Origin of the sequence: Amycolatopsis keratiniphila (assembly GCF_000400635.2) — a bacterium.
Lineage (GTDB): Bacteria > Actinomycetota > Actinomycetes > Mycobacteriales > Pseudonocardiaceae > Amycolatopsis > Amycolatopsis keratiniphila.
This window is the reverse complement of record NC_021252.1, coordinates 8885922-8943592: the sequence shown is the minus strand read 5'-3', so window position 1 is coordinate 8943592 and position 57671 is coordinate 8885922. Positions and strand designations below refer to the sequence as shown.

General features: G+C 69.3%; 46 protein-coding genes (2 of these 46 cut by a window edge). 20 read left to right on the top strand and 26 right to left on the bottom strand.

Translation table 11 applies throughout. The features are described from left to right. The 3 genes from AORI_RS81610 to AORI_RS81600 form a co-directional block, all read left to right on the top strand. Positions 1-42, top strand: partial view of a ParA family protein gene (locus AORI_RS81610; RefSeq protein ID WP_016338354.1) — the final stretch only. It extends 888 nt beyond the left edge of the window; only the last 42 of its 930 coding nucleotides appear in the window; the start codon falls outside the window, past its left edge; it ends in the stop codon at positions 40-42. After that, positions 39-1055, top strand: a complete 1017-nt coding sequence (locus AORI_RS81605; protein ID WP_016338353.1) for a ParB/RepB/Spo0J family partition protein — start codon at positions 39-41, stop codon at positions 1053-1055. The genes AORI_RS81610 and AORI_RS81605 overlap by 4 nt, the downstream gene beginning before the upstream one ends. Before the next feature lie 64 nt (positions 1056-1119). Then, positions 1120-1812: an HAD family hydrolase gene (locus tag AORI_RS81600; protein ID WP_338024036.1), complete on the top strand. Its 693-nt coding sequence runs from the start codon at positions 1120-1122 to the stop codon at positions 1810-1812. Positions 1813-1949: 137 nt separating this feature from the next. Here the strand turns inward: AORI_RS81600 and AORI_RS81595 are convergent, their stop codons facing one another. Together AORI_RS81595 and AORI_RS81590 are read right to left on the bottom strand one after the other, a co-directional pair. Beyond that, positions 1950-2900 carry a D-alanine--D-alanine ligase family protein gene (locus tag AORI_RS81595; RefSeq protein WP_016338351.1) on the bottom strand — a complete coding sequence of 317 codons (951 nt, stop codon included), beginning with the start codon at positions 2898-2900 and terminating at the stop codon, positions 1950-1952. Between the two features lie 34 nt (positions 2901-2934). Beyond that, positions 2935-4254: an aminotransferase-like domain-containing protein gene (locus AORI_RS81590; RefSeq protein ID WP_043849273.1), complete on the bottom strand. Its 1320-nt coding sequence runs from the start codon at positions 4252-4254 to the stop codon at positions 2935-2937. Between the two features lie 194 nt (positions 4255-4448). Here AORI_RS81590 and AORI_RS81585 point away from each other — a divergent pair, with 194 nt between their 5' ends. Beyond that, positions 4449-5093, top strand: coding sequence for a GNAT family N-acetyltransferase (locus AORI_RS81585; RefSeq protein WP_007032251.1), 645 nt, complete (start codon positions 4449-4451; stop codon positions 5091-5093). A 287-nt stretch (positions 5094-5380) separates the two neighbouring features. On the opposite strand, the gene AORI_RS81580 is transcribed toward AORI_RS81585, so the two are convergent. From AORI_RS81580 to AORI_RS81535, 10 genes are all read right to left on the bottom strand, one after another. Continuing rightward, the gene (locus AORI_RS81580; RefSeq protein WP_007032252.1) at positions 5381-6529 is read right to left on the bottom strand and encodes an N-acetylmuramoyl-L-alanine amidase; all 1149 of its coding nucleotides are present in this window, start codon (positions 6527-6529) and stop codon (positions 5381-5383) included. A 251-nt stretch (positions 6530-6780) separates the two neighbouring features. After that, positions 6781-7104, bottom strand: coding sequence for a thioredoxin (trxA, locus tag AORI_RS81575; protein ID WP_007032253.1), 324 nt, complete (start codon positions 7102-7104; stop codon positions 6781-6783). Positions 7105-7142: 38 nt separating this feature from the next. Beyond that, the gene (trxB, locus tag AORI_RS81570) at positions 7143-8138 is read right to left on the bottom strand and encodes a thioredoxin-disulfide reductase (RefSeq protein ID WP_016338348.1); all 996 of its coding nucleotides are present in this window, start codon (positions 8136-8138) and stop codon (positions 7143-7145) included. 215 nt (positions 8139-8353) lie between these two features. Continuing rightward, positions 8354-9142 (bottom strand): hypothetical protein, encoded by a 789-nt coding sequence (locus tag AORI_RS81565; protein WP_016338347.1) that lies wholly within the window; start codon positions 9140-9142, stop codon positions 8354-8356. Then, on the bottom strand, positions 9139-9798 hold the full coding sequence (sigM, locus tag AORI_RS81560; RefSeq protein WP_037333997.1) for an RNA polymerase sigma factor SigM: 660 nt from the start codon (positions 9796-9798) through the stop codon (positions 9139-9141). The genes AORI_RS81565 and sigM overlap by 4 nt, the downstream gene beginning before the upstream one ends. 31 nt (positions 9799-9829) lie before the next feature. Then, on the bottom strand, positions 9830-11386 hold the full coding sequence (locus AORI_RS81555; RefSeq protein ID WP_016338345.1) for a protein kinase family protein: 1557 nt from the start codon (positions 11384-11386) through the stop codon (positions 9830-9832). A gap of 120 nt (positions 11387-11506) precedes the next feature. After that, on the bottom strand, positions 11507-13447 hold the full coding sequence (murJ, locus tag AORI_RS81550) for a murein biosynthesis integral membrane protein MurJ (protein WP_016338344.1): 1941 nt from the start codon (positions 13445-13447) through the stop codon (positions 11507-11509). A gap of 83 nt (positions 13448-13530) precedes the next feature. Further along, entirely contained in the window at positions 13531-13764 is a 234-nt protein-coding gene (locus AORI_RS81545; protein WP_043848479.1) for a hypothetical protein, read from the bottom strand. Between the two features lie 99 nt (positions 13765-13863). Next, positions 13864-16005 carry a DUF6049 family protein gene (locus AORI_RS81540; RefSeq protein ID WP_016338343.1) on the bottom strand — a complete coding sequence of 714 codons (2142 nt, stop codon included), beginning with the start codon at positions 16003-16005 and terminating at the stop codon, positions 13864-13866. Next, entirely contained in the window at positions 16002-16526 is a 525-nt protein-coding gene (locus tag AORI_RS81535; RefSeq protein ID WP_016338342.1) for an NUDIX hydrolase, read from the bottom strand. Before AORI_RS81535 ends, AORI_RS81540 begins: the two co-directional genes overlap by 4 nt. A 147-nt stretch (positions 16527-16673) precedes the next feature. Between AORI_RS81535 and AORI_RS81530 the strand changes: the two genes are divergently transcribed. From AORI_RS81530 to AORI_RS81515, 4 genes are all read left to right on the top strand, one after another. Further along, entirely contained in the window at positions 16674-18092 is a 1419-nt protein-coding gene (locus tag AORI_RS81530; protein ID WP_016338341.1) for a CCA tRNA nucleotidyltransferase, read from the top strand. A 79-nt stretch (positions 18093-18171) separates the two neighbouring features. Further along, on the top strand, positions 18172-19479 hold the full coding sequence (locus AORI_RS81525) for a sensor histidine kinase (RefSeq protein WP_016338340.1): 1308 nt from the start codon (positions 18172-18174) through the stop codon (positions 19477-19479). Positions 19480-19495: 16 nt separating this feature from the next. Then, on the top strand, positions 19496-20347 hold the full coding sequence (locus AORI_RS81520) for a class I SAM-dependent methyltransferase (protein WP_016338339.1): 852 nt from the start codon (positions 19496-19498) through the stop codon (positions 20345-20347). A 19-nt stretch (positions 20348-20366) separates the two neighbouring features. Continuing rightward, positions 20367-21353, top strand: a complete 987-nt coding sequence (locus AORI_RS81515) for an LLM class flavin-dependent oxidoreductase (protein ID WP_016338338.1) — start codon at positions 20367-20369, stop codon at positions 21351-21353. Here AORI_RS81515 and AORI_RS81510 read toward each other — a convergent pair whose 3' ends face one another. The 10 genes from AORI_RS81510 to AORI_RS81460 all read right to left on the bottom strand — a co-directional run bounded on the left by AORI_RS81510 (position 21354) and on the right by AORI_RS81460 (position 40378). Then, a complete protein-coding gene (locus tag AORI_RS81510; protein ID WP_016338337.1) occupies positions 21354-23282 on the bottom strand; it encodes a TNT domain-containing protein in 1929 nt (642 codons plus the stop codon). It lies immediately after the preceding gene. Between the two features lie 40 nt (positions 23283-23322). Next, positions 23323-24411 (bottom strand): ADP-ribosylglycohydrolase family protein, encoded by a 1089-nt coding sequence (locus tag AORI_RS81505; protein ID WP_016338336.1) that lies wholly within the window; start codon positions 24409-24411, stop codon positions 23323-23325. 4 nt (positions 24412-24415) lie between these two features. Then, positions 24416-26431: a YrhB domain-containing protein gene (locus tag AORI_RS81500; protein WP_016338335.1), complete on the bottom strand. Its 2016-nt coding sequence runs from the start codon at positions 26429-26431 to the stop codon at positions 24416-24418. Between the two features lie 175 nt (positions 26432-26606). Then, a complete protein-coding gene (locus tag AORI_RS81495) occupies positions 26607-28853 on the bottom strand; it encodes an ADP-ribosylglycohydrolase family protein (RefSeq protein WP_016338334.1) in 2247 nt (748 codons plus the stop codon). Then, positions 28854-30323: a TNT domain-containing protein gene (locus AORI_RS81490; protein ID WP_016338333.1), complete on the bottom strand. Its 1470-nt coding sequence runs from the start codon at positions 30321-30323 to the stop codon at positions 28854-28856. Between the two features lie 37 nt (positions 30324-30360). Further along, positions 30361-30828 carry a hypothetical protein gene (locus AORI_RS81485; protein ID WP_016338332.1) on the bottom strand — a complete coding sequence of 156 codons (468 nt, stop codon included), beginning with the start codon at positions 30826-30828 and terminating at the stop codon, positions 30361-30363. Beyond that, positions 30825-38078, bottom strand: coding sequence for a WXG100-like domain-containing protein (locus tag AORI_RS82585; RefSeq protein WP_016338331.1), 7254 nt, complete (start codon positions 38076-38078; stop codon positions 30825-30827). The genes AORI_RS81485 and AORI_RS82585 overlap by 4 nt, the downstream gene beginning before the upstream one ends. A gap of 10 nt (positions 38079-38088) precedes the next feature. Next, positions 38089-38418 (bottom strand): WXG100 family type VII secretion target, encoded by a 330-nt coding sequence (locus AORI_RS81470; RefSeq protein ID WP_016338330.1) that lies wholly within the window; start codon positions 38416-38418, stop codon positions 38089-38091. Next, complete coding sequence (locus tag AORI_RS81465; protein ID WP_016338329.1) at positions 38418-38981, bottom strand: YbaB/EbfC family nucleoid-associated protein; 564 nt, start codon at positions 38979-38981, stop codon at positions 38418-38420. Before AORI_RS81465 ends, AORI_RS81470 begins: the two co-directional genes overlap by 1 nt. 134 nt (positions 38982-39115) lie before the next feature. Next, positions 39116-40378, bottom strand: a complete 1263-nt coding sequence (locus AORI_RS81460; RefSeq protein ID WP_016338328.1) for an MFS transporter — start codon at positions 40376-40378, stop codon at positions 39116-39118. 209 nt (positions 40379-40587) lie between these two features. On the opposite strand from AORI_RS81460, the gene AORI_RS81455 reads away from it, so the two are divergent. After that, the gene (locus tag AORI_RS81455; protein ID WP_016338327.1) at positions 40588-41169 is read left to right on the top strand and encodes a YqgE/AlgH family protein; all 582 of its coding nucleotides are present in this window, start codon (positions 40588-40590) and stop codon (positions 41167-41169) included. Here AORI_RS81455 and AORI_RS81450 read toward each other — a convergent pair. Further along, positions 41166-41588, bottom strand: a complete 423-nt coding sequence (locus AORI_RS81450) for an SdpI family protein (RefSeq protein WP_016338326.1) — start codon at positions 41586-41588, stop codon at positions 41166-41168. The two genes, AORI_RS81455 and AORI_RS81450, sit on opposite strands and share 4 nt — an antisense overlap. Positions 41589-41653: 65 nt before the next feature. Here AORI_RS81450 and AORI_RS81445 point away from each other — a divergent pair, with 65 nt between their 5' ends. The 3 genes from AORI_RS81445 (at position 41654) to AORI_RS81435 (ending at position 46649) form a co-directional block, all read left to right on the top strand. Further along, the gene (locus tag AORI_RS81445) at positions 41654-42805 is read left to right on the top strand and encodes an esterase-like activity of phytase family protein (RefSeq protein WP_043848475.1); all 1152 of its coding nucleotides are present in this window, start codon (positions 41654-41656) and stop codon (positions 42803-42805) included. Between the two features lie 170 nt (positions 42806-42975). Further along, positions 42976-45822, top strand: a complete 2847-nt coding sequence (gene leuS / locus AORI_RS81440; protein WP_016338324.1) for a leucine--tRNA ligase — start codon at positions 42976-42978, stop codon at positions 45820-45822. 89 nt (positions 45823-45911) lie between these two features. Continuing rightward, a complete protein-coding gene (locus AORI_RS81435; RefSeq protein ID WP_016338323.1) occupies positions 45912-46649 on the top strand; it encodes an SDR family oxidoreductase in 738 nt (245 codons plus the stop codon). Here the strand turns inward: AORI_RS81435 and AORI_RS81430 are convergent, their stop codons facing one another. After that, positions 46650-47369 (bottom strand): TetR/AcrR family transcriptional regulator, encoded by a 720-nt coding sequence (locus AORI_RS81430; protein WP_016338322.1) that lies wholly within the window; start codon positions 47367-47369, stop codon positions 46650-46652. Positions 47370-47386: 17 nt separating this feature from the next. Continuing rightward, positions 47387-47782, bottom strand: a complete 396-nt coding sequence (locus tag AORI_RS81425) for a hypothetical protein (protein ID WP_016338321.1) — start codon at positions 47780-47782, stop codon at positions 47387-47389. Between the two features lie 191 nt (positions 47783-47973). On the opposite strand from AORI_RS81425, the gene AORI_RS81420 reads away from it, so the two are divergent. The 7 genes from AORI_RS81420 to AORI_RS81390 all read left to right on the top strand — a co-directional run bounded on the left by AORI_RS81420 (position 47974) and on the right by AORI_RS81390 (position 56884). Beyond that, positions 47974-48522 (top strand): YbaB/EbfC family nucleoid-associated protein, encoded by a 549-nt coding sequence (locus AORI_RS81420; protein ID WP_016338320.1) that lies wholly within the window; start codon positions 47974-47976, stop codon positions 48520-48522. Between the two features lie 26 nt (positions 48523-48548). Continuing rightward, positions 48549-48851, top strand: a complete 303-nt coding sequence (locus AORI_RS81415; protein WP_016338319.1) for a hypothetical protein — start codon at positions 48549-48551, stop codon at positions 48849-48851. Between the two features lie 2 nt (positions 48852-48853). Next, entirely contained in the window at positions 48854-49954 is a 1101-nt protein-coding gene (locus AORI_RS81410; protein WP_016338318.1) for a hypothetical protein, read from the top strand. Positions 49955-49982: 28 nt separating this feature from the next. Continuing rightward, positions 49983-52352, top strand: a complete 2370-nt coding sequence (locus AORI_RS81405; RefSeq protein WP_016338317.1) for a hypothetical protein — start codon at positions 49983-49985, stop codon at positions 52350-52352. 446 nt (positions 52353-52798) lie between these two features. After that, positions 52799-53659 (top strand): ribokinase, encoded by an 861-nt coding sequence (locus AORI_RS81400; RefSeq protein WP_043849270.1) that lies wholly within the window; start codon positions 52799-52801, stop codon positions 53657-53659. Between the two features lie 68 nt (positions 53660-53727). Further along, entirely contained in the window at positions 53728-55362 is a 1635-nt protein-coding gene (ptsP, locus tag AORI_RS81395) for a phosphoenolpyruvate--protein phosphotransferase (RefSeq protein WP_016338315.1), read from the top strand. Between the two features lie 103 nt (positions 55363-55465). Further along, the gene (locus AORI_RS81390; protein WP_016338314.1) at positions 55466-56884 is read left to right on the top strand and encodes an MFS transporter; all 1419 of its coding nucleotides are present in this window, start codon (positions 55466-55468) and stop codon (positions 56882-56884) included. On the opposite strand, the gene AORI_RS81385 is transcribed toward AORI_RS81390, so the two are convergent. After that, complete coding sequence (locus AORI_RS81385; RefSeq protein ID WP_016338313.1) at positions 56881-57540, bottom strand: DUF1707 SHOCT-like domain-containing protein; 660 nt, start codon at positions 57538-57540, stop codon at positions 56881-56883. The genes AORI_RS81390 and AORI_RS81385 overlap by 4 nt on opposite strands. An 84-nt stretch (positions 57541-57624) precedes the next feature. On the opposite strand from AORI_RS81385, the gene AORI_RS81380 reads away from it, so the two are divergent. Then, positions 57625-57671: the start of a hypothetical protein gene (locus tag AORI_RS81380; RefSeq protein WP_016338312.1), read on the top strand. The gene runs 985 nt beyond the window's last position; only the first 47 of its 1032 coding nucleotides appear in the window; the start codon lies at positions 57625-57627; its stop codon lies off the right edge, out of view.

The following is a 57671-nucleotide window of genomic DNA, read 5'->3' as shown; positions in this document are numbered from 1 at the left end:
CAGCGCGGAGTGGAGATGAAGGAAAGGAGCGGTACGGCATGAGCGAGCGCAGAGGGGGGCTCGGGCGCGGGCTCGCCGCCCTGATCCCCACCGGTCCGCCGCCGGGTTCCGCGGCTCCGGCCGAGAACGGCTCCCCCGTCCCCGCCGCTCCCCCGAGCAAGCCCGCGGGGCCGGAGGACAAGGGCTGGTTCGCGGCCAACGGCGCGGCCGGTTCGCACGGCGGAACGGTCTCCGGCGCGGTCTACCGCGAGGTGCCGGTCAGCCAGATCAAGCCGAACCCGAAGCAGCCGCGGCAGGTCTTCGACGAGGACGCGCTCAACGAGCTGGAGCACTCGATCCGCGAGTTCGGGCTCATGCAGCCCATCGTGGTCCGCGAGCTCGGCAACGACGAGTACGAGCTCGTCATGGGCGAGCGGCGGCTGCGTGCCTCGCAGCTGGCGGAGCTGGAGGCGATCCCGGCGATCGTCCGCCAGACCGCCGACGAGGCGATGCTGCGCGACGCGCTGCTGGAGAACATCCACCGCGTTCAGCTCAACCCGCTCGAAGAGGCGGCCGCGTATCAGCAACTGCTCGACGAATTCGCGGTCACGCACGAGGAGCTGGCGAGCCGGATCGGGCGCAGCCGCCCGGTCATCACGAACACGATCCGCTTGCTCAAACTCCCCCTCGCGGTCCAGCGGCGGGTCGCGGCCGGGGTGCTTTCGGCGGGCCACGCGCGGGCGCTGCTGTCTCTCGAGGACGCCGACAGTCAGGAAGAGCTCGCCGCGCGGATCGTCGCGGAGGGCATGTCGGTCCGCGCGACCGAGGAAGCCGTCACGCTCAAAAAGAGCGAAAAGCCGGCCAAGCCGAAGCCCGCTCCCCGTAAGCCGATCCAGGCGCCCGGTCTCCAAGAACTGGCGAATCGCCTTTCGGACCGGTTCGACACGCGCGTGAAGGTCGACTTGGGTCGTCGCAAGGGGCGGATCACGCTCGAATTCGGCTCGGTTGACGATCTTGAACGCATCGTGGCGCTCATGGATCAAAATCAGGCAAATCAGACACCGGAAACCGATTAGGGATCACCCCGGGTCGTTTTGTCACGGTGACGATAGCTGAGTGCTGATGATTCGGTGACGCTGAGTGCTTGAACTGGGGGCAAGTGTGAAGGGGCTCTTCGGCGGTCGAAATCCGCGCGCGGTCGTCTTCGACTGCGACGGATTGCTCATGGACACCGAGCCGTGTTGGTCCGTCGCCGAGACCGAACTGTTCGCTCGGCGCGGGCTCCCCTTCGGCGCGGACGAGAAGGCGTTGGTGATCGGCAAGTCGCTCCCGGCCGCCGCCGACGCGATGGCGGAGGCGTTCGGTGAACCGGACGCCGGCGCCGAGATCGCGGACGAGTTGCTGAGGTTGGTGACCGAGGTCGTCACCGCGAAGGCGGAGGCGATGCCCGGCGCGCGTGAGTTGGTCGAACTGACCGCCGCCGCCGTACCGGTCGCCGTCGCGAGCAACTCGCCCCGAGCTCTGCTGGACGCCGCACTCGCTCGCGGCGGCCTCGCGGGAATGTTTCCCGTGAAACTGGCCGCCGACGAGGTGACCGCGCCGAAGCCGGATCCGGAGATGTACTCGACCGCTTGTGCCCTCCTGAACGTGGAGCCTTCTGACGCGCTGGCGTTCGAGGACTCCATGACCGGCCTCCGATCGGCGCGAGCGGCCGGCGTGCCGGTCATCGGGGTGCCCACGTTGAAGCACCAGGACTTCCCCGCCGATGTCGTGATCGGCTCCCTGCGCGACGAAGAGCTGTTGTCGTGGGTGCGCGGATGGTCCGGGCGATGACCGGCCTCCCCTTCCTCCGCTTCCAGAGTCCGACCCGCGATGAACGAGGGAACTTCACCGGGGAGATCGTCGTCGTGGCCCGGCGATAGAAAAAGGGACTCGCCCACGCTGGGCAAGTCCCCTTCCGCGAATCCGATTCAGCTCTTGCGGGAAATCGCCCGCCCGACGAGGTCGGCGAAGACCGAGCCGAGGGTGGAGCCGGCCGCCTCGATCGCCACCGGCACGATCGACGTCTCGGTGAGACCCGGCGAGGGGTTCACCGCGAGGAAGTGGACCGTGCCGTCTTCGGTGATCACCGCGTCGGTGCGTGAGATGTCGCGCAGACCGAGTTGCCGGTGCACGGCGACGGCCAGCTCGCCGACCGCCTTGGCGGCGTCGTCGGGGATCCGCGCGGGGGTGAAGAAATCGGTCAGCCCGGCGGTGTAGCGGGCGGTGTAGTCGTACACGCCGCTCTCAGGCACGATTTCGACCGCCGGCAGGGCTTCAGGTCCCTCTTCGCCTTCGATGACCGTGACGGCCACCTCGACGCCGGAAACGAACTTCTCGGCGAGGACGGTGTCGCCGTAAGCGAAGCAGCCGACCATCGCGCCGGGCATTTCCGCGACGTCCTTGACCACCTGGGCGCCCAGCGCCGACCCGCCCTGGTCGGGCTTCAGGATCATGGGCAGGCCCAGCGTGTCGACCATCGAGTCCAGCACGGCTTGCGCGCCGAGCTCGCGGAAGGTGCTGTGCGGCAGGACCACCCAGTCCGGCGTGGTGAAGCCCGCGTCGGCGACGAGCGCCTTGGCCGTCGGCTTGTCCCACGCGCGACGGCAGCCCCGCGAACTGGTGCCCACGTAAGGCACGTCGAGCATCTCCAGGATCGTCTGCACCGCGCCGTTCTCCCCTTCACCACCGTGAAGGGCGACGATGGCCGCGTCGGGCCGCTGGGTGCGAAGACGTTCGAGCAGACCCGCGTCGGTGTCCCATTCCTCGACGACGAGGCCTTCCGCCCGCAACGCGACCGAGAGCCGGCGCCCGGAGCGGAGAGAGACGTCGCGTTCGTGGGAAAGGCCGCCTGCGAGTACGGCAACGGTGCGGTCGACCACCGAGACTCCTTTGTGCTTGGGGACGTCCGGTCGATCAGACCGTGTCCGGAGAGGGGTTCTGCGGCCCCGAAATCGAGCGTGGGCTCGCGTTACCGAAGGTACGCGCCAAGTCCATTTCGGACTCGAGCACCGCGGCGAGCCGCCGGACGCCTTCGCGGATCCGTTCGGGCGTCGGGTAGCAGTAGGAAAGACGAAGCTGTCTGCTGCCGAAACCGTCGGCGTAGAAACCGGTTCCGGAGGCGTACGCGACCCGGGCCGTGACGGCCCTCGGCAGCATCGCCTTCGTGTCCACGCCTTCGGGGACGGTCATCCAGACGTAGAAACCGCCATCGGGTTTGGTCCAGCTGCAACCGGCGGGCATGTGCTGTTCGAGTGCGGACAGGATCGCGTCCCGGCGCTCCCGGTAGTTTTCGCGGAAGGTCTTGATCTGACCCATCCAGTCGTGAGTCGAGAGGTATCGCGACACGATCAACTGGTTAAGCGTAGGCGGACAAAGTGTCGCGGACTCGGCCGCGAGCACGAGCTTCTCCCGCACGGCGTGGGGTGCGAGCACCCAGCCGACCCGCAGGCCCGAGGCGAACGTCTTCGAGAAAGAGCCCAGGTACACGACGTTGTCGGGGTCGATCGAGCGGAGCGCCGGGTACGTCTGACCGCTGAAGCCGAGCAGACCGTACGGGTTGTCCTCGACGATGAGGATGTCGTTCTCGCGGCAGATCTCGACGATCTCCGCGCGCCGCTCGACGGCCAGCGTGACGCCGCCGGGGTTGTGGAAGTTCGGGATCGTGTAGAGGAACTTGACCCGGCGGCCCGCTTTCCGCGTCTCCGCGAGCGCGGCGCGCAGCCCCTCGGGGACCAGGCCGTGGTCGTCCATCGCGACGTGGACGACGTCCGCCTGGTACGCGGCGAAGGAGCCGAGCGCGCCGACGTACGACGGGCCCTCGGCGATGATGACGTCGCCCGGATCGCAGAACAGCCGGGTGACCATGTCGAGCCCCATCTGGGAGCCGACCGTCACGACGACGTCGTCCGGGTGGGCCTTGATGCCTTCAAGGGCCATGATTTCGCAGATCTGCTCGCGCAGGGCGGGAACACCGTGCGCGGAGCCGTACTGGAGCGCGACCAGGCCGTCCTCGGCGATGAGCTCGCCGACCTGTGCGGACAGGGTGTCCAGCGGGAGCGCTGCGAGGTTCGGCATCCCGCCGGCGAGCGATACCACTTCGGGGCGGCTGGCCACCGCGAACAACGCCCTGATCTCGGAAGCAGTCATCCCGGCCGTACGCGCGGCGTAACGGTCGAGGTGAGGGTCGAGGTTGTGTCGGCCGGGCTCCGGCCGGACAGGGCGATTCTCGGTCATCAGGCGCTTCACCCGGCTTCGAAGTGGACATAGTCGCTACCGACTGGTAGTTCCATCGAGTGTAACCACCCTCCCTCTAGGGGCCCTGGCCTTCCGGTGTTCATCACATCGGCCTATCCTCGGGTTGGACCCCTTCGGTAAGCCCTGCTCGGGACAAGGCTGCGTCGGGTGTCGTCATTCAGGGAGGTTTGTCTGTGTCGCGTCGCGTCGTGGGCGTAACCCTGGACAACCTCGAGCACCTGCCCAAGAGCTGCCGCCGCTGCGTGTACTGGGAGCTGGCGCCGCATATGAAGGCGCAGGCCGAGGAATACGGCGCGACCGAGGTCGAAAAGGAAGCCTGGGTCTCCAGTGTGCTGCTGGAGTGGGGTTCCTGCGGCCGGATCGTCTACAGCGACACCTTGCCCGTCGGTTTCGTGCTCTACGCGCCGCCGAACGCCGTGCCGCGCTCGCTGGCCTTCCCGACTTCGCCTCCCGGCCCGGACGCGGTCCTGCTGACCGCCTTCCAGGTGCTTCCCGAATTCCAGGGTGGCGGACTCGGCCGGATGCTGGTGCAGGCCGTCGCGAAGGATCTGACCAAACGCGGTGTCCGCGCGATCGAAGCGTTCGGGGACGCCAAGCCCGACGAGACCGATCCGGACGGCGGGCACAGCTGTGTGCTGCCCGCCGCGTTCCTGCAGAGCGTCGGGTTCAAGACCGTGCGGCCGCATCCGCGGTGGCCGCGGCTGCGACTGGAACTGCGGTCGGCGATTTCGTGGAAGGAAGACGTGGAGGCGGCCCTTGAGCGGCTGCTCGGCCAGGTCTCCATCACGACGGCCGAGCCGAGCCTGGGCCGCGCCTGACCTTCTCCGCCGGCGCCATTTAGCAGAGTTTTCGAGCGCGCGCAGCAGCCATCCCCCGGCCTGGGGACAGCTGTGGGTAACCCGCCGAGTTATCCACAGATCGCTGATAGGAGCGGTGGAAAATCTGTGGATGGGTAGGCTGGACCTGGGGACGCCCCCCGGGAAGGGCGGGGGCTGCGCGCCGGGTGGATCTAGGGGTGGCGTGCTCGGCCGAGGGAGCACACAACCGGTTGTGCCGAGGGCTTCGGCAGAGGGATGTGCGCCCGCGTGCGGGTGTGGAGGACTGGCTACTCCGCTTTGGCGAGTTCGTGGGCCAGGACGTCCGCGAAGGTGAACGTGCCGGTCGGCTGGTCCCCTTCGCCGAGCAGATACAGCCGCTTCACGGCGACCAGGATGCCTTCGGCGACGACGTCGCGGAAAGCCGGGTCCGCCAGTTTGCGGCTGTCCTCCGGGTTGGTCAGATAGCCGATCTCGATCCGCACCGCCGGGCAGCGGGTGCGGGTGAAGATCTCCCAGGTCTTGTAGTGCGTGCGGCAGTCGAGCATGCCGGTGCGGGCGGCCAGCTCACGCTGGATGAAGCCCGCCAGCAGCTCGCCGACCGTCGACGTGGTGCCGTTGCCGGTACCGAAGTGGAAGCTCGCGACCCCCTGCGCCTTGGGCGAGGGGTTCTTGTCGTTGTGCAGCGAAAGGAACAGGTCGGCGCCCGCCTCGTTCGCGAACTTCGCCCGGTCGCCTTCGCTCGGGCTCTGGTTCGGGCCGCGCGAGATCAGCGCCTCCATGCCGGTCGCCTGCATCCGGCCTTCGAGCCGCCGCGCCAGGTCCCAGGCGATGTCCGCCTCACGCAGGCCGCCGGCGACGACGCCGAGGTCCTCGCCGCCGTGGCCCGGGTCGATCACGATGCGCTTGCCGCGCAGCCGGGGGCCCGCCTGCCGCACCTGCTCCTGCTCACGCAGGAAAACGGGGCGGCCGCCGCGGGCACGCGGCGAGGAGAGCCGGTGCAGCTCACGGATGGTGGCCGGGCCGCACATACCGTCGGCGACCAGGCGCATGTCGCGCTGGAAGGTCTTGAGCGCGCGTTCGGTCTGCGGGCCGAAATGCCCGTCCGGGCGGCCGGCGTCGAAACCGAGCTCGGTCAGCCGCTCCTGGAGCGCGAAGACGTCGTCACCCTGCATGGGGGCGGAGAACATGTAGGTCAGCGGACGGCTTCCCAGATGGAAGCCCGCGCCGCGAAGCGCCTGATAGGTCGCCGGGCCCACCAGGCCGTCTGTGATGAGCCCACGGCGCTGCTGGAACGCTCGAACGGCATGTTCCATTGCCGTGTCGAAGACCTCGTACTCCCCGGATTCGGTCACCGGCGGGAGCAGCTCCATCGCCGCCAGCGTGGACCTGATCTCGGCGACGTCCGGTCCGGCGTCACCGCGGCGGAGTACCCGCATGCACTCCTCGCTCTTCCCTTTGGGGCACCGATCGAGCTCGATGCACGACTATGAAAACCCTGCGGGGCGAACCCCGGTGCTCTATTGTGCCCTGTGAACTCTCGGTGAGCGCGGAGGCCCGGTCGGTGCGTCAAGTCGCCGTTCGTGGAACTCGTCCAGGCGTTCCCGTAACAGGGAGTTTTACCCATTCCGGCGAACGACGAAACCCGGAGCCTGGGCAGGCCCCGGGTTTCGGCAGGTGAAACGCGAGATCAGAGGACGTCGGCGAGGTCCGAGAGCAACGCGGCCTTCGGCTTGGCGCCGACGATCTGCTTCACCGGCTTGCCGCCCTGGAACAGGATCAGCGTCGGGATCGACATCACCTGGTAGTCACGCGCAGTGTTCGGGTTCGCATCGATGTCGAGCTTCGCGATGGTCAGCTTCTCGCCGTTCTCCGCCGCGATCTCCTCGAGCACCGGGGCGACCATCTTGCACGGGCCGCACCAGGTCGCCCAGAAGTCGACCAGGACGGGCTTCTCGCTCGTCAGCACGTCGTCGACGAACGTCTTGTCGGTCACCGTCACGGTGTTGGCCATGGTGTCTCCTTCGGGGTGGTGAACGGGCTGGGAAAAAGTCAGTCGGTGGTGGCGCCGTAGCCGCCGCCGACCAGCTCGGGCGTCTCCTGGGCGGCCTCGACCCCGGCGTGCTCCGCCAGCCATCGTTCTGCATCGATGGCGGCCGCGCAGCCCGAGCCCGCGGCGGTGATCGCCTGCCGGTACGTGCGGTCGACCAGGTCGCCGGCCGCGAAGACGCCGGGGAGGTTCGTGTACGAGGTCCGGCCCTGGGTGAGCACGTAGCCGTCCTCGTCGAGGTCCACCTGACCGCGCACCAGTTCGCTGCGCGGGTCGTGCCCGATCGCCACGAAGAACCCGGTCACGTCCAGCTTGGACTCCTCGCCGGTCACCGTGTCCTTGAGCGTCAGGCCCTCGACCTTGCCGTCGCCCTCGACCGCGGTGATCTGCTTGTTGAGCGCCCACTTGATCTTCTCGTTCTCGCGGGCGCGCTCCAGCATGATCTTGGAGGCGCGGAACTCCTCGCGGCGGTGGACGATCGTGACGGACTTGGCGAACTTCGTCAGGAAGGTCGCCTCCTCCATCGCGGAGTCGCCGCCGCCCGCGACCACGATGTCGTGGTCGCGGAAGAAGAAGCCGTCGCAGGTGGCGCAGGCCGAAACACCGCGGCCGAGCAGCTCCTGCTCGCCGGGCACGTTCAGATAGCGGGCGGCGGCGCCCATCGAGAGCACGACCGCGCGGGCCGCGTAGCGCTTGCCGTTCGCGACGACGTACTTGACGTCACCGGTCAGCTCGACGGACTCGACGTCCTCCTGGCGCAGGTCGGCGCCGAAACGCTTCGCCTGCTCACGCATCTCTTCCATGAGGTCGGGACCCTGGATGCCTTCGCGGAAGCCGGGGAAGTTCTCGACCTCCGTCGTCGTCATCAGCGCACCGCCGAACTGAGTGCCCTCGAACACCAGCGGTTCGAGCTGCGCTCGTGCCGCGTAGACAGCGGCGGTGTATCCCGCAGGACCCGATCCCACAATGATCAGGTTCCTGATCTCCTCGGCAGCCACCCGTGACCTCCGCTCGTAGTGACCTGTTCACCAGGCTCAACACGATCGTAAGGGCCGGTGTTCCCGTGGTGACCGGCGCTACTTTCTCCCGCCTTGCGCCACGGCGGAGATCTGACCTCTAGCGCCGCTAGGAAAACTAGCGTGGTAGCAAAGGTCCCCCGCTCCCCCGGAAATGGGGCTGGTGGGGAGCGGGGGACCAATGAGGTTTCGGCTGGTTACTTCGCTCCGATGATTTTGTCGAAGAGGACCGACGGGTTGCCCGGGCCGCAGTCGGCACCGAAGGCGACGATACGGAACTGGGCGAGTTTGCCTGTGGTATAGATCACCATCACGCCGTCCTTGCCCGCCACGTTCACCGGCCGGATGCCCTCCGGCCGCACGTCGGCGTCCATGCCGGCAGCGGCAACGCAGGCGTCTAGGCGCTCTTCGGTCTTCAGCGAGCCGAAGTCGCGGACGCCGATCGCCTTGCCGACGAGGGCTTCGGCCCCTCCGCCGTCTCCGCCGACCGAAGGGCCGGAAGGAGCCGAAGGCGCGGGCTGGGCGATTCCGCCCGAATCCGGCTCCCGGGTGGTCGGGACGACGATCGCCACGGCGGCGATGGCCGCCGCGGCCACCGTCGCTATCCCGGCGCCCCAGCCGATCCGTTTGTTCCGCCGCCGCCGTGCGGCCGCGAGGTCCACCACCGGGGCGACCTGCTCCTGCCGCCTTTCAGGTGCGCCTTGAAACGCAGGCGTCGCCCGCATTTCGGCGGCCAGTGCGGCGTCGATCCGTGCCGCGTACTCGGCAGGCATCGGAGCGACCGGCTCGTTCGCGAGTTCCGCGAGGTCGGCCGTGGTCGCTTCCAGTGCTTCGATGATCGCCAGTGCTTCGGGGTCGGCGTTCACCAACGGCCAGAGTTCGGCCGCCTCACGCTCGTCCAGCACACCTGCGTGCAGGTCGGCGAGCACATCGACAGACCACGGCGGACCGACGGTCCCACCGATCCCCCTGCTCTCGTCTGTCATCGTCCCTCCCCGTCACCCGGCGTGCCCTGAGGACGCCTGGCACCCCGTTGCGGGGTAGCGCGCTCTCGTTTGCTTTCGTGAGTTGGGACGTTCGCAATAGCATCGGGGTTCCGTAGATGTCCGAGAACCTTCGCGAGCTTTCCGCGACCTCGGGCACACCGGCTCTTGACCGTGCCCTCGGCGATGCCGAGCATCTTCGCCGTCTCGGCGACGGAGTATCCCTCGACGTCGACCAACACGATCGGGGCACGTTGCTCTTCGGGGAGCTGGTCGAGGGCTTCCTTGACGACCAGGCTCGTCTCGCGCTCGGACATCGAGTCGCGCGGCGAGGCGGGCTCGTTGAACTGCCCGGTCTCGGGCAGCGGGACGGTCGGTCTGGCCTTGCCCCGCCGGATGCGGTCGAGGCACGCGTTCACGACGATACGGTGCAACCACGTCGTGACCTGCGATTCCGCTCTGAAGTTGCCCGCTGCTCGGAACGCGGAGATGAAGGCGTCCTGCAGGGCGTCCGCGGCTTCTTCCGGATCCCGCAAGGTGCGCAGGGCCACCGCCCACATGCGGTCTCGATGTCGCTGGACCAGTTCACTGAACGCGTGCGGATCCCCAGCGGCATGCGCCGCTATGAGATCCGCGTCCGTGGGAGCTGCAGCTGTCACCCGGGAGAGCCTACTGACCCGGTGTCTGACGTCACCCCGCAGGCAGGAAGGTCAGCTCTTTGAGTTCGGTGACGAACTTTCCTCCGTCATCTTCACCCAGCTGAGTGATCCAGATGATGAAGTACTGACCCTGCTGGGGCTGCTGCAAAGCGATGGTCGACTCGCCCGCCGCGAGGTCCCCGCTCCCGACGACCTTCGTCTCGTCGAGTTTCGGGTTCTTCTTGTCGGCGGAGCGGATCTCGACCTTCGAACCGGCGCTCGCCGCGTCGATCTTGACCTGGCTGAGGTTGATCGGGTCCTTGAAGGTCACGACCAGCCCGACGCCGTCTTTGAGCACGGGGAACTGCTTGTCGTACTGGTCGGTCTTCCACGAAGTGACCGAGTCGCCGTCGGTGGCGTTCCTGGCCTTGCCGGGGCTGTCGCCCTTGCTGCCCGGGTTGTAGACGGCCACGGCCGACGGCTTCACCGCGGCGCCCACGGCGGGTGCCGGCGGCTTCTGCGCGGGCGGCGGCTGTTCGCCCGGGGGCGGCGCGACCTGTGAGGACGACGCGGCGACGTTGATCTTCGGGCCGCTCGACTTCGATTCGCCCTGGAACAGGTTGATCAGCATCATCCCGCCCCAGGCGAGGATGACCACGGTCGCGACGACCAGCACGGTCACGCCGAACGCCAGCTTCTTGCGCCGCGCGACGTCCTTGACCGGCTTCTTCGTCGTCCAGACCGTGCCGTCCGATTCGGCGACGGCCTCTTCCTCGCCGACGGCCTTGATCAGCTGGGTGCGTTCTTCGGCTTCGGCGACCTGGTCCAGCACGCGCAGGATCGCCGCGCTGGTGCGGATGCCGCCGTGGCCGCCGTCCTCGATGGTGCGGACGGCGAGCGAGGACAGCTCGACGGGCACCGTCGGGACCAGCGAACGCGGCGGGATGACGCGGCCGGTGGGCGCGTGCGGCGCCGCCGGGATCGCGGCCGGACCGCCGGGAAGTGCCCAACGGCCGGTCAGCAGCAGGTACAGGACGGCGCCGAGGGCTTTGACGTCGTCACGAAGGGTCGCTTCGGGCAACGGGCCCGGGAAGGCGAGCTTCAGCGCGCCGTCCGGGGTGAGCCGCAGACGCTGCGGGTGGTCGAGGCCGAGGACGAGACCGTTCTGGTGGGCGTGGTCGACGGCTTCCGCCAGCGCTTGCACCATCCGGGCCGCCGCGGCCGGCGCCACCGGGCGCTGCGCCACGAGGTCGACCAGGTCGCTGCCCTTGGTCCATTCCGCCACGACGACACCGAGCAGACCTTCGCTCGAGGTGACGCCGCTGCCGAGACTGAGCACGTCGAGGACGCGCGCGACCCCGCCGTGGCCGAACTTCGAGGCGTGCGCCGCACGCTCCAGCGTCCGGCGCGCGAGCCGGGCGGCTTCCGCGTCCGCGGGGTCGCCGACCAGCAGCGTCAGCGCGACATCCCGCTTCAGCTGCCCGTCGCGGGCGCGCCAAAGATGCGCGGCCGCCCGCTCGTCCACCCCGAACTGTGCGAGCAGGCGATACCGGCCGTCACCGACGACCCGGCCAGGGGCCAGCGACCCGCCTTGGGCCCGGATGCCCACCTGGCTCGCCTCCCCTGCCTGTTCGCTCCGTCTCGTATCCACCGCACTCTCCCGCGTAGCTCCCGCCCCGAGGGTACCCAGAATACGACCCGTGAACGCGCGCCATCCGTACGTGAATCGTTATCCGCGCTTGATCAACCGGGTGATCCTCGCCGTGGCGGGCTTCAATTCCTCGACCTTCAAGGCGATGAGCACGCCGAACGACACCGCGATCCCGACCACCGTCTGCAGGAGAAGTTTCACCCAGGCATGGAAAGTAGGCCCGAACGAGTCAGGCACGATCTGTCCGGCGAGCCACGCCGCGCCGACCCCGAGCACACTCGCGACGACCGTGAAGAGGATCACCCCGAGCACTCGCTTGCTCCGGAGGTTTCCGAGGGTCACCCACAGCCAAACCTGGCCGAGGATCGCGCCGACGACGAAGGTGAGGCCGTTGACCATCATCACGCCGAGCACGATGTTGTCCGGCGAGAGCAGCGCCGGGCACAGGTACAGCAGCGGCACCTTGACCACGGTCATCACGATCATGATCAGCACCGGCGTCCGTGCGTCCTTCATCGCGTAGAACACCCGCATCTGGAGCATGACCAGCGCGTACGGCAGCAGCGCGAACGCGGAGATGGCCAGCGCCTCGCCCATGCGCGAGGCGTCCTCGACGGTGCCCTTGCCCAGGGTGAACAGGGCGATACCGACCGAACCGCCCACCACGGTCATCACCGCGGAGATCGGCACGAGCATCACCGTCGAGATCCGCGACGCGTAGGAGAGGTCGCCGATCAGCTTCTTGTGGTCGCCGTCGGCGGCCGCGCGGCTCATCCGCGGCATGATCGCGGTCAGCAGCGACACCCCGATGACGCCGTACGGCAGCTGGAAGAGCAGCCACGCGTTGCTGTACGCGGTCACACCGCCCTGCGAACCGCTGGTCAGCACGCGGGTGGTGATCGTGTAGCCGACCTGGCTGACCGCGACGTAGCCGACGGTCCACAGCGCGAGCCCGCCGAACTCCTTCATGCGCTTGTCGATGCCCCAGCGCCATTTGAACTTGAACCCGGACCGCAGCAGCGGCGGGATCAGCAGCACCGACTGCGCCACGATGCCCGAGGTCACGCCGATGCCCAGGGTCAGCAGCTTCGGGTCGGTGATCGACACCGGATCGGTGGAGATGTTCCCGGGCATGATCCACACGACGAGGATCGTGAAGATCACGACGAGGTTGTTGATCACCGGCGCCCACGCCGTCGGGCCGAAGATGTTCTTCGCGTTCAGCACCGCCGAGAGCAGCGCGAACACGCCGTAGAAGAAGATCTGCGGCAGCAGCAGGTACGCGAACGCGGTGACCAGCTCGGGGTTCGCCTGGCCCTTGTCGTCGACGTAGAGCTTGGTGATCAGCGGTGCCGCGAACACGGCGATCGTCGTCCCGACGACGAGCAGCGTGCCCGCCACGGTGACCAGCCGCTGGGTATAGGCCTCGCCGCCGTCCTTGTCGTCCTGCGACCGCACGAGCAGCGGGACCACCAGGCTGGACAGCACACCGCCCATCAGCAGTTCGAAGATGATGTTCGGCATGGTGTTGGCGACGTTGAACGAGTCGTTCTCCACCTGGGCGCCGATGGCCGCCACCAGCAGCAGCTTCCACGCGAAGCCGGTGATGCGGCTGATGAGCGAAGCGATCGCCATCCGGCCGCTCGACTTCGCGATCGACGGCGCCTTCGCCGGGGCGGCGACATCTTGTTCGCCGGTGTCCCCTGGACGCGGTTTGACCAGCGGCGCGTCCTTGATCGCCGGCATGACCTGCGTCGCGAGCTGGTCGTACGGGCGGAGGACGTCGGGGTCGGCGACCGGCCAGCGCGAGCCCATCGGGACGCCGGGGGTGCGCGGGATGAACCGCGTCGCGTCGGCTTCGTCGCGCCGGTCGACCTGCCACGGGCGGACCGGTGGCGGCTGGCGGCGCCCGCGATGCGGCGGGGGCGGTGTCTGGTTGAGGGCCTGAGGAGCCGTCGGACGGCGCGGTGCCTGGTTCTGCGACGGCTGCGGCAGCGGGGGTCCCTGCGGAGGCGGCACCGGCTGACGACGGGTAGGAGGAGGCGGCGTCCCCTGCCCAGGGGGCATTTTCCGCGGTGGCGGCGGAGGGTTCTGGGGCGGCCTCAGCCGTCGCGTTTCGTCGTCGGGACGACCGGCCACCCGCTGGCGGCGGCCGTCCGGCGGGGGCTGCTGGGGAGGCGGCGGCACGGCCCGCCGCGGCCGCTCACCGCGTTCGGGCGGAGGCTGCTGCGGGGGCGGCTGGCGACGCTCCGGACGGCGTGGCTGCCCTTCGGTGCGACGGGGCGGCGGCGGAGTACCTTCGCGCCGGGGACGGCCTGCACGCTCGGGCGGTACACCCGGCTCTCTTTCCAACGTGCGCCCAATCCTCGGTGCTCGACTACGTGATGCCCGGCGGCATCGTTCGACCCAGGGTAATCGGGAACGGCCGGAAACACTTAAACCTGTGCGTCCTCGGTCACACGTGGGGCGGTTTCGTTCGTCCGATCGGCCCGCGAGTCCTTGATCCTCCGGTAGATCCGCCGGGACGACAGGAGCAGCAGCGCACCCGCCGCGGTGATGGTGATGATGATGGTGATCGCGCCGTACTCCGTGGAGGTCAGCTCGAACCGCGCGTCGGAACCGAGCGGGGTGCCGTCGGGCGTGGTCAGCGCCACGTCGACGCTGAACCGGCCGGCTCGCAGCGCCTCGACCGGCAGCAGCTGGTTGATGGCGCCGTTCGCCGGGACGGTGCGCTCCGGGACCGCTTCGGTGGGGCGCAGGCCCACGTTGTTCTTGAGCACGGTGCGGACGTTGATGCCGACCGGAAGGCCGTTGGTGATGTACGCGGGCAGGGGTGACGCGCCGGAGGCCAGCGCGATCGTCTGCTTCGGCCGCTCCACGGTGACCTGACTGCGGATCGCTTCGAGGTCGCCGCGCGCGTTGCCGGTGACGATGGAGGCGTCCGCGCCACGCCACGAGGTCGACGCGGCCCGGATGAGGGCGAACCGGACCGGGGCGATCACGTCGGCCGGATTCACTCGTTTGGTGGCATCCATCGTCATCGCCGACGACAGGCCCAGCGTCTCGTTGTCGATCTGCGACATCTTCGCGGTGACCTCACCGCTGGTCGCGACCGTCAGATCCTGCGGGTCGTAGTTGACCGACGCCGTCCCGGACGGGCTGTCGCCGAGCAGTTCGGGCAACGGCGCCGCCTTGATCAGGCCGGCGGTGTAGAAGTCGCCCATCCGCTCCAGGAACGTGGTGAGTTCCATGCCGGTCGCGGCCCAGTGCCGCGGCGGCGCGATCAGCAGCCGCGAGCGCGCCGGTCCCTCGGGCTGCCCGCCGAGGCCCGCCCGGAAGGCGATGGCGCCGAGCCCGTTCTGCGTGGAGCCCGAGCCGTTCAGCGCGGACGAGATCAGCGCGTCGATCGGCTGAGCGCGCAGATCCGTGCCCTCGATCGACACCCCGCCCGAAAGCGGCGAGCCGGACTGGAGCTTGCCCGAATCGGTCAGCACGGTCTTGACGCCGGCTTTGCCGATCGCTTCGACGGTCTGCGAGTCGAGGGAGCCGCCGGGCCAGAGCACGCCGTCCTGCGGCTGGATGCCGAGCAGGTTCTTGATCGTCCCGGCACCGCCCAGCGCGCTCGCCATGAGCGCGGTGTCGGTGGCGTCGCCCGCGCGGACCTTCGTCAGCGCGGTGAGATCGGCGTCGGCGAACGGGAGGGTGACCACGCACCGGCCCGCGACCAGCGCCTTCAGCCTGCCGAGCCAGTTCTTCGCGGTCTCGACGCCCTTGCCGGGGGCGCCTCCCGCGACCTGGTAGCCGCGGCTCATCCCGTCGACGGTCGCGACCAGGTCGGGGTCGATCGCCAGGCACAACGACGACGAGACCTTCGTGTCGGCCTCGGCCGCTCGCGCCGCCTCGACCAGCGAGTCGAGCCGTCCGCCGGCGGCCAGTTCACCGGCGAGCCGCTCGTCCGCCAGGGTCAGCGGGCCGCCGAGCGGGGACGAGACGACGTGCACGGTGCTGTTCGCGATCGGCCACAGCAGGCTCGTGGACGGCGCCGACGTGGGCCGCGCCGCGGGAGCCTTGCCGGGGAGGCCGAGCACCGGCATCAGCAGGGTGACCGCCGCCAGCCGTTCGGGGCCGCCGAAATCCGGGGTGCCGTTGACGTTGACCAGCAGCGGGTACACGCCGGGCTTCGGGAACTGCAGCTTCGACGACTGGCCGAGCGGGACGGAGAGGTTCAGCGCGGCGCTCTGCCCCGGCTCCAGTTCTTCCGGTTCGAGGTCGACGAACTCGGTCGCCGCGAGATCCTTGAACTTGTCACCGGCGAGGACGTCGCCGATCTGCTGTTCGTTCTGCAGCCTGGTGCCCAGTTGCAGCCGGACGCCCAGTTTGCTGATCCGCCGGTCGCCGATGTTCGTGACGCGGCCGCTCACCGTGAGCGAAGCCGAGGTCGTGGTGATCACGCGGGGGTTCGGCTGGTCGAGGTCCACGCGCAGCCGGGGCTGTTCCTGTGCCTGCGCGACCGCGACGGGCGAGGCGGCCAGGGCCAGGAACAGGATCGACAGGACAGTGGCGGCAAGCCGCTTCACTCAGGTGCTCCCTCGGCGGTGTGCTGTTGCTGCGCGAAGAGTTCTTTGGCCTTCCGGACCAGCTTGCGCTCGTCGGAGTAGGCGAGTTTGGTCTCCAGGTCGGCGAGCGGCACCCAGGCGACCTCGGTCACCTCGACATCCTCGTCCGAAAGTTCGCCGCCGGTGGATTCCAGGATGAAATGGTGCACCGTCTTGTGCACGCGCCGTCGCTCGGCCACGAACCAGTAGTCGATGGTGCCGAGGGGCTGCAGGACGCGCGCCGAGATGCCGGTCTCCTCCTTCACCTCGCGCACCGCCGTCTGCGCATGCGTCTCACCGTCCTCGATGTGGCCCTTGGGCAGCGACCACAGCAGTCTGCCGTGCCGGTCGAGCCGCCCGATCAGCGCGGCGTTCGCCCGTTCGGCGTCGACGACGAGTCCGCCGGCCGAGGTTTCGTCGACCGTGGTCAGCCGCCGCCCCCGCCTGCGCCTCCGCCGGCGGCCCGGCTTCGAAGCGCCGGAGCGGCCGGCTGATCCAGACATGCTGCGATGCTAGAGCAAACGGCGGTACGGGTACGCTGGCTCACCGTGCCCGTGTTGGGCCGGGCCGTAGTAGTACATCCAAATCGTGGTGGGATTGTCGTGAACAAGGTGGTCGCCGGGCAGGCGATTGCGGGGAAGAGCACTGCGATGCAGAACGCTGTGACGGAGCTGATGCGCATCTCCCCGCTGGCGGACGAGCTCGCGAAGCTCTTCGCGAAGGCGGGGCACAGCCTGTACCTGGTCGGCGGCAGCGTCCGCGACATGATGCTCCGGAGGCTGTCGAGCGACCTCGACTTCACCACCGACGCCCGGCCGGACCAGGTGCTCAAGATCGTCAGCGCCTGGGGCGACGCGGTGTGGGACGTCGGCATCGCGTTCGGCACCGTCGGCGTGACCAAACAGGGCATGACCCTGGAGATCACCACGTTCCGCGCCGACAGCTACGACCGCGTCGGCCGCAACCCCGAGGTCACCTTCGGCGACAGCATCGAGGGCGACCTGCTCCGCCGCGACTTCACGGTCAACGCGATGGCGATCGACCTGGCGAACAAGACCTTCGTCGACCCGCACGACGGGCTCCAGGCGCTGCAGGACAAGGTGCTCGACACACCCGCGACCCCGCAGGAGTCCTTCGCCGACGACCCGCTGCGCATGCTGCGGGCCGCGCGGTTCTCCGCGCAGCTCGGGTTCACCGCGGCGCCGCGCGTGGTCGACGCGATGTCGTCGATGGCCGAGGAGATCGACCGGATCACCGCCGAGCGCGTCCAGGCCGAGCTGTCGAAGCTGCTGCTCGCGGACGACCCCCGGCCCGGGATCGAGCTGCTGGTGGACACCCGGCTCGCCGATCGCGTGCTCCCCGAGGTGCCGGGGATGCGGCTGGCGATCGACGAGCACCACCAGCACAAGGACGTCTACCAGCACTCGCTGACCGTGCTCGCGCAGGCGATCGACCTGGAGAAGTCGCACGAACCGACCTCCGAACCGGATCTGATCCTGCGGCTCGCGGCGCTCCTGCACGACATCGGCAAGCCCGCGACGCGCGAGTTCCAGCCCGGCGGCGGCGTGAGCTTCCACCATCACGAGGTCGTCGGCGCGAAGATGGCGCGCAAGCGTTTGCGGGCGCTGAAGTTCTCGAAGGAGATCGTCCAGGACGTCAGCCAGCTCGTGTTCCTGCACCTGCGGTTCCACGGCTACGGCAAGGGCGAATGGACGGATTCGGCGGTGCGGCGCTACGTCACCGATGCCGGTGACCTGCTGCCCCGGCTGCACAAGCTCGTGCGCGCCGATTGCACCACGCGAAACCGCAAGAAGGCGGCCGCGCTGCAGGCGACCTACGACGACCTCGAGCGGCGGATCGCGGCGATCCAGGCCCAGGAGGACCTCGACCGGGTCCGGCCGGACCTCAACGGCGAGGAGATCATGCGGATCCTCGACCTCAAGCCGGGGCCGGACGTCGGCAAGGCATGGAAGCACCTGAAGGAACTGCGGCTCGACCGCGGCCCGCTGGAGCACGACGAGGCGGTGGCCGAATTGAAGAAGTGGGCCGCCGAGAACGGCATAGGCTGAGATAAACCCCGTTGGTCTCTGGATCCACACGGCGTAACCGGAGATACTCCTGCCGGTGCTCCGGGCAGGGGGAAAATCCATGGCGAAGCGGCCGCCCAGTTTCCTGGTGACTTTGCTGCGCCGTGGCGCGCCCGCGCTGGCGACGGCGACGAGCGAGCTGTCGGACGAGGTCGGCGACCCGACACCGATGCGCGCGCTGCGGCGGATCCAGCACATGTCCGGCCCCATCGACACGGCTCATCGCGACAACTTGCTGCTCAGGGCCGCCCGCTACGTCGCCCTCGTCCCGCTGGTCTACCGGCTTTTCGCGGTCCCCGGCGCGTTCGGCGTCTACGTCTCCACGCACGGCATGATCGGGATCGGCCCGGTTGGGCTGGTGGCGCTCGGCTCGGTCGGCCTCTCGCTGTACGGGATCCGGTGGATGCTGCGCTCGGCGCCGTTCCGTCCGCAACACGCCGCCCGGCTGCTCGCGATCGACCTCGTGTTCACCCTGCTCGCGCCGCTGGCCGTCGGCGCGCTGGTGCCGGCTTCGGTCTTCACCGAGGCGATGGCGGTGCCCGGCAAGCACCTGCTCGGCGAGGTCGCGCTGCTGGCGCTGGCGCTGGGCATGCCCGCCGCCGCGGCGCTCGCCGTCGTCAGCTTCCCGGTGCGGATGCTGGCGTCGGTGTTCGGCACCGGTCACGCCGCGCCCGGCGACGCCATGGCCGGTTTCCCGGCGATCCTCGGTGTGCTTTTCACCGCGAGCGGCGCCCTCGTCCTGATCGGGCTCGGCACCCGGCTCGCCCTCGCGTACGGCATCCGCAACGGCCGGATCGCCGAACGCGCCCGCCAGCACCGGATGCTGCACGACTCCGTGCTGCAGACCCTCGAAGCGATCGCGCTGGCCAACAAGGGCGATCCGGCCGCGCGGCTCGCCGAGGTGCAACGGCTGGCGCGGGCGCAGTCGATGGAGTTGCGGCGGACGATCGAGAACGAGGCTTCGGAACGCTCGGAGGCCGGGTCGCGGCCGCTGGGCGAGAAGCTCGCGTCGCTGGCCGCGGAGATGGCGCGGGACGGGCTGCGCGCCCAGCTCGTGATCGCCGAGCTCGACGACGACACGCTTTCCGAGGTGCGGCAGATCGCCATCCGCGACGCCGTCCGCGAGTCGCTGCGCAACACGCTCAAGCACGCCGGGACGGACAAGGTCGTGGTGCGGGTCGAGGAGCAGGAAGGCGGCGTCGCGGTGATCACACGCGATCACGGCGCCGGGTTCAGCCTCGACACCCGGCCCGCCGGTTTCGGGATCAGCGAGTCCATCACCGCCCGCCTGAACGAGGTCGGCGGGACCGCGCGGGTGGAGTCGGCTCCGGGCAATGGCACCAGAGTCACCCTTTGGGTGCCTTTCTGACGGTAAACAGGAGAACATGAAGAAAACGGACGTCCTGGCCGCAGCGCTCACCGCGTACCGCGACGGTGACCGGGCCAAGGCAGCGGACCTCGCCGAGCGGGCCGGATCCACGCTCGGCATCGAACTGCACCGATACCTGACCGAGGGCGGCGGTGGTGCCGTCTACGACCGGCCCGCCGCGTTCACGGCGTTCATCCGCGGGGGCGGGAACGTCAAGCTCTACCGGCAGCTCAGCGCCATGCTCGCCCGGCGCTACGGCACCGTCGGTTCGCTGCTCGACCTCGGCTGCGGAGACGGCCTCGCCGTCGTCCCGGCCCTCGAACAGGCGGACCGGCAGCCGGGCCGGATCGATCTCGTCGAACCGTCGAGCGCGCTGCTCGCGGAAACCCGCAAGCACCTCGACGGCACCCGCGGCCTGCACACCTGGGAGGCCACCGCGCAGGAGTTCCTCGACCGCGACGACGACCAGCAGTGGCAGCTGACGCAGTCCACCTTCGCGCTCCAGTCGATCCCGACCGGGGAACGCACCGAGGTCCTGCGGGCGCTCCGGCCCCGCACCTCCTGTCTGGTGCTGGCCGAGTTCGACGTGCCCGAGTACGACGAAGACTCCGCCGAGTACCTGCTTTCCCTGGTCACGCGCTACGAACGCGGGATCGCGGAGTACGGCAAGGACGCGTCGCTGGTGGCGCAGGGGTTCCTGCTGCCGGTCCTGCTCGGCCTCGTCGAACCCGGGACGGGCCGGACGAACTGGGAACAGCCTGCCACCGATTGGGCTTCGCAGCTGAAGGAAGCGGGCTTCACCGGCATCCGGATCGAGCCGCTCGCGGACTACTGGTGGTCGCCCGCGGTGCTGATCACCGCGTCCTGAGTTTGGCTACGTTGGGGGCATGGGGATCCCGCTTTCCGCGCTCGAACTCGCCATCGTCGAGGACGGCCGCGCGGCCACCGAAGTACTCGCGTCGACAGCCACCGTCACCACGAAACTGGAGGAACTGGGGTATCACCGCGTCTGGATCGCGGAGCACCACGGCTCGCCGGCCATCGCCACGGCTTCGCCGCCGGTGCTGGCCGCGCATCTGGCGGCGGTGACGTCGTCGATCCGGGTCGGCTCCGGCGGGGTGATGGCGCCGAACCACGCCCCGCTGGCGGTCGCCGAGCAGTTCGCGACGCTTTCGGCGCTGCACCCCGGCCGGATCGACCTCGGCGTCGGGCGTGGTCCCGGCACCTTCGACGAGAAGATCGTCCGCGCGCTGCGGCGGGGCGCGGATCCGGCGACGGACGACGAATACCGCGCCGACGTCGCCGAGTTGCTGAGTCATCTGGCCGGGGAGACCGGGATCCGGGTGCTGCCCGGCGAGGTGCCGACGCCGGAGCCGTGGCTGTTGTGCTCGAGTGCGGCCGGTGCCCGTCTCGCCGCGGAGCTCGGCCTGCCGATCGCGGTCGCGCACCACATCCGGCCGCAGAACACGGCCGAGGTGCTGCAGGCGTATCGCGAGAACTTCAAGCCGTCCCGATGGCGCGAAGAGCCGTACGTGATCCTCTGCGTCGAGACCATCTGCGCGGACACGGACGCCGAAGCGGCCTACGTCGCCGGGCCGTGCGCTGTGCTCAAGTCGTACCTGCTCAACGGCGAGGGCGGCGACCTCGCCTTCCCGACCAGGGAGCAGGCCGCCGCGCACGAATTCACGCCGGAGTCGAAGGAGCTGATCGCGCAGTTCACCGCCGCGCAGGCGCACGGCGGACCGGAGAAGGTGGTGCGGTCGCTGAAGGACCTCGCCGCGGCCACCGGTGCCGACGAGCTGATGCTGACGGCACCGGTGTACGACGCGGCCGCGCGGGCCCGGTCCTACGAGCTGGTCGCGAAGGCCTTCTGACTACTGGACGCGGGAGAGCGCGCCGGTTTCGAGATGCTGGGCGATCGGCCGCGGCAGCACGTAGGCCACGGCCCCGCCCGGCGTCCCGTTCCACGGCGCGGTGATGCCGGTGACCACGCGCAGCGGCCGCAGGACGCGGTAGAGACGGCGCTCCCGTTCGCGGTCGGCGGCGAGCGACGTCTCGATGAACCGCGCCGATTCGGCGTGCACGAGGTTGCCGGTCTCGTTCCCGAACCGCTGCACCGTGGTGCCCGCCGGGAGGACGACGATCCGCTTGCGCCGGAAGAAGTTCAGCGGCGGCTCGCCCCGCAGCGGAAGGATCGGCCAGTCGGCCGGGTTGTCGGCCTCCTCGCTCGCGCCCGCCGCGGCCCGTGCCGGGTACAGCAGCAGGGTGCCGAGGAAGAACCGCGCCGCCTCTTCGAGTTTGGCGAACGCCACCGGCTCGTCGGTCGGCGGACGGGACACCTCCCAGCCGCTTTCGGTGCGGCGCAAGGTCCAGAGCCCCGGCTCCGGTACCGCGTTCGCGCCGATCCGGTAGGACGTCGGCGCCACGCCGTGCTCGGCCAGCCGCTGGTACAGGACGTCCAGCACCTCGACGGCCCGGATGTCGCGGGACGGTTCGCCGTCGCGTTCGACCCGGGTGCGGGCGCTTTCGTCCGGCAGGTCCGCGGCGGTCTGCGGCGGCCGGGGCTTGCCGACGATCTCCGCCTCGGCGGTCGCCCGCACCAGCTCGCCGATCAGCGGCGGCCGGAAACCGGCGGCCCGGATGTGCTCGACCAGCTCGGGCTCCGGCGGCACCCCGTACTTCCGCAGGTAGTGCGGGACGGCCGCGGGCCAGATCCAGACGCCGTCGGTGTGGAAGGCGTTCGGCACGTCCGGCGGGCCGTTCGGGGTGAAGATGTCGGGCTGCGGGCCCGGCCGGGTCAGCGCCACCGGCGAGCGGAAGAGGTAGTCGAGGACGCCGCGCATCATGTCCGGCGGCACCGGCGGCCGGTTGACCACCGGTCGTTCGCCCTCGTTGTGCGCGTCGACGACCTGCGCGTGCCGGAACACGATGTCGAGCGGCAGGCCCGCCTTGGCCGAAAGCCAGGCCGGGACGTGCTTCTGGTCGCGCGGGAAGATCGCGAGCTCGGTCGCGTACGCGCGCGGAGACGGCTTCCCGCCTTCGTTCGGCGCGAGCCGCCACGTCGGTTCCTGGTCGGCATCGAAGTCGAAGTCGAAGTGCGACTCCGAGTCGAGCGTGAACGTGCCCTGGAACCAGGTGCCGGTCTCGGGCTGGTGCATCGCCGCGCGCAGCCGTGCGAACAGCGAGCCGAGCTCCGGCGGCGCCGCGATCGACACCGACACCGGGCCGTTGCCCTCGTCGCCGACCGAGCGGACCTCGAGTTCGGAGTAGTCACCGACCTGCCGGAACTGGGCGCCGACCCGCTGCCAGCCCGGCGGCAGCACCCGCAGCAGCGTCCGGCCGATGGCGCGCAGCAGCGCGCCCTGATCGCCCGTACCCGGCTGAAGCCGGGCTTCCGGTGTCTCGACGAAGTCGTGCCTGGTCTGCCACAAGGCCGTCAGCCGCGCCGGCGCGGCCGTGGTCGAGAAGTCCGTCAGGCCCAGTTCGGCCGCGCGGGCCGCGTCCTCGCCGGCCCAGCGCAACGTCAGGTCGCCGCCGCCGGTGCTCGGCGCGATCTGGAAGTGCTCGTCGTCGAACCGGCCGTACGACTGGAGGCTGAAGGTCGCTCCCGCCTCGCCGTTCAGCACGACCCTGGCCGGACGGCCGTTCCAGTCGCGGTCGAAGCCCTCGGGCGCCGCTTCCCCCGGCGGCGCGATGAGCAGCAGCGTGCCGTCTTCGGTCGACCGCTGGGCCGCGAAGACGGTGTCCCCCCAGACGGCGTACAGGCCATCCGGCCGCTCCGCCGCTTGAACCCGGTAACGCACTATGTGTCCCCTCCCCAAATACCCCAAACCGGAGGTAAATCTAGTGGGCCGGATAGCGGGCGTACCACCGGTCGTCACCCGGTGCACTCCCGCCGAACTCCGCGAGCGCGTCGTCCGCCAGCCCGCCGATGACCTCGGCCAGTTCCAGCTTCGCGAGCCAGTCCGTGTTGAGCGCTTCCTCGCCGTACATCGCGCCGACGAGGTTTCCGCAGATCGACCCGGTCGAGTCGCTGTCGCCGCTGTGGTTCACCGACGCGAGCAGCGCGGCGTTCGCGTCCGTGGTGGTCAGCGCGACGTAGACCGACATCGAAAGCGCGGTTTCGCCGATGTTCCCCTGGCCGAGGGTTTCGAGCTTCTCCGGCGTCGGGGCGCCTTCCCGCGACAGGGCGAGTGCCTGGTCGAGTGCGACGCTCTGCTCCTCGTGACCCTGGTACTTCTCCAGCTCGGCACGGGCGGTCGCGACGGCGTCGAGCAGTGGTTTCCCGAGCAGCAGCTCGCGCACGATCACGGCGAAGGCACCCGACGAGAGATACCCGCTCGGGTGACCGTGGGTCAGCGCCGCGCTCTCGGCGCCGAGCCGGAACACCTCGGCGAGGTCGTCCGACCACAGCGCGACCGGGGCCGCGCGCATGATCCCGCCGCAGCCCTTCGAGTTGTTCACCGGTTTGTCCATGCCGGCGCGCACACCCGTCCTGCCGTACGCCTCCAGCTCGCTGAAGCAGGTGAGCCCGGGCGCGCGGCGGCTGAACAGCTCGCGGTTCGTGATCAGCCAGCCGTCGGGTTCCGCGCTCGTGTCCTGCGGGCCGCGGGCCCGCTCCCACGAGACGCCCTGGGTGTGCAGCCAGCGCTGGTAGGCCAGCTGGAGCGACTGCTCGACGGGCACGGTCCCGTGGTGGGCCCTGATCAGGCCTTCGAGGGTGAAGAGCGTCATCTGGGTGTCGTCGGTGATCCGCCCGACGCCGCCGTACGCGGGGATGAGGTCGGTGATCCCGGCGGGGCCGGCGATCTCGCGGATGCGGTCGATCGAGTCGAACTCGGTCTTCGCGCCGAGCGCGTCGCCGATCGCCCCGGCGAACAGGCTGCCGCGCAGCCGCGACCTGGTCGCCGGATGTTGAAGCCACTCGCGCATTGCTCTACTGATCTCCTCGTGGATACCGCTTCGCTTCCCAGCGCCGCCGCTCTTCGGGCTCGCGGGGCAGGCCGAAGCGGTTGAAGTAGTAATAGGCGTCGCCCGCCAGATTGTCGATGACGCCGAGGCCGGGGTACGCGGCGAGCCAGGCCTCCGGCAGGCCGGGCACGGTGAGCCTCGCGCCCACCATCGCCCCGGTCAGCGCGGCCGTCACCGAGCCGCCGCGAGCGGCCAGCGCCAGCGCCGCTTCGGGGTCGTACCCGCGCTTGGCGGCGGCGAACAGGGCCCGTCCGAGCACCGAAAGCGGCGTCCGGCCGTCGCCGATGCTGTCGAACTGCTCGATGTCGTCTCCGCCGATGTCGTTGCGGAGGTCGAGCACGGTCTTGACCAGCTCGCCGACCTCGCCGCTGTACTCGTCGAAGCCTTCGAGGAAGTTCGCGACCGCCGGTTCGCCGTTCTGGGCCGCGAGCTGGGCGCGGAACACGTTCACCAGCAGTTCGGCGCCGTGGACGACCTCGTGACCGGCCGCGGAACCGACCAGTTCGCGGACCACCTTCATCGCGTAGAAGGTGCTGTCGGCGGGCCCCTGCACGCCACCGGTCACCGTCGCGGCGAGCGCGGTCGCCAGCATGGCCGAGAACTCGGCGGGTGCCGGTCCGGCGGCCGCGGTGGCCTTGGCGACCCAGCCGTCCGGCCGTCCGCCCGCGGGCAGCGAAGCCGGGATCTCGGGCTTGTTCGGCGTCGGGTCCAGGCCGCGGATCACCGATTCGGTGTGGAACAGCAGCTGCCGGGTCAGGCCGCCGAGCGGCAGGCCGTCGGCAGGATCGGCGCCCGAGCCGAGTGCGTCTCCGAGCGCGAAGCCGACGTACGCGCCGAGAAGCCTCGGGTAGGCGAAGCTGCCGACAGGGAGCGTCGGGTCGTAGAACTTCCCGAACGTCCAGGCGCTCGGACGCGGCTCACCGTCGTCGTAAAAGTGCGTGACCAGCCCGTTCGCGAACAGGTCTTCGGGCAGTTCGGGCAGCGGGCGGCCGTCGTACTTCGCCCGCGAGCGCTCGAACGACAGCGTCGAGGCCTGCGTGAAGAGGGTGAGCTCTTCGCTGCTCAGCGGGTAGCCGTTGTCCCGCGCCTGGTCGACGAGGCTCCGCAGGTTCGCGACGGCCGGAGTGTCGTACTCCCCGCTGAAGTAGGCGGGACGCCCGACGGACTCGGGGCGCTCGGTACCGGCCGGGAGTTCGAGGTCGGCGACCTGCCGCAGCGTCTCCGGGTAGACGTTGAACGTCTCCGGACGCCCGGGGTTGACCAGCAGACCGACGCCGGGGTTGTCCTTGCCCCGGCGCAGGAGCACGCGGGGCTGGATCCGCTGCCACACCGTGTACTCGGACGGGACCTGGGCCTCGGAGGTGTACACGACGAAGCGCACGCCCGCGTCACCGAAGTCGCGGACCTGAAGGTGGCCGTCCTTCGCCGGGGCCAGCACTTCGAGGTCGAGCATCCAGTGGACGAACTCCTCCGGCGTGATCCACTCGACGCGGAGATAGCCGAGAAGCGTCTCGACCGGGCTTTCCGGTGCCGGGCGGCCGGCGAACCGCGGCCCCGGCCGGTGGTCGGGGTTCGCGCGGACCGCGCCGGTCGGCTCACCGAGGAGCGTGTGCTGCTCCCAGCGCAGGATCGCCGCCTTCGGCACGGGCAAGCCGGGGACCGCGGCCGGATCGAACTCGGGATCGACGACCTCCGCCCACCGGGTGAACGCGTCCGGGTCGTCACCTGCCGCCGAAACGGCCATCAGCTCCAGGTCGAGGCGGATCTCTCCGCCGTCGTCCGGGACGAAGGCGACCGGGCTGGGGAACAGGCCCGCGCCGGGATCGGTGCCGTCGAGCCAGCCGACGGTGTTGTACGTGACGTTCCAGCCGTCGGTCGCGCGCACGACGTAGTCGCGGCGGACCCGCAACGCGCCGGTGCCCTCCCCGCCTCGGTCCGTCAGCCACTCCTCGACGCGGCTGACGGCTTCCTCTTCGTTCATCGTCCCCATCCTGGCCTGTCGGTGAACCCGCGACCGCGATCGACGTCGGCAGGACGCTGCCTGGTCGTCCACGTCACCGTCACGGAAAGGGCGTCCTGCCACCGCGATAGCGGGGCCTTCGGCCGGGCGGGTTCACGCCCTCGGTCATTTTCGGCTTCCATCTCAGCTCCGCAATTCACCAGCGGGGATACCGCTGGGACCAGCCGTCGACCTCGTGCAGCGCCGAATGGCGGTCGAAGTGCCAGAACGCGTCCGTGGCGATGTTCTCCAGCAGGTAACGCAGTTCCAGTTGCTCGACCCACTTCTGCGGCAGCCCGGGGATACCGGTGCGGGCGCCGAGCAGCGCACCGGCGATGGCGCCGGTGATCGCGCTGCGGCCCGAGTGGTTGACCGCCCGCAGCAGCGCCTGCTCCGGGTAGTTCTCGAAGCCGGACAGCGCAGCGAACGCGCGGCCCAGCACCGAAAGCGTGCTCTTGCCGTCGCCGATCAGCTCCGGGACCCGCAGGTCGGGCAGGCCGTGCTTGCCGAAGAACGGCACCGATTCCGCGACCATCGCCTTGAGATCCGCCCAGACCGGGCCGCGCTGGTGCGGGTTCTGATCGCTGAAGATCTCGCGGGAGGTGTTCCAGATCGGGTAGCTGAACGCCTCCGAGGTCAGCGCGGGTTCGAACAACCAGGTCAGGTAGGTCGCCGCTTCGACGTCGACCTCACCGGGGTGCGTGACCGCGACGAGGTCGCGCACCGCCTGCCGGACGCCGCCGCTCATCGCGCTCCCCGGCCCGGCCGCGGTCATCGCCGCCGGCAGCGCCGCGACCAGCGCGTCCGGCCCGCTCATCGGCATCGCCGTCGGCGAGACGGTCGCCAGCGCGTGGTAGGCGTTCAGCTCGGCGTCGTCGGGGGTGCGGCGGACGCGGAGTTCCGGCACCTTCACGAGCCAGCCGTCGGCGTTGTCCAGCGGCGCGCCCTGCGTGTGCAGCCAGCGCATCAGCGAGTTGCGGGCGACCGTGCCGAGCGCCTTCTCGGCGTCGCGGTTCTCCGGCTGCTCGCGATGCGGGCTGCGGATCACGGCCTCGGTGTAGAACAGCAGCCGCTGGGTCAGCGGCCCGACGCGACCGGGCAGGTCGAAGGCGACCGTCAGGTCGGAGACGCCCTCGGGGCCGTAGGTGCTGTGGATTTCGTCGAGCCGCATGCGGTCGACAGCCGCCCCGAGCGCCTCACCGAGCGCGAAGCCCACGTACGCGCCCGTGACGCGCTGCCAGCCGTAGCGCGAGCTGGAGCGGTCTCGGTCGAAGTACTTGCCGAAGGTGTCCAGACGCGGCTTGATCTGGCCTTCGTTGTCGTAGCCCGGCGCCAGCCCGTTCGCCCGCAGATCGTTCGGCCGGGCGCGGGGTGGTTCCGGCTGCTTGAGCCGGGCCAGCCAAGACTGGCCGAGGACGGTCTTCTGGCACTCCTCGGCACTTAGCTCGAACCCGCGGCGGCGCGCCCGCTCGGCCGCGGCCAGTGGCGGCTTCACCGGCTCGGACAAACCCAACTTCGCGGCGGTTTCGGCCGCGAGGGTCTCCAGCTCCGGTTCCGCTTCCGGGCAGCGTTCGTTGACATCGACCCCCGGGCCCCGGCGGGGGAACCGCTGCGCGGTCTCGGCGAGCTCGGCGCCGCTGACGTCCTCGAACGTCGCGGGACCGCCGTTGATCACGAGGTTCGGCGGGCTCTCGTACCCGGCGAGGGTGGCGATGTCGACCTTCCAGTACCCGTGTTCGCGGGACGGGAGGTTCCTGGTGGAGCTGAACACGCGCAGCTCGGCGCGTTCCTCGTTGAAGTAGAACCGCTCCGTCTTGCCCGACGCCAGGTCGAGCGGGACGTAGACCTCGCAGCGCAGCAGGCCGATGAGCAGCTGTTCCCTGGTCAGCCAGCCGACACTGGCGAACGACAGCAGCGTTTCGAGCTTGTTCTCCGGCTTCGGATAGCCGCGGCGGACCGGGCCGGCCTTGTACTCGGGGTTCTCCCGTTCCTCCCCGGTCTGCACGCCTTCCGCGTTGACCTTGACCCAGCCCGCGACCACCGCCGGAGGGACACCGAGGTCACCGAGACCGGACTTCGCGTACTCGGGGTCGACGACCTCGCGCCAGGCCTCCTGGCCGGGGAACGCGACCGGGACGCTGAGCCCGCCGGGCTGCGGATGCGCCTGGCGCAGCTCGCCGTCGGGCTCGCGCACGATCACCGACGGCGGCGGGAAGATCTCCTTCTCGGCATGACCCTCGTCGAGGAAGGCGATCGTGTTGTAGGGGACAGACCAGCCCTCAGGGATGCGCAGGACCTTCTCGTGGTTCACGCGCAGGCCGGCGCCGCCCGGTTCGGACACGTCCGGACCGTGGACCGCGCGCAGCCACTCTTCGACCTTGGCTACCGCTTCCGCCGATTCCACCTACTCGATCCTCTCCAGGCTGCCGTCGGACACGTGCTCGGCGATGGTCCTCGGGAGCACGTAGGCCACCGCCCCACCGGGCATGTTCGCCCAAGGGACGGTGACACCGATGATCACGTGGAGCGGGCGTCGCAGCCGGTAGGTCCCACCGACACGCTCCCGTTCCAGCGGCAGGGACGTCGTGGCGAACCGTACCCCTCCGTGGTGAACCAGATTGCCGGTTTCCTCGCCGAACCGCAGTACGACCGTACCGGCGACCATCCGGCTGACGCGCTTGTTGCGGAGCAAGGTGAGGGGAGGCTCACCCGGCGCCGCCTGCACCGGCCAGTCGGCGAGTTCCTTCGCCGTCTCCAGTGGCGTCTCGTGTCCGGCGGTCATCCGCGCCGGATGCAGCAGAACCGCGCCGAGTAGCTGATGCGACGCGTCTTCGAGCTTGTCGAAATACTTCGGTGAGACCGCGGCGCCGCCCGAGTAGGCCGCGACCTCCCAGCCCTTCTCGGTGAAGTTGAGGCACCAGGCGCCGTCCGCGCGGTCGCCGATGCGGTACGCCTCCGGCCAGACGGCGTGTTCGCCGAGCCTGCTGACCAGCACGACAAGGAGTTCTTCGTCGGTCAGTTCCGGATTCGGCGACGTCTCCAGCTCCGCGGCGATGTCGCCCTCGGTCTTCTTGACGTCCGACCGGCCCGGTCTCGGCCTCGGCTTGCCGAGCAGATCCGCTTCCGCGGTCCGCCGCACCAGATGCTCGACGTACGGCGGCTGGAACCGCTGGCCGCGGATGTGCTCGACCAGCTCCGGCTCCGGCGGGATCCCGTACTTCCGCAGGTAGTGCGGCACGGACGCGTGCCAGATCCAGGTGCCGTCGGTGTGGTAGCTCTCCGGGACGTCGCCGTCGGCCTCCGGATCGAAGATGTCCTTGCCGAGGCCGCTGCCGGACAGGATCGCCGGTTCACGTTCGAGGTACTGCGCGACCAGCGGCGCCTCGGACTCGTCGAGCTCCGGTCTGTCCACCACCGGCGGCTCGCCCTCGGTGTACGAGTCGACGATCCGGGCGTGCCGGAACTCGACGCGCAACGGCAGCTGCGCGCGCAGCCGCCACCAGTCCGGGACGTGCTCGTCCTCGCGCGGGAACGCGGCCAGCTCGTCCGGGTACGCCGAAGACGGCGGTGTCTCGGTCCACGACGGCTCGTCGTCGAGGGTGAAGTCGAAGTCGAAGGTGCCGTCCGGTTTCAGCGTGAACCGCGACTGGAGCCAGGTCCCCCGGCCGGTGGCGTACATCCCGGTGCGGAGCCTGCCGAAGAGCTCCTTCAGCTCGGGCGCGGGCGCGAGGTTGTGGCCCTCGAGTTCGGTGTGCTCCCCGGCCTGCCGGAAATCGGCGACCGCGGCATGGGCGGGGTCGGTGATCCCCGCCAGGATGAGCCTGCCGATCTGGACCAGCAGCCCGCGCTGTTGTTCCGGAGTGAGTTGTTCCACGTGAATCATCGCGCCCGGTTCGGCCGGCTGAGCGGGCTCATTCCGAGTCCCCTTCCTCCGGTGGTGCGTATTCGGGGAACCGCGGCTCCGCCCGGAAGGACGGCGGTTCACCGGCGGCGCGGCGGGCCAGCTCGTCCTCCCACATCTTGAAGGTGCGCTTGCGCAGCGACTGGATCAACGCCACTTCCTGTGGCTGCATGTCGCGTTCTTCTCGCCGGGCCTGGTCGTAAAGGCCGTCGATGGTGTCGTAGAGCGCGAAGACCGCACCCTCGCCCTTGAGGTAGCGCGAACGGGCGTACTCGGTCTCCTGCACGAACTTCTGCTCGGGCACCTTGCTGATGTCCGAGCTCGCCATCGCGCGAAGGACTTCACGGACGTGGCTCGGGTCTTCCTCGAATTCGCCGGTACGCAGATTGAGGAGATACCCGGTGAGGCCGCCGTCCGGCGTCGCGTCGACCCGGTAGGTCTGCGCGTAGTAGGTGAAGTAGGCCGGTGTCTCGATCACGCGTTCTCCTCGGGGGGCTTCGGCAGCCCCTGCTTCAGCCCGTCCATGAACTTCACCCGCACCTGGTTGATCAGCGCGGCTTCCAGCTGCGCCTGCAACTCGGTCAGCCTGCCCTGGCTCCTCGCGTCCTCGCCCGCCGAGTCGGGGATGTTCTCGTCCATCGCCCGGTTGTACGTCGGGAAGTCCCGGCGGACCTCGTAGAGGGCGTGCTCGAAGACGGCGACGTCGTCGATGCTCTTCAGATGCAGCCGCAGTTCGGCGACGTGCCCGTTCGGGAGCCGGACGTTCATCTGCAGGTCGCGGTAACCACTCGCCTGCGGGTTCGCGAACCGGTCCTCGAACTTGACGATCTTGAGGTCGTCCCGCTTCATGATCTTGTCCAGCGCCTGGTAGGCGTCCGCGACGGTGTTGAACTGGATCTTCGCGCCGACCAGGTCGACCAGCCGGGAGGCGTCGCCGCCGTACTTGGCGATCTTCGCCAGCGCCCGGCTTTCCGTCTTGGGTTCGGTCCGGGCGCCGGGGGTGTCGTTCTCCCCGGCGAGCTCGGCGACGATCCGGTTGAGGTGACCCTGGTTGTCGGCCCAGGCGGCCTCTTCCCTGGCGAGGAATTCCTTGATCTTGGCGATGTTCCCGACGTGCTCATCGGGGAACCCGGCGTGGACCCGGTGCTCCGGCGGCGCATTGGCGGCCACGGCGGCCGCCGCGTCGGCGATCTCCCGCTGCTCCGGGGTCAGTGGCGTCTCGCCCGGCCCCGCCTGTTCGACGCGGTCGATCAGCCGGTTGTCGTTCTCGGCCGCCTCCGCGACGGCGTCGTGCAGCATCGGGATCGCGTCCGGATGCTGGAGCAGGCTGCCGATGGTCTTCGGATTGTGCAGCAGGGAGTCGACGAGGTACCGGTTGTCCGGATCCAGCATCAGGTCGACGAGCTTCGGCTGACCAGGCAGGTGGTCGCGGATGAAGTCGCTCAGCGGCCCGAGGTCGTGCTGGACACCATCGTCGGTCGTGATCCGGACCCGATCCCTGGTGTCGTCGAGTCCGGCGAGCGCCGCCTCGAACTCCGGGGTGGCGAGCAACCGGCCGGCATCGGCGCGTGTCTGGGGATCGACGTGCGCGGGGGGTTCCGGCAACGACTGGGACGCCATGCCGTAGCCCGCGTCGCGCGGCGGCGTCACGATCGGGCGGCCGTCCGGCCCGATCCGCGACGGCTGCACGTCGGGCGCGTCGTCCCTGGCGAACGCGATCCGCGGGTCCACCGCCGGCTGATCCGGCCGCGCGAACGCGATCCGCGGGTCGACGGGCCGCGTCGACGAGGTCTCGGTCCGCGTGGTGTGGCCGTCGGTGTGCTGCGCGGCCGGGCCCTCCGGGACACCGACGTGCATCAGCTTCACGCCCAGCGGCGGATGCGGCAGGTTCATCAGCGCACCCGACTGCGGGTCGATGAACGCGACGCCGTCACGTGTGTTCGCCACCATCGCGACGTGGCCGCGCTCGACGCCGTTCTCGTCGAGGTACTTCACCGCGACGACCGCGTGGTGATCGGTCGGCATGCCGCGCATCTCGCGGATCACGGTGTCGTAGTCGGCGCGGTCGGAGAACTGCCCGCCGAACCGCTCTTCGACGTGCTCCAGCGTGCCGCGGCTGTCCATCTCGTGCACGAGCAGCGGGTCGGCGGTCGAGTCGATGCCGTTCAGCCGGTCCATGTACGCGCCCGGCGTGCGGGTGCAGTTGGAGCGGTAGCCGTTCGCGAGCGCGTCGGGGTCGTTGAAATGCGGGTTCACCTCGCCGAGCCGCGGGTGCCGGTCGGCGATGTACGCGGCCTGCTGCTCGGGGCTCGCCGAACCGGCGTGGATCGCCGGTTCGCTCGGCGGGTTGGTCGCGACCGCCATCGACGAGTAGTCCCGCTCCGGGACCGGCAGCTCGGCCGTGTCGTCGGTGGCGGAATGGTCCTGAGCGGGCTGTTCGCCGTACTCGGGTCCCTTGTCGGCGTCCGCGACCGTGTGCTGCGCCGGGTTCTCCGTGGTGACGTGCGGAGTCTGCGGCTCGTCGAAGCCGCCGAGGCGCGCCATCGACTGCGCCTGGGCGAGACGGGCGAGTTCCGGCGCCTCCGCGGCGTGCCGGGCCCGCCGCTCGTCCATCTTCTGCTTGGCGGTCTCGGGGTCGAGGTAGCGCGGGTCGCCGGGAGTGACCTCTTCGGCGTGGATGACCCACTTCGGCCGGTCGACCAGCGGCGGAGTCTTGAACTCCTTGCTGTGCACGTAAAGCTGCGTGGCCGGCTTGTTGATGGCCTCGTTCTCGCCGGGGTTCTCGGCGAGCGACGAGACGTCCTTGCCCGTCTTCGAGACGATGTGGATCTCGACGTCCTGGCCGAACTTCGACTTCGTGTCCGGCGACGTCTTGATCGTGGAGCTGGTCATCGTCGGCTCGGGGACGGTCTGCCCCGGCTCGTAATGCGCCGCCATGATCGCGGCGGCCTGCATGTCGCCCTTGGTGTCGATGCCGCGGATGGCCTCGCCGTGGAAGTCCGGCAGCTCGTTGAGCGCGCCGACGATCGCCCGGGTGCTGCGCTGGGCGTTTTCGAAGTCGGGGTGCGACTCGCCGCGACGGTTCGCCTCGTTGATCGCGTACGCGTGTTCGCGCGAGTACGAATAGATCGCTTCGGCGGCTTCGGGCGAGACGCGGTCCTTCAGCGGGCTGGCTTCGAGACGCTTCAACGCCTTTTCGCGGGCCTGCTCGGCGAGTTCGGCGCTGTCGTAGCGGTCACGGAGGCTCTTGTGATCCTCAGGCGTGCCACGGAAGTTCTCGTCGCCGAGATAGCTCTCGTCGAGTCGCTTCGGCGTTTCTTCCGGGCCCTTGAGCCGCTCGGCGATGTCGAGTTCGGTCTTGGGCGCCTGCTCCTGGGCCGGGGTTTCGGCTTCGGTGTGCCTCGTTTCCGGTGCTTCCGGCGCATGCACGTGGGGAGCGTCGCCGCCGCCCAACGGCATCGCCTTGATCGACGTCGGATCGTCGGGCAGCGTCGCGAGCCGCCCGGTCATCGGGTCGGCGAAGACCACGCCGTGCGGCGTGTTCACCGCGGCGACGATGCGCGTCTCGATCCGGTCCTTCGACCGCGGCGAGCCCTCGGGCGCGTTCGGATCGGCGGGGGCGTGATGCTCGAACGCCACCGCGGTCCGCGCGCCGACCGGACGTTCGCCCAGCTCACGGGCGATGTCGGCGAAACCGTTCCGATCCGACCACTGCCCGCCGAGCCGGTCGCTGACGTGCTGCAGCGGCGAACCGGCCGTCGACGGTCCGGCGACGGCGTCGCCACCGTTCATCCGGTTCTCGAACGCGACCAGTGCCTCGGCCGAGTTCGTCTGGTAGCCGTCCTTCCACGATTCGGGCGCGTAGTAGTTGCGGGTGTTGGCCTCGCCGATCGCGGGAAGCTCGTCCATGACCAGCCGGACCTGCTGATGCGGCGTCTCGGTCGAACCGGCGTGGATGACCGGCGTCCCACCCTCTTCGAGCGGCTTCGCCAGCTCGGACCAGCCACCGTCGGGAGCGTGCTCCCTCGGCGGCTTCGGGGCCTCCCGGACCGGGGCGTCGGTGGCGTCGACCCAGCCACCCTTGCCGTCGGCCAGCTTGGTTTCGAGCCCGGCGAGACCCTGGCCCTTGAAGAGCTCCGGGTGATCGCGGCGCAGCTGGGCTTCCTGGTCGGCGGCTTCCTGCGCCAGCCGCTCCTGCACGGCGTTGTTGTATTCGCGCCGCTCGGCGACCTTCTGGTGGACCTCGTCCGGGCTCAGGTGGCCGTCGTCACCGGCGACGACCTCCTCGCATTCGACGATCCACTTCGGCAGGTTGTTCGGCGAGCCGTCGTCCAGCCGCTCCTTGTAGTCCGGGTGTTCGGGATGTCCTGGGCCCGGCTTGACGTCGGTGACGCGCAACTGCGTCGCCGACTTCATCAGCACTTCGCGTTCGTCCTTTTTGGACGCGAGGTCTTCGATGTGGCGTCCGGTCTTCGACTGGATGCGCATCTCGACTTCGCCGGGGAAAGTGCTGCGCGGATGGTCGGGCGTGACCCGCGACGTGCTCAGCATCTGCGGGTCGACGATGACCTGGCCCTTGGCGTGCGCGTCGAGGAAGGCCCGGATCGCGCTCTCGTTGCCGTTGAAGTTCACCCGCCGCGAGACGAGGCCCTCGTAGGCGGGCATCTCGTTGAGGCCGGAGGTGATCGCCTCGATATGCGGCCGGAGTGCGTCCAGCTCCGCGCCGCCGTGACGCTGGGCGTGCGTGATCCGCTCGGCCATGTCGGTGCGCGTGTAGCTGTGCACCGCGTACGCGCCCTGATCCGACATTTCCTTGACACGCGGGTCTTCGTGGGCGTCGCGTTTGGCGAGACCTTCGCGGCGGACCTGTTCGCTCCGCGCTTCCCCGGTGTCCTTGTCGAAACCGCGCTTGTCGATCTGCGTCTCGGCGAGCGCGCGGTAGGCGGCGGGATCGTCCGTGTGGAAGTCCGGGTCGGTCAGGTACGGCTCGTCGATGGTCGGCGTGACGTCCTGGGGCGCGTCGGTGTCCTTCGGTGCCTCGACGTCCTTGGGACTCTCGACGTCCTTCGGCGTCTCGGTGTCCTTGGGGACTTCCGTGTCCTTGGGGAGCTCGGTGTCCTTCGGAGCCTGGGTGTCCTTCGGGAGCTCGGTGTCCTTGGGCGCGTTCGCGCCGTGGTCCTGAGGCACCTGCCGCGGCGCGTGCTCCACCGGCCGCACCGGCGGCTGCTGCTGCGGCGGACGTTGCGGCTGCTGGGGCCCCGCGTTCGGGTCATGGCCAGGACGCGGTGCCGGCACCTGCGGCGGACGCTGCGGACCACCGAAACGCGGCGGCTCGGCACCGGGCGGCATCGGCCTGCCGGGCTGCTGTCCCGGATGCCCCGGACGGCCGGGGTGATGCCCGGACTGGTGACCGGGTGGCGGCGGCACGGGGCCGCGGTTGCCGGGGAACGGACCGTTGCCCGGATGCTGGGGCCGCGGCGGAGGCGGCGGATGGCCCGCCGGGCCGCGGTTGCCCGGAGGCGGACCGGGCGGAGGCGTCTGCGGGCGCGGCGGAACCCCGCCGTTCGGGCCCGGACCAGGTCCGGGCCTGCCCTGGTAACCCTGAGGCGGCCGCGGCGGACCAGGAGGCTGCGGCGGTTGCTGAGGACGCTGGCGCGGCCCGCGGTCCTGCGGATATCCGCCCTGACCGGGATGCTGCTGCGGCGGACGGGGGCCCATCGGACCCGGCTGTCCCTGCGGTCCTCGCGGTGGCATGGGGCCACCACCGGGCGGAGGCGGCGGAGGCGGCGCGAAGCCACCCGGAGGCGGCGGCTGCATCGGCTGCTGGCCCTGGAAAGGCATCGGCGCGGGCGGCTGGTCGAACCGCGGCTGCTGCGGTCCGCCGTTGCTCGCGAAACCGGCGGCCTGGACGCCGTCGTTCTGCCGGGGAGGCCGGGACGGATCGTGTCCGCCGGGCGGGAAACCACCTGGCGTGGGCCCATTGCCCGGCGGGTTGCCACCGGGTGCCATGCCGTAGCCACCCGAGGGAGCGGAGGAGCCGGAACCCGGGTTCGACGCCATGCCGTAGCCGCCGGAACTCGACGGCGCGCCCGAGGAAGCCGCAGGCGGCATCGCGCTGGATTGCGAAGGACTCGGCGCGGGCCCCGAAGCCGGCGCCTGTCCCGGCGCCTGGGACTGGGCGGCGGGTGCCTGCTGCTGATTACCCGCCGCGGCTTGCTGCTGACCGGATCCGTTGTCGGCGGCGGCCGCCGGAGCGTTCTGATGGGTCTGCGCCGCACGCTGACCGTCCCCGGTGTTCGCCGGGGCGTCGGCCGGGCGTTCCGGAGCCTGCATCGACGACTGGCTGACCCGGTCGCTGTCCGCCGTCCGCTGCGGGCCGCTTTCGGAACGCGGCTGCGGGTCGGCGGAGCCGTCCGAACCGCGGCTCGAAGCCGCCTGACCGTCCGAAGTGGTCCGTGGCGCGGGATCCGGCGAAGAGTCCGATCGCGAAGAGGAACCGGAATCCGAAGAAGAACGCGGTTCCGGCGAAGTGCCCGAGTCCGAGGAGGAGCGCGAGTCTGACGAAGAACCCGAGTTCGACGAAGAGCCGGAGTCCGAAGAAGAGCCAGAGTCTGACGAAGAGCCGGAGTCCGAAGAGGAGCGCGAGTCCGAAGAAGAACCCGAGTCCGAGGAGGAGCGCGAGTCCGAAGAACCCGGAGTCCGCGAACCCGTCCCCGCATCCCCGGTATCCACATCCGGCGTGGAAGGACCCGAGTCGCCGGGCGTGTTCGCGGCCTTGATGTCGCCGATCTGGCTCTTCGCCCCGTCGACACCGCCGCCGACCGCCCCGCCGGACGCGCCCATCAGCACGTCCTTGGCCGAAAGCTTGTCGAGGTCACCGGTGACGGCGGCCTGCCCGACCGTGCTGGCGACACCTTCGGCCGCGCCGCGCACGGCACCCCGCGCCGCGCTGTCGACGATCTGGCCGCCGACGCTGTCGGAAAGTCCCTTGGTGGCGCCCTTGCCGATACTGCTGCTGCCCGCGCCCACCACACCGTCGACGGCGCCGCTGATCGCGGAATCCTTGGTCTTGCTGAAATCCCAGCTGTCGCGGTCGCCCTTGGCCATCTGCAGGCCCTGGATCCCCGCGTCCATGGCGAGGTTCATCGCCGTGTTCTGCAGGACTTCCTTGCCGATCTTCTTCAGGCCCTCCTTGAGAAGCTTCTCCAGGAGTTCCTTCGCGACCTTCTTGAAGCCTTCCTGCGCGAGCTTCTGCATCAGCTGGCGGAAGATCATCTGGACGGTCATACGGGTGGCGATCTGCGCGGGCGCGATCCCGGCCGTCGAACCACCGAACGTCACCGCCGCGGCCGCGATCATCGCGACGATCTGCGCGGCCAGGATCACCAGCGAGATGATGATCATGTACTTCGTGTACTCGACGTCCAGCGCGGTCGCGTTGCACGAGTCGCCCAGCGCCTTCGAAGAATCGGCGAGCGACTTGAAGTACGCCTCGTCGCCCTCGACGAACTTCTTCCAGGCCTCGGCGAACTTTTCCGCGCCCTGACCGCTCCAGCCGCCGAGGACCTCGGTGGCGCCCTTGGTCGCGGTGTCGGCGATCGGCTGGATCGCCCTCGAGGCGTTGTGCCAGGCGTCGCGCAGCTCGCGGAGCTTGTCCTCGTCGCCTTCGGGCCAGCTTTCCCCGACGACGATCGGCAAGAGCCACTTGACCGCGTCGGGCATCTCCATACCCACGGCGCTAGACCTTCTTGTCCAGCGTCGACTTGATCTCTTCCTCGGCGTTCGTGAACGCGGTCATCGACCGTTCGACGTTGTGCTGCATCCCCCGCAGCGCCTCGACGACGTTCGCGAATCCCTCGGACGAGCCCTGCGCGCCCGGCTCGTAGTCCTTCGCGAACTCCTTGCCCGCGTCGTCGTTGCCCCAGCACGCGCCGAGCGAATTCATCGCGGCCAGCAGTTCCTTGCCCGCCTCGTCCAGCTGGTCCGCGGCGATCCCCAATTTGGCCGCGGCCGACTTCACCGCGTCCGGGTCCGCGGTGAACCCGGCGCCACCCCCACCGTTCGGCATCAGACTCCCCTGGTCAGCCAGCTCGAGGGCGGCTCTTCCTCATCGTCGTCCTGCTGACGCACCCGTTTCGGAACCGGTTTCGGTGTCGGCGGCGCGGGCGGGGCAGGCGGCGGAGGCGGCGGTGCGTCGTCCTTGATCATCAGCGGGGCGTCGAAGTCTTCGTCGGACTTCGCCGGTGCCTCTTCCTCTTCGGCCGCGAGGAAGTCCGGGATCGCCGGCATCAGCCCTTGCAGCGAAGGCGCGCCTTCGATGAGGTCCGAGAGGTCCGGCAGCCCTTCGGTGATCGGGGCCATCAGCTCGGCGACCTGCTGCTTGACCTGCAGTGATCCCTGGCGGACCAGGGTCAGCACGGTGTTGGCCAGCTGCGCGGGGTTGGTGCGCTCGAAGGCGTTCGGCTGGATCTCGAGTTTGGCCAGGGTGCCGGTCGCGTCGATGGTGGCGCGGACGAGGCCGTCCTGCGAGACCACCGTCGCCGAAGTCTGCGAAGCGGCTTCCTGCGCGTCCCGGAGCTGGGCCGTCTGGCGCTCGAACTGTTCGAGCAGCGTGTCGACCTGGTCCTTCATGGCGGCATTGCGAGCTTCGAGGCGTGCGCTGTCGTCGCCGGCCGTCGTCACTTGAGCCCCCGCTGGTGCTGGATCCCGGGCATACGCCACCCGGTGTCGGTAAGCGTCACCCTAATGCCAACGCCCGCGTCATATCACCGGATCTGGCGTTTTCGCACGGCGAGCAGATGGCCGGCCGCTCCAGCCAGGTAGAGGACGGTCGCCGTGACGAGCAATCCCGGCGAGCGGCCGTCGGCCGGGATCACCGTCGCGGCCAGCGAGACCGCGACGACCTGGGTGATGTTGAAAAGCGTGTCGTAGAGCGCGAAGACCCGCCCTCTCGCTTCGTCGGCGACGTCGAGCTGCACCGACGAATCGACGGACAGTTTCAGCACCTGCCCGGCGCCGGTCACCAGGAACGCCGCGAGCAACGCGGTGGGGATCGTCATCGGCAGGCCGAGCGCGGACTGCGCGACCGCCGCCAGCACCAGCGCCCCCACGACGACACGGACCCTGCCGAACAACTTGATCAGCCAGGCGGTCAGCAGTCCGGCGACGAGGATCCCGGCACCGGCGAACCCCGCCATCTGGCCCAGCCTCGTCATCCCGGCGGCGAAGTGGTTGCGCATCAACAGCACGGTCACCAGCAGCGAGATGCCGTACGACGCGCGATGGGCGAACAGCGCGACGAACCCGGCCGTGACGCTGGGCGTGCGCCAGGCCGCCTTCGCGCCATCGGCCAGGCCACGGGCGACGGCGAGGGCCGGGTTCGACGGCTCGTCGACCGTCGACGGCCCGAGCAGTCCGCGCGCGAATCCGGCGGCGAGGACGGCGGCGCCGATCCCGCCCAGCGCGGCGACGGCGGTGACCCACGCGGAACCGGCGTCGTCCGCGCCGGTCAGCGCCCGGAGGCCGATCGCGCAGCCTCCGCCGACGACGGCGAGCACCGAACCCCAGGTGGCCGCGAAGGCGTTCGCGGCCACCACGGACTTCTCTTCCACGACGTGCGGAAGCGACGCGGACAGGCCCGAGCCGATGAACCGCGAGATGCCTTCGGATGCCAAGGCGAGGGAAAAGAGCCCGATCCCGGCCACGCCCGTGCCCACGGCGACGGCCGTCGCGAGGATGGTGGCCGACCGCAGCAGGCTCGCGAAGATCAAGACCTTCCGGCGGTCCCAGCGGTCGAGCAGCGCACCCGCGAACGGTCCGACGATCGAATACGGCAGCAGCAGTGCCGCGAACCCGCCCGCCATGGCGAGCGCGTCGGCGGCGCGTTCGGGGTTGAAGAGGACGGCACCGGTCAGCCCGGCCTGGTACATGCCGTTGCCCCAGTGCGCGGAAAACCGCGTGAACAGCAGTCGGAGGAAGTCACGGTCGCGGACGAACGCCCTGGTGGGCGCCGTGGCGGTGGTCGTCACGGCACCAGCCTATTGAAGGTGGCCGATGCGCTTTGAGGTCGCCTCTCGGCGGCTATGCGCAGTGTGGCTCCAGCCGGACGGTATTCCACAAAGGCGGTTCTTCAGTGAGCCCGGGGGACACGGAAAGCGCACCGACCGTTGTGTCCAACGGTGCTCGTGATGCTGTTGTTCCCAGAGCCGGACGATTTGTCCCCGCTCGAAGTGGGATCATGGCGGGCGTGCCAGCGGACGCCGAGGTCGAACCGGGAACGCTCCTGGTCGCCGCCCCCACGATGTTCGATCCCAACTTCCGGCGAACCGTCGTGTTCGTCATCGATCACCGGGACGAGGGAACGCTCGGCGTCGTGCTCAACCGGCCGAGTGACGTGCCGGTGTACGACGTGCTCCCGAACTGGGGCGGGCACGTCGCCGAGCCGCAGTCGGTGTTCGTCGGCGGTCCGGTCGAGAAGAAGACGGCGTTGTGCCTGGCCGCACTGCGGACCGGCGAGACGGCGTCGAGCGTGCCCGGCGTGATCGCCGTCCGCGGCCCGGTCGCGCTGGTCGACCTCGACACCGATCCCGAGATCCTGGTGCCGAAGGTCCGCGGCGTGCGGGTGTTCGCCGGATACGCGGGCTGGGATTCCGGCCAGCTGGCGAACGAGATCGAACGCGACGACTGGGTGATCGTCCCGGCGCTGCCGAGTGACGTCCTCGCCTCGCCACACCACGACCTGTGGGGCCAGGTGCTGCGGCGTCAGGGCATCCCGCTGGCGCTGCTGGCCACCCATCCGGGAGACCTCCAGCGCAATTAGGCGGTGGCGGTGTCGGCCTTCTTGAAGACACCGCAGGTGCCGCAGGCGCAGCCACTGCAGCCGGCGGGCCGCTCCGGTTCGGGCTCCGGCACCGTCGCGGCGGCGCGGTTGCCGAGCACTCCCCCGGCCGCGACCAGCGCGACCAGCCCGACCACGCCCACGAACGAGGCCAGCAGGAGCCCGAAGGTCGTCGGCATGACCAGCGCGGCGATCCCCGCGAGCACGGCGATCACGCCGCCCGCCAGCGTCGGGACCCCGGCGACCTTGTTGCCGAGCCGGAAGGCGTCTTCGCTGCGCATCGTGGCGGCGGTGCGCACGCCGGCGCCGCGGTCACGCGGCAGCTTCTCGCGCAGGCCGAGGAACCCACCCCAGCCGACGAGGACACCCAGCACGATCGGGACCAGCGCTATGACGAACACTCCACGAGGATAAGCGTGACGTTCCGGCAACCTGCCGGATACCCTGATCGACTGTGCTACAGGCCATGTCACGCCGAGCTCTCTCCGCAGCCCTGATCGGGGCCATCCCCCTCACCCTGATGGCCGCACCGGCCGCCGAAGCGGGTCACCGTCCGCTTCGCCTGATCGGGGAACAGATCGTCCCGAACGCCCTGCCCTACGAGGGCACCGTCGTCGGCGGCCTGTCCAGCATCGACTACGACCCCCGCACCGGCGAGTACGCGCTGATCTGCGACGACCGCTCCGCCCTCAACCCGGCGCGCTTCTACACGGCGAAGTTCTCCGTCGACGCCAAGGGCCTCGGCCCGGTGACCTTCACCGGCACCAAGCCGCTCCTGCGTCCCGACGGCACGCCGTATCCGCCGCTCGCGAAGAACGACCCCGCGCTGCCGCCGAACATGCAGACCATCGACCCCGAAGAGTTGCGCGTCGACCCCTGGACCGGCCGGTACGTCTGGTCGCAGGAGGGCGAGCGGTCGGCCGCGGCCCGGATCGACCCGTCGATCCGCGAGGCGGAGCGCGACGGTTCCTACGTCCGTGACCTGCCGATTCCTGCCAACGAAAAGATGGCTGAGACGGCCGGGCCGCGGCAGAACCTCGCCCTCGAAGGCCTCACCTTCGCGGGCTTCGGATCGCTGGTCGCCAGCTCGGTCGAGGGCCCGCTGCTCCAGGACGGCCCGGAGGCGAACACCACGTCGGGCGCCCTTTCGCGCATCACCGTCCAGTCGCGGTTCGGACCGGTCCTCGCGCAGTACGCGTACCCGCAGGAGAAGGTCTTCGCGGCGCCGAACCCGCCCGGCGCGTTCGCGACCACCGGCGTCTCGGCGCTGCTGGCCGTCGACCAGGCCGATCCGACGCGCTACCTGGTGATGGAGCGGTCGTTCGTCACCGGTGTCGGCAACAAGATCCGCATCTACGAAATCGACACCAAGGGCGCCACCAACATCCTGAACACGCCCTCCCTCGCCGACGCGAAGAAGGTCAAGCCGGTCAAGAAGCGCCTTCTCGCCGACCTCGCGGACTTCAAGCTGTCCACGGTGGACAACGTCGAGGGCATGACCTGGGGCCCGCGCCTCCCGAACGGGGAGCGCAGCCTGGTCCTGGTCAGCGACAACAACTTCTCCGCGACCCAGGTGACCCAGTTCATCGCTCTGGCGGTCCCCTCGGAACGCCTTTGACCTGGGCGTTAAACTGGACCCATGAACACGGCTCGGCTGCTCCTTAGCCTGCCGCGCTGAACTCGGTCGAACGGCCGGGACCAGCGCGGCGACCCCTCATGCCCTCCGGGCTGAGGGGTCGAGTTGTTTCTGGAGTGGCTTGACGTGGATGAGCACGGAGGATTTCGGCGATGAACCAGGCGAGCGAAGGCGCCGACGCGGCCCCTCAGCACCGCTACACCGCGGAGCTGGCGGGCCAGATCGAGCAGCGTTGGCAGGACTACTGGTCCGACCACGGCACTTACCACGCACCGAACCCGGTGGGCCCGCTCGCGGACGAGGACGGCGAGGTCCCGTCGGACAAGCTGTTCGTCCAGGACATGTTCCCGTACCCGTCGGGCTCCGGCCTGCACGTCGGGCACCCGCTGGGCTTCATCGCGACCGACGTCTTCGCGCGGTACCACCGCATGATCGGCCGCAACGTGCTGCACACGATGGGCTTCGACGCCTTCGGGCTGCCCGCCGAGCAGTACGCGGTGCAGACCGGGCAGCACCCGCGCAAGACGACCGAAGAGAACATGGAGACCTACCTGCGCCAGATCCGGCGCCTGGGCCTGGGTCACGACGAGCGTCGCCGGATTTCGACGATCGATCCGGAGTACTACAAGTGGACCCAGTGGATCTTCCTGCAGATCTTCAACTCCTGGTACGACGAGAAGGCGGGCAAGGCCCGGCCGATCGTCGAGCTGGAGACCGAGTACGCCCAGGACAAGCGCCGGACGCCTGACGGCCGCAACTGGTGCGAGCTGACCCGCGCCGAGCAGCTGGCGATCATCGACACGCACCGGCTGGTCTACTTCTCCGAGGCACCGGTGAACTGGTGCCCCGGGCTGGGCACGGTGCTGTCGAACGAAGAAGTCACCGCCGACGGCCGCAGCGAACGTGGCAACTTCCCGGTGTTCCGGCGCAATCTGCGTCAGTGGATGATGCGCATCACCGCGTACGCCGACCGCCTGGTCGACGACCTGGACTTGTTGGATTGGCCCGAGAAGGTCAAGTCCATGCAGCGCAACTGGATCGGCCGCTCGCACGGCGCGCGGGTGTCGTTCGAGTCCGGCGACAAGAAGATCGAGGTCTTCACGACCCGTCCGGACACCCTGTTCGGTGCCACGTACCTGGTGGTCGCGCCCGAGCATCCGCTGGTCGACGAGCTGACCGCCGCCACGTGGCCGGAAGGCGTCGACGCGAGCTGGACCGGTGGCGCCGCCACCCCGGCCGAAGCGATCGCCGAGTACCGCGCCGCCGCTTCGCGGAAGTCCGAATTGGACCGTCAGGAGAACAAGGAGAAGACCGGCGTCTTCACCGGCTCCTACGCGGTGAATCCGGCCGACGGCAAGGAGATCCCCGTCTTCGTCGCCGACTACGTGCTGATGGGCTACGGCACCGGCGCGATCATGGCCGTCCCGGGCCAGGACACCCGCGACTGGGAGTTCGCCGAGAAGTTCGGCCTGGAGATCATCCGCACGGTCCAGCCGACGGAAGGCTTCGGCGAGCTGGCGTTCACCGGCGACGGGCCCGCGATCAACTCGGGCTTCCTGGACGGCATGGGCGTCGACGAGGCCAAGAAGACGATGATCGGCTGGCTGGAGGAGAACGAGCACGGCCGCGGCACCGTCCAGTACAAGCTGCGCGACTGGCTGTTCTCGCGGCAGCGCTACTGGGGCGAGCCGTTCCCGGTGGTCTACGACGAGGACGGCCACGTCCACGCGCTGCCGGAAAGCATGCTGCCGGTCGAGCTGCCCGAGGTCGCCGACTACTCGCCCGTGACGTTCGACCCGGAGGACAAGGACAGCACGCCGTCCTCGCCGCTGGCGCGCGCCACCGACTGGGTCGAGGTCGAACTGGACCTGGGCGAGGGCAAGAAGACCTACCGCCGCGACATCAACACCATGCCGAACTGGGCGGGTTCCTGCTGGTACCAGCTGCGGTACCTGGATCCGACCAACCAGGACGTGTTCGTCGCGCCGGAGAACGAGGCGTACTGGGTCGGCCCGCGGCCCGCCGAGCACGGCGTCGACGACCCGGGCGGTACGGACCTGTACGTCGGCGGTGTCGAGCACGCCGTGCTGCATCTGCTGTACTCGCGGTTCTGGCACAAGGTGCTGTTCGACCTGGGCCACGTGTCGTCCAAGGAGCCGTACCGGAAGCTGTTCAACCAGGGCTACGTGCAGGCGTACGCGTACACCGATGCCCGCGGTGTGCATGTCCAGGCCGATCAGGTCGTGGAGCGGGACGGCAAGTTCTTCTTCGGCGAAGAAGAGGTCAACCAGGAATACGGCAAGATGGGCAAGAGCCTGAAGAATGTCGTGACTCCTGACCAGATGGCCGCCGACTACGGCGCCGACACCTTCCGCTTCTACGAGATGTCGATGGGCCCGCTGGACGTCTCGCGGCCGTGGGCGACCAAGGACGTCGTCGGCGCGCAGCGCTTCCTGCAGCGCCTGTGGCGCTTGGTCGTCAACGAAGAGACCGGCGAGCTGCGTGTGTCCACAGTGGACGCTACGGACGCCGACCGCAAGCAGCTGCACAAGGCGATCGCCGGGGTCCGCGAGGACTACGCGGAACTGCGGTTCAACACGGCCGGCGCGAAGCTGATCGAGCTGAACAACCACGTCACCAAGGTCTACGGCGGTGCCGAGGCGACTCCGCGCGAGCTGGTGGAGCCGCTGGTGCTGATGCTGGCGCCGCTGGCCCCGCACCTGGCCGAGGAGCTGTGGAAGCGCTTGGGCCACGCGGATTCCCTGGTGCACGGGCCGTTCCCGGTCGTCGACGAGAAGTACCTGGTCGAGGACTCTGTGGAGTACCCGATCCAGGTCAACGGCAAGGTGCGTTCCCGCGTCACCGTGCCCGCCGACGCGGGCAAGGACGCGGTGCAGGCGGCCGCGCTGGCCGACGAGAAGGTCGCCGCGCTGGTCGGCGACGGCACCCCGCGCAAGGTGATCGTCGTGCCGGGGCGATTGGTCAACATCGTGCTGTAACGCCGTGGCCGATTCGCGCCAGCGTCGAGGGTCATGAGGCGATTCGATGGAGTTGTTCAAGGACAACGAAATCGAACGGAGAACACCGCATGACCCTCGACGGCAAGGTGGCTTTGGTGACCGGCGGCAGCCGCGGGATCGGTGCCGCCACGGCGATCCGGCTCGCCGAGGACGGCGCCGACGTCGCGCTCACCTACCAGAACAACGCCGAACTCGCGGCCGGTGTCGTGGACAAGATCAAGGCGCTCGGCCGCCGCGCGCTGGCCATCCAGGCCGACAGCGCCGACGCCGCGGCCGTGGTCTCCGCGGTCGACACGGCGGTCGCCGAATTCGGCAGGCTCGACGTGCTGGTCAACAACGGGGGCGTCGGCTTCGTCGGCCCGCTCGACCAGACGAGCCTGGAGGACATCGATCGCGTGCTCGCGGTCAACGTCCGCGGTGTCTACGTGGCCACCCAGGCCGCGGCCCGGCACCTCGGCGACGGCGGCCGCGTGATCAGCATCGGCAGCTGCGTCTCGGACCGCGTGCCCGGCCCCGGGATGTCGCTGTACGCGGTGAGCAAGACCGCGCTGCTGGGCATGACCAAGGGCCTGGCCAGGGAGCTGGGTCCGCGCGGCATCACCGTGAACATCGTCCACCCCGGCCCGACGGACACCGACATGAACCCGGCCGACGGCCCGTACGCCGCCGACCAGCGGAGCCTGACGGCGTTCGACCGCTACGGCTCGCCGTCGGAGGTCGCCGCCACCGTGTCGTTCCTGGCACGGCCGGAAAGCAAGTACGTGACCGGCTCGACCGTCTCGGTCGACGGCGGGCACGCGGCGTAGCTACTCGGTGGACAGGCCGATCTCGCGCGCGAGATCGGCCAGCATCGCGTCGAAGAGGACGTCCGGTTTCGAGAACGGGATCGGATAGTTGCCGAAGACCTCGAGCGTGACGTGCCCGTAGAGCCGGGCCCAGAACTGGATCATCAGGTACGTCACGCCGAGGTCGAGCTTTTCGAGCGGGAACGTCGCCCCGGACTCCTTCAGCACGGCGAGCAGTTCTTCTTGGAACGACGTGAGATCGTCGCGCAGCTCGGCCGGGACCACGTCGTTCGACGGCGTCACCAGATCGTGCATCGCGAGCACCCGCCCCGCCGCCGCCAGGAAGATCCGCCCGAACGGCTCGCCCAGCCTGCTCAACGTGTCGTCGCCCGCCGGCGACGCGAAGACCAGCGTGAACTCCTTGGTGTGCGCGAGCGCCCAGCGCCGGAATCCCTTGCAGATGGCGAAAAGCTGCAGCGCCCCCTCGTCCGGCAGCTGCGCGATGTCCTCGGCGAGTCCGGCCGCCAGATCCGCCACGACGTCCGCGCGCAGATGCTCGACCAGATCGTCGCGGGAACCGTAGTAGCGGTACAACGCCGGCGCCGTGATGCCGAGCTCGCGCGCGATCGCCCGCAGGGTCACAGCCTCCGGCCCCTGCTCGACCAGGAGCGCCCGCGCCGTCCGGCGGATGTCCTGATCGGTCGCGGCCCGCTCGCGACCCCTGCGGCCGGTGTTCGTCATCCGGGCATTCTAGGTGGTCAGTGCGCCCTTGCCGGGGAAGAACCCAGAAGGCGGGCCTGGAGCCTGGTGAGCGGACGGAGGGCCAGGAAGATCGGCACGGCCATCCCGGCCGCGATGAGGAAGTGCACGATCCACGCCCCCGCCAGCGTCGGCCCGCCCCACGTGCCCTCGGGGTCGCTGCCGGTCCAGAAGAGCCCGTAGGTCGCGATGCGCCCGACGAGATAGAACAGCAGCAACGCGAGCAGGAACGTGACCGCGCTCGGACCGAAGGCCGCCACGTACCGCGGGCGCGCCCCGCTCTCGTGCCCTCCGAGCCAGCGCCGCGTCAGTCCACGCTGGACCTTCGCGCCACCGAAATACCCCGGAAGCACGAGAAGCGCAAAGACCGCGCGTTTCCAGTCCGAAATCGTCATATCCGGCACGCTACGGCCCGCTGACCTGCGGGAACATGGGGTAAGCCGTCGGATCCGGTAGGGAAAACCGGAGGTCGCCTGTGGTGATCCACACGACCGGGGTGCGGATGTCCGTCAAACGTTCCCCGATGTCAGACGCGTATGCCACACTCGGTCGCCGAACGGCTACGACGTGAACAGGGGAGGTTCGCGTGTCGAACCCTGAGCAGCTCTTCGCTGATTTCGAGGCCAAGCTGGCCGACGCCCAGCGGAAGGCGAATCAGATGCGCACCGAGATCGAAAGCGTTTCGGTGTCCGAACGCAGCAAAGACGGCCAGATCTCGGTCAAGGTCAACCACGCGGGGAACCTCGTCGGCCTGGAGATCGGCCCGTCCGTGCGGGACAACCCGGCGCTCGCGCAGGAGATCCTCCGCGTCGTCCAGAGCGCGCAGAGCAAACTCGCGGGCGCGATGCAGACCGGCGTGCCGTCCATCGCGGGCACCGAAACGATGAACGAGCTGGTCAACCAGCTGCACAACGAGTACCCGGAACCCGAACCGACGGGCTACGTCGAGGGCGGTCACCAGGAGGCGGACGAGGACGACCGCTTCGTCGCCGAAGACGAACTCGACGCGCCTCCGCCGCCTCCCGCCCCGAAGCCGCCGACACCCCCGGCCCCGCCCGCGCCGCCGCGAGCCACGCGCCGGCCGCAGACGGACCACGAGGACGACTACTTCACCGGCGGCGACTTCCTGCGCTGAGCGGGTTCTTGAGGGAGGGAAAGAACATGTCCGGAGGTTTCCATGTCGATCCGGGTGAGCTCGAGACTCATCGCAAGAAGATCGACGACATCAGCATCCGGCTGAACCGGGTCGGTTCGGCTGTCGAGACGACGGCCAACCCCGAAGCTTTCGGCTTGGTCGGCATTCCTCTGGCCGCCATTTGCGGGCTCGGGCAGGTCGAGGCGCTCGAGTCGATCGTGGCCGCGTCGAAGGCGTCTTTGGACCACGCGGAACGCGTGCACACCTGGCAGAAGGTCAAAGAGTGGGATGAAGAGGACTTCAAGGGCCTCTTCAAGCTGGAGGACTGACGATGCCTGAGACCGCCGAGATTCGCCCCGGCCCGGGCACATCCAACCCGCTGGTCAAGACCGATGCCGCCGGAGACGAGAGCGCTCTCGAGGGCGCTGGAATCGTCCAGGACTTCTGGGACACCGCAGCCAAGATCAACAGTGGTGACTGGGCAGAGGGACTGGCGAACCTGGCCAACGGGGCCATAGGGCTTGTCGGGTTGATGGCCGATCCGATCGGCACGCTCCTGAGCGCCGGGTTCGGTTGGGTCATCGAGCACGTGTCGTTTCTCCGGGACCCCCTCGACATGCTCGTCGGCGACCAGGTGGCGCTCGACAACATGATCGGGACCTGGGAGAACGTGGGCAAGGAACTCGAACAGGTCGCCGAGGACCTCTCCAAGACCGTCGATCACGACAGTGCGGGTTGGAAGGGGACGGCCGCTGACGCCTATCGTGCCTTCGCCAAGGACCGCGCCGACCTCTACTCGGGCCTGGCCGTCGGCGCCAACGCGATGGGTACGTTGGTCAGCCTCTGCAAGGTGATTCTGGCCGTCGTCCGGACCATGGTCCGGGACCTCATTTCCGAGGCGCTCGCCAAGCTCGTCAGCATCTTGATGCGGTACCCCGGTCCGGCAGCGCCTGCCGGGTTGGCCGCCGAGGGAGTGCCCAAGGCCATCCAGTACGCGCAAAAGGCGATGGGGTGGGTGAAAAAGCTCGCCAAGGCATTCGGCGAGGCGAACAAGCTCTTCAAACAACTCATGTCCGCCTTCGTCAGGGTAAGAGAACTCCTCGCCCCGGTGGGGAAGGCGATGTCCAGGGCCGGTGATTCCGCGTCGAGCGTGATGCGAGCCAACTGGAACAACCTCGGTGCCGTCGGCCGGGGGATCGAGAACGTTTCGACGACTCTCGGGGATGCCGGCAAGTACACGGAAACGTTGGTAAAAGAGACCTTGAAGGCTGTCGGCAAAGAATCCGACAAGCTCATGAAGGACGACGAGCCGAAACAGGCCGGGATCGTCGGTCCGAACAGCGCTGCTCCGCCGGCCTCATCCGCCAGATCTTCTGAAGCACCCATTTTCGACCAGCAAGGTGGGCAGCGCATATCCGGTTCGCTGGAGTGACGCGATGCTGTGACAGCCGAGGAGTGCGTTGAAGACGGCATTGAGGGGTCTGATCGGCTGGTTCGCGCTGGCCGTCGTACTGGTCGGCGCCAACACCCTGGTCCAGATCCAACGAGACCCGGACGATCCGGGCTACACGCAGGTCGACGGTTTCGTCAGGGTGGCGCTGTTCGCAACGTTCATCATCGCGTTGCTCGTTGTCACGAAGATCGGATTCGTGAGCGTTGTCCAGGCTCTCACCTTCGGTGCGATCAAACCTGAAAAGACCGTCGCCGAGAAGGCTGCGATCACCTTCGACATTCCCGAGACAGAGGAAGGCGGTCGTACCGCGGCGAACATCGTTGCCGTGGAGCTTTTCCTGATCGGGCTCGGCTTACTGCTGGCCGGAGGCGCCGCGGGATGGGCGCTGCTCGATGGCGGCGGCTTCACCGCATTGTCGGTGGGCACGTTCCTCATCGCCGGGCTGGCGGTTTATCCGCTCATCCCGATGGCGATCAACCGGGCGCGTGACAGCGGCCGCACCTGGCCGATCGAAATCACCTTCACACCCGTCGGCATGAGCCAGCCTGTCGGAGAAGGGCAGAAAACCGTCGCATGGCCGAGCATCGACGGTTTCGTCTTCGATCGTCACCGAGGTGGTCGTCGCGTGGATGTTCACATCGCGATCTCGGACGAGCGAGGACGACAACAGTTGTTGCCGATATTCGGCAACGAGTCCGAACACGGATTCCTGATGACCACCGCCATGGATCCCGCTGAAGCGGAACGCGCCGAAGCGACCATCGAGCGATTCAAGCCCGGTTCGGTGGAGTGGCGGGACAAGAGAGTGCGGCGCGGCGGATTCGGGCCAGAGAAGCCCGACGACGATGCCGGTGTCGTGCGCTGGGGCGAGCCCGATCGCTCGGACGACCCGGTGTCCGCGCCGCACCAGGCGACGGCTGTCGTCGCTCGGGAGTCTCAATCCGTGGCGGTCGCCAAGGGTATCGCCGCGTGGTCGGAATCAGTGGTTCTCGTCTTGACCTTGTCGACGGTGATCTTGCAGGCCGATGCGCTGGCCGGCGGCATGCGTTTCCTGGTCGTCGCCGGTATCGCGGTGGCTTTGGCCGGGATCCTGGCGGGAGTGGTGTCCGGTCGGCGGGCGCTCACCAACCGGTTCGTGTTCCGGCGGCGCGAGATCCGCGGACCTTGGCCGCTCCCCGCGGACGTGGTCGCGTTCGGGATTCCCGACAACGCCAAGTTCGTCACCAGGGTCTTGGTGTCCGGGCTCAACGGCATCGGCTTGATCACCTTCGGTGGCGGCCTGTTCGTTGTCGCCGATCAGGCCGGAATCGAAGATGGCTACGCGAAGCTTCTCGGTGCAGCGGTCTTCGCGATCGGGCTCTTCTTCCTCGGCTCCATTGCGTTTCATCGTCGCGAGACCACGAAGTACCTTCGAGCGTCCGTGACGGACGAGGGTTTGGAACAACCGGCCGAGCAGGACGAAACCCTTGTCCTGTCTTGGGATGAAGTCGGCGAAGTGATCCTCGACGAACATATCGCCGGTGGGCGCTTCTCTGTTCATGTCGCTTTGGCCGAGGCGGAAGCAGCCGTCCTCCTGCATGAAACGTTCCGGAAGCGATCGAGGTTCGGTCATCGGCTGACCACGACCATGACGGCCGTCGAAGCAGAGCGATTCGCGACCTTGGTCGAATCCCGGCGACCCGGCTTGGTGCGCCGTCCCGCTCGGAAGACCAAGCGGGGTGGATTCGGTGTCTTCCAACGTGCCGCCTTGCGATGGACAGACGGAACAACGTCGCATCCCGCACCGCAAGAGGGCTTGTCGATCTCTAAGGTCGTCGATTCCGGCAAACAGCGGCGCGCCGGTTTCATCGCGCTTGCCGCGACGGTGGTCCTCGGATTCGGGATCATCTCGGACACCGGGGTGGCAGTGCGTGTCGTCGCCGGCTTGCTGGGCTTGTCGATGTTCTCGGCGGCGATCGTTTCGCTGCGACGCGATCAGAGCCAGGTCATCAGGGAAGTGGTTCTCAAGCCGCGCTGGATCACGGTGACGACCTTGACGTCCCGCACCTGGTGCTGGTCTGTGCGCTGGAGCGACATCGAGAAGGTGGTACTGCGCCGAGCCGCGGGCACAGACGTGTTTCACGTTGTTCTCAGCCCATCGAAGAGTGTCGACGCGTACTACCCGCGTGAGCGCTTGGCGCGAACGCTGGGGCTGAAGCGTGAAGAGAATGGCGACATCCTCATCGCGGAGACGGCACTGATGTCGGAGGACGTCGAAGAGATCTGGCCGGTCCTCGAGAGAAATGCGGAAGTCACCTTCGACTCGCCGGGAATCGACGACCCGTGTTACCTCGATGAAGAAGGTTCAGAACCTTCGTCGACGCGACAGGAACCATGACGTGGCCGACGAACGGTTGGGGATCTAACGAAACGGCCGGTGTCATCGGCATCTGGTGCTTGTGATCCTTCGGCACCTTGACCGTGGTTATGGCGATCGCCGTAGTCGGCGTCTATTCCAGGAAGTTGAGGCGCCCGTGAAGCCGGGGCGCCGCCGGCGCCGATCACTCGGGGGGCTACGTGATCGACGCCGGCGACCCGATGCCCTCTTCCCGACGGAAGCCGGGATCGGGGCAACGTCACCGCTTGGACGCGGCAACGCATCTCAAGAGCGGGCGTGATCGCCGAAGTGACGTCCGGGGGAAGGTTATCCCCCGAAAGAGTGACGGCGTTCCGCTGCTCGCCTGATTGTCGCACTACGCGCCGAGAAAGTTACAAAGTTCTTCACATCTTCGCCTGGAGAAGGGTCTCGACCGGACAACTGCTGGTCATGGCATGGTCTCTTCCATGACTTCTCAGGTGCTGGTCATCGGGTCCGCCAATGCCGATCTCGTCGTCCCGGTCGATCGGCGACCTGGTGGTGGCGAAACCGTACTCGGTGGCGACACGATCTTGTCGCCGGGTGGCAAGGGCGCCAACACCGCGGTCGCCGCGGCCCGGCTCGGGGCGGATGTCGCGTTGCTCGGCGCGGTCGGCGACGACCCGTACGGCGAGTTGCTCAAGCGGTCGCTCGCCGAGTCCGGGGTGGACACGGGTTCGCTGCGCACGAGCGAGCGCCCGACGGGGATCGCGTACATCACGGTCACGCCGGACGGCGAGAACTCGATCCTCGTCTCGCCCGGCGCCAATTCCGCCTTGCGGCCCGAAGACGTCGACCTCGACGGCGCCGAGATCGTGGTGCTGTCGCTGGAGATCCCGCTCGAAACCGTCGAGCACGCCGTCGCGAAGGCCGTCGAAACAGGCGTGAAGACGCTGCTGAATCTGTCCCCGGCGGCCGAGCTTTCGGCGAAGACCCTGAAGGGGCTCGACGTCCTTCTGGTCAACGAGCACGAGGCCGCGTTCCTGCTCGGTGGCGAGGCGGATTTCCCCAAGCTGCTCGACCTCGGGCCGAAGGCCGCTGTCGTGACGCTCGGCGCGAAGGGGGCGGCCGTGGTGACGGCCGACGGGGTGACGGAGGTGCCGTCGCCGAAGGTCGAGGCTGTCGACACGACTGGTGCCGGTGACGCTTTCGCGGGGGCGCTCGCCACTTCGCTCGCGAAGGGCGAGGAGCTCGCCGATGCGGCGCGCAAGGCGGTGAAGGTGGCGGCGATCACGGTGACCCGCCAAGGCGCGCAGCCTTCGTATCCGACGGCGTCCGAACTGGAATGATGTCCCCTTCTGTGTTCTGCTGATGACTATGAGCCAGCTCACGCCGCCTATGAGATATGGTCTAGACCATGCCGTCTGAGTCACTGTCCGGGGTCGCCGTCAGTCCCGGCCGCGCGAGCGGTCCTGTCGTCCGGGTCGCCGAGCCGCTCGGTGAACCCGCGAGCACGCCGGCACCGGCCGATCCCGCCGCCGAGGCCGCCCGGATCGCCCCGGCCGCGCAGATCGTGGCGGGCAGGCTCGAGAAGCTCGCCGAGACGGCGACCGGTGAGGCCGCGACAATCCTCATCACCACCGCGGCGATGGCGGCCGACCCGGCGCTCGTCTCCTCGGCGGAGCAGCTGGTCAAGGAGCAGAACCTGCCCGCGCCGCGCGCGGTGCACCAGGCGGCGGGGAAGTTCGCCGACGCGCTCGCGGCCGCCGGCGGCTACATGGCAGAGCGGGCCCGCGACGTCCTCGACGTACGCGACAGGCTCATCGCCGAACTGCTCGGCATCGCGCCTCCTGGCGTTCCCGACCCGGCTTCGCCGAGTGTGCTCGTCGCCCGCGACCTCGCGCCCGCCGACACCGCGGGCCTCGACCCGGACAAGGTGCTCGCGCTCGTCACCGAAGAGGGCGGCCCCACCAGCCACACCGCGATCCTCGCCCGCGCGCTGGGCATTCCCGCCGTCGTCGCGGTCCGCGGGCTCCTCGCGCTCGACGCGCAAGCGCTTGCGGTGGACGGTGACACCGGCGTCGTCGAGGTCGCGGACCCGGACGCCGAGGTCGTCACGGCCACCAAGACCGGCGCGATCGACTGGGACGGCACCGGCGCGACCTCCGACGGACACCGCGTGAAGGTGCTCGGCAACGTCGGTTCCGCCACCGACGCCCAGGCCGCCGCGGAGGCGGGCGCGGAAGGCGTCGGCCTCTTCCGCACCGAGTTCTGCTACCTCGACGCCTCTTCCGAGCCGAGCGTCGAAGAGCAGCGCAAGGCCTACACCGCCGTGCTCACGCCGTTCCGCGGCAAGCCGGTCATCGTCCGCACCCTCGACGCGGGCGCCGACAAACCCCTCGCCTTCCTGGAGCCCGAGGACGAGCCCAACCCGGCCCTCGGCGTACGCGGCCTTCGCGTCGCTTTCGACCGTCCCGAGATCCTCGACCGCCAGCTCGAGGCCATCGCGGGTGCCGCGCAGGATTCCGGTGCCGAGGTCTCGGTGATGGCCCCGATGGTCGCCACCGCCGCCGAGGCCGCCTGGTTCGCCGAGCGCGTCCGCGCCGCCGGAATCGCCCGCGCGGGTGTGATGATCGAGATCCCGGCCGCCGCGCTGACCGCCCGCGAGATCCTCGACGCGGTCGACTTCGTCTCCGTCGGCACCAACGACCTCGCGCAGTACACCTTCGCCGCGGATCGCCAGCTCGGCGCGGTCGCCAAGCTCAACGATCCGTGGCAGCCGGGCCTGCTGCGCCTGCTCAAGGTCATCGGCCAGGCCGCGAAGGACACCGGCAAGCCCGCCGGAGTCTGCGGTGAGGCCGCCGCCGACCCGCGGCTCGCGCTGGTGCTGGCCGGGCTCGGCCTGACCAGCCTCTCGATGAACGCGCCCGCCGTGCGCGCGGTCGGCGCGAGCCTGGCGGCCACGACGCTGGCCGAATGCGAGGCACTGGCCGACGCGGTTCTGGCCACGTCGGACCCGGTCGCCGCGCGGCAGGCCGCCGCCAAGCGGTAGCAAAGGTCCCCCGCTCCCGAAATCGGATCCGGGGGCATGTCGAAATCCGGTCCACCACTTCGACGCCTAGGTGAAGACACCGAAGCGACGAAAGGACCGGACCATGACGACCACCATGACCCCGACGCGGGCCGGACGCCGGGAATGGGTCGGGCTGGCCGTGCTGGCCCTGCCCACCTTCCTGGTCTCCCTCGACGTGTTCGTGCTGATCCTCGCGCTGCCGAAGCTCAGCCAGAGCCTCGGCGCCGACGGCACCCAGCAGCTGTGGATCATGGACGTCTACGGCTTCATGATCGCCGGGTTCATGGTCACCATGGGCACCCTCGGCGACCGCATCGGCCGCCGGAAACTGCTGCTCATCGGCGCCACGGCGTTCGGGCTGGCGTCCGTGCTGGCCGCGTTCTCGACCAGCGCGCTGATGCTCATCGCCGCCCGCGCGCTCCTCGGGATCGCCGGTGCGACGCTGGCACCGTCGACGCTCGCCCTGATCAGCAATTTGTTCTCCGACAGCCGTCAGCGTTCGCTCGCGATCGGCATCTGGGCGGGCTGCTTCACCGTCGGAGCGATCGTGGGGCCGATGGTCGGCGGCGTGCTGCTGGAGCACTTCTGGTGGGGTTCGGTGTTCCTGCTCGGCGTCCCCGCGATGGTCCTGCTGCTCGTCGTCGGCCCGAAGCTCCTGCCCGAGTACCGCAACGAGAACGCCGGCCGTCTCGACCTCGTGAGCGTCGCGCTTTCGCTGGTCACAATCCTTCCCGCGGTCTACGGCATCAAGGAACTCGCCCGCGAGGGTGTGCACGTGGTCCCGGTGGCCTCGCTCCTGATCGGTCTCGGCTTGGGCGCGGTGTTCGTGCGGCGTCAGCGGACTCTCCAGGACCCGCTGATCGACCTGACGTTGTTCCGCGGCCGTGCGTTCACGACGGCGTTGGGCGGGATGTGCGCGTTCTCCATGCTGGGCGGCACGACCATGCTCTTCGTCGCGCAGTTCTTCCAGATCGTGCTGGAGCTTTCCCCGGTCGGTGCCGCGCTGGCGCTGCTTCCCGGCATGCTGGCCTCGACCGTCAGCTTCCTGGCCGCCCCGATCCTCGCCCGTCGCGTCCGCCCCGCGACCTTGATCGCCACCGGGCTGGCCGGTGCGATCGCGGGATTCCTGCTGCTGACGCAGGTCGAGCCCGGAGCGGGTCCGGTGATCCCGTCGATCGCCTTCGCCATCACCTGCCTGTGCGGCGGCCCGCTGATCACGCTGGGCACGGATCTGGTCGTCGGCTCCGTGCCGCCGGAGAAGGCCGGTTCGGCGGCCTCGCTTTCCCAGACCGGCAACGAATTCGGCTACGCGCTGGGTATCGCGACCGTCGGGACGCTGGGCAACGCGGTCACCCGCTCCCGGCTCGCCGACGCCGTTCCCGCGCACGACGCGTTCGCCAGCGGGATGCACGCGGTGTCCGGGCTGGCCGCGCTGGTGCTGGCCGCGGTCGCGTACTTCGTGCTCCGGCACCTGCGCCACGTGCGCCCCGTCGGGGCCTAGCCGAAGAAGCCCCGCCGCGGGTACTTGATGATCAGCGACCCCCCGTGCACGCGCCCGGTGATGACGAACCGGGGCGTGCCGGGGCGGCCGTTCGAGCGGGTCCGGTCGTCGAGGTTGCCGAACTTGATGTCGGTGATCGAGTTCGTGTCGACGGCGCCGTCCTCGGGGATGGTGATCTCCACCGGCCCCCATTTGGCCTGCAACTCGATGTGCACCACGGGATACCGGATCTCGGCCTGGGAGAAGTCCAGTTTCGTGGCGCCGTACTTGTTCCGGATCACCATCGACTCGGGGACGAGCCAGTTCCCGTTGCGCTGCAACGCCGAATACTTGCCGTTGAGCTCCATGACACCGGACGTCGAGGCGTAGGCGGGCTGCTGCTGTGGAGGAGCCCACGGGTTCTGCTGTTGCCGCACCATCCCGGCTTCGGGATGCACCAGGCCGGGCAGATCCGTGAGCACCGCGTTCAGCTCACCGCGGGTCTTCGAGGCGAGGGCGCGGTCGGTCCGTTCGGTGAACTCGTCGAGGTTCAGCATGCCGAGGCCGATCGCCTTCTGCAGGACCTCGACGACGTGCTCGCGCTCCGCGTCGGAGACCCGGATGTCCCGTCCGGTCAACGGCTTGGTTTCGGTCGCCGGCTGCTCTTCCTCGCCCATGCCAGGAATGGTAGAACCGATTCTCACGCGCGAGATCGGGGAAATACCCTGAACAGACCCGCATTTCTCCCCTGTGCCGCCCTGGTGGCGGCTGTCCTGCTGCTGGCCGGATGCTCTGTCGAAGCGAACCC

Bases quoted from the DNA above. Each gene is read 5' to 3' on its own strand.
- AORI_RS81425 (WP_016338321.1), bottom strand. From the start codon at position 47,782: ATGACGATTTCGGACTGGAAACGCGCGGTCTTTGCGCTTCTCGTGCTT.
- AORI_RS81500 (WP_016338335.1), bottom strand. From the start codon at position 26,431: ATGAACGAAGAGGAAGCCGTCAGCCGCGTCGAGGAGTGGCTGACGGAC.
- ptsP (WP_016338315.1), top strand. From the start codon at position 53,728: ATGCCGTCTGAGTCACTGTCCGGGGTCGCCGTCAGTCCCGGCCGCGCG.
- AORI_RS81525 (WP_016338340.1), top strand. From the start codon at position 18,172: ATGGCGAAGCGGCCGCCCAGTTTCCTGGTGACTTTGCTGCGCCGTGGC.
- AORI_RS81465 (WP_016338329.1), bottom strand. From the start codon at position 38,981: ATGAAGGACCAGGTCGACACGCTGCTCGAACAGTTCGAGCGCCAGACG.
- trxA (WP_007032253.1), bottom strand. From the start codon at position 7,104: ATGGCCAACACCGTGACGGTGACCGACAAGACGTTCGTCGACGACGTG.
- AORI_RS81445 (WP_043848475.1), top strand. From the start codon at position 41,654: ATGTCACGCCGAGCTCTCTCCGCAGCCCTGATCGGGGCCATCCCCCTC.
- AORI_RS81400 (WP_043849270.1), top strand. From the start codon at position 52,799: ATGACTTCTCAGGTGCTGGTCATCGGGTCCGCCAATGCCGATCTCGTC.
- AORI_RS81605 (WP_016338353.1), top strand. From the start codon at position 39: ATGAGCGAGCGCAGAGGGGGGCTCGGGCGCGGGCTCGCCGCCCTGATC.
- AORI_RS81470 (WP_016338330.1), bottom strand. From the start codon at position 38,418: ATGCCGAACGGTGGGGGTGGCGCCGGGTTCACCGCGGACCCGGACGCG.
- AORI_RS81515 (WP_016338338.1), top strand. From the start codon at position 20,367: ATGGGGATCCCGCTTTCCGCGCTCGAACTCGCCATCGTCGAGGACGGC.
- AORI_RS81535 (WP_016338342.1), bottom strand. From the start codon at position 16,526: ATGTCTGGATCAGCCGGCCGCTCCGGCGCTTCGAAGCCGGGCCGCCGG.
- AORI_RS81580 (WP_007032252.1), bottom strand. From the start codon at position 6,529: ATGCGGGTACTCCGCCGCGGTGACGCCGGACCGGACGTCGCCGAGATC.
- AORI_RS81505 (WP_016338336.1), bottom strand. From the start codon at position 24,411: ATGCGCGAGTGGCTTCAACATCCGGCGACCAGGTCGCGGCTGCGCGGC.
- AORI_RS82585 (WP_016338331.1), bottom strand. From the start codon at position 38,078: ATGGAGATGCCCGACGCGGTCAAGTGGCTCTTGCCGATCGTCGTCGGG.
- AORI_RS81430 (WP_016338322.1), bottom strand. From the start codon at position 47,369: ATGACGAACACCGGCCGCAGGGGTCGCGAGCGGGCCGCGACCGATCAG.
- AORI_RS81455 (WP_016338327.1), top strand. From the start codon at position 40,588: ATGGCGGGCGTGCCAGCGGACGCCGAGGTCGAACCGGGAACGCTCCTG.
- AORI_RS81590 (WP_043849273.1), bottom strand. From the start codon at position 4,254: ATGACCGAGAATCGCCCTGTCCGGCCGGAGCCCGGCCGACACAACCTC.
- AORI_RS81435 (WP_016338323.1), top strand. From the start codon at position 45,912: ATGACCCTCGACGGCAAGGTGGCTTTGGTGACCGGCGGCAGCCGCGGG.
- AORI_RS81415 (WP_016338319.1), top strand. From the start codon at position 48,549: ATGTCCGGAGGTTTCCATGTCGATCCGGGTGAGCTCGAGACTCATCGC.
- AORI_RS81520 (WP_016338339.1), top strand. From the start codon at position 19,496: ATGAAGAAAACGGACGTCCTGGCCGCAGCGCTCACCGCGTACCGCGAC.
- AORI_RS81410 (WP_016338318.1), top strand. From the start codon at position 48,854: ATGCCTGAGACCGCCGAGATTCGCCCCGGCCCGGGCACATCCAACCCG.
- leuS (WP_016338324.1), top strand. From the start codon at position 42,976: ATGAACCAGGCGAGCGAAGGCGCCGACGCGGCCCCTCAGCACCGCTAC.
- AORI_RS81390 (WP_016338314.1), top strand. From the start codon at position 55,466: ATGACGACCACCATGACCCCGACGCGGGCCGGACGCCGGGAATGGGTC.
- AORI_RS81385 (WP_016338313.1), bottom strand. From the start codon at position 57,540: ATGGGCGAGGAAGAGCAGCCGGCGACCGAAACCAAGCCGTTGACCGGA.
- AORI_RS81530 (WP_016338341.1), top strand. From the start codon at position 16,674: ATGCAGAACGCTGTGACGGAGCTGATGCGCATCTCCCCGCTGGCGGAC.
- AORI_RS81565 (WP_016338347.1), bottom strand. From the start codon at position 9,142: ATGACAGACGAGAGCAGGGGGATCGGTGGGACCGTCGGTCCGCCGTGG.